The organism is Rathayibacter sp. AY1C9 (assembly GCF_002932315.1).
Classification (GTDB): Bacteria; Actinomycetota; Actinomycetes; order Actinomycetales; family Microbacteriaceae; genus Rathayibacter.
In genome coordinates, this window is record NZ_PSVZ01000004.1 from 1 (window position 1) to 57256 (window position 57256).

The following is a 57256-nucleotide window of genomic DNA, read 5'->3' on the forward strand; positions in this document are numbered from 1 at the left end:
GTACTGCTCGGCGAGCTCGCGCAGGCGGCGCTTGCCGTCGGCCGTGGGGAGGAGGACGGGGAGTCGGCGTCCGGGGAGGAGCGTCAGGACGCGTCCTTCACCATCCCGCGGACCGAGAGCTGGACGACCAGCGGCCGGTGGTCGCTCCCGGCGTCGTCGCGGTCGTCGACGACCTGGTAGCCCGAGACCTCCCAGCGTCCCGAGAAGAGGACGTGGTCGATCGGCGCGCCGAGCGCGGGCGGGACCGAGGACGGCCAGGTGCCCAGGGCGGCGCCGCCCGCGACGGTCCCCGCGTCGCGGCAGCCGCCCAGCGCGGCCGAGCCCGGCAGCCCGGTCCAGTGGTCGGCGGTGGAGTTCAGATCGCCGAGGACCACGACGTCCTCCTCCGCGGAGCAGAGCGCGGAGACCGAGAGCAGATCGCTCCGCCACTCCGCGAGGCGCGAGGGGATCGGCGCCATGGTGTGCACCGCGGCGAGGACGGGGCGCTCGGGGGTGTCGGGGCGCGCGACGAGGGACGGCGTCGATCCGGTGACGACCGCGGCGGTGTCGACGCTGTAGCCGCCGAGCGAGGGGGAGAGCAGCAGGGCCGCCCCGTCGTCGGCGCCCGACCCGGCGTAGTGGAGGGTCATCGACATCCCCTGGGCGCTGAGCGCGTTCACGACGTCCTGCGCGTGCGTCTGCGAGACCTCGAGGAGGGCGATGCCGTCGACCGCGCTCTCCCGGGCGAGCGAGGCGATCGTGTCGACGGGCACGCCGTCGTGCAGCACGTTCCAGGTCGCGAGGCGCACGTCGGCGAGGCGGTGGGCGCGCGGAGCGGCGGAGTCGTAGCCCCGCGCTCCCTGCACTCCCGCGAGCACGAGCGCGAAGACGACGCCGAGCGCCGCGAGGGCCAGCGCGAGGCGCCTGACCGGAGCGACGAGGACCGCGATCACGACCAGGACAGCGGCGAGCCCGACGGCCGCCGCGCCCGTCGCGAGCCGGAACGGCACCAGCTGGGCGAAGGGGGCCTCCCGGGCGATCCCGAAGAAGCCGGGCGCCGCGACCACCAGCAGAGCGATCGCCACGATCACCGCCACCGCGGTCTTCACCAGTCTCGTCCCCATCGCCGCCCAGGCTACTAGGGCATCGGAGGGCTCGCAGGCGGCGCGTCTACGATGAGCGCATGCATGTCGACGGGGGCCGTTACGACCTCCACACCCACTCCGTCGTCTCCGACGGCACCGAGACTCCGGCCGTCCTGGTGCGGGCCGCGGCCGCGGCCGGGCTCGCCGGAGTGGCGCTCACCGACCACGACACGACCGGCGGCTGGGCCGAAGCGCTCGCCGCGGCCGAGGAGGCGGGCATCGACCTGCTGCCCGGCATGGAGCTCTCCTCCCGCGTCGGCTGGGCCAGCGTCCACGTCCTCGCGTACCTCGTCGATCCGGCGGATCCGGGGCTCGTGGCCGAGACCGCGCGCATCCGCTCGGCCCGCACGCACCGCGCGGAGGCGATCGTCACCGCGATCGCGGCCGACTACGACCTCACCTGGGACGACGTCCTCGCCCAGACCAGCCCGGGCACGACCATCGGGCGTCCGCACATCGCCGACGCGCTCGTCGCCCGCGGCCTGGCCACCGACCGCTCCGCGGCCTTCGCGGGGATCCTCGACTGGCGCGGCGGCTACTACCGCCCGCACTACGCGCCCGACCCGGTCGACGCCGTGCGCCTGGTCCGCGCGGCGGGCGGGGTCCCGCTCATCGCGCACCCGGCCGCGAGCGCCCGCGGGATCGCGGTCGAGTCGATCCTCCCGCAGCTCGTCGACGCCGGCCTGTTCGGCCTCGAGGTCGAGCACCGCGAGAACACGGCCGACGGCAAGCGCCGCCTGCGCGAGCTCGCCGAGCAGTACTCGCTCGTCACCACGGGCTCGAGCGACTACCACGGCACGGGCAAGCCCAACCGCCTGGGCGAGAACACGACCGCGCGCGCGACAGTCGACGCGATCCGCTCCTCCGCCCGCTGAGTCGCGGAGAGCCGCTGACAGGCGGAGAGCCGCCGGATCACCGTGACCGCTGAGGGGCGGAGAGCCGCTGAGTCGCGTGGGGACACCGCTGAGTCGCGGGAGAGCCGCTGAGACGCCGAGAGCCCGCCCTCCCGCGACGGATCGCGGGGGGACGGGCTCGGGGCGCGGAGGCTCAGGCCTGCGCGTCGGGGCGCGGCGAGCGGCGGCGCGACCGGGTGCGGCGGCGCGGCTCGCTGTTGCCGTCGTGGTGCTCCTTGCTCTCGCTCGAGGGAGCGGGGCCGGTCTGCTGCGGAGCGGTCGAGTCGGCGGAGTCGGAGCGGGTGCGGCGACGCGGCGGCCGGTCGCCCCGCTCGGAGCGCTCGCCGCGGTCGGAGCGCTCGCCCCGGTCCGGGCGCGCGTCGGCCTTCGCCTCGGCGGGGATCGGGGTCGGCTTCAGCCGTCCCTTGGTCCCCGCGGGGATGTCGAGGTCGGTGTAGAGGTGCGGCGACGACGAGTAGGTCTCGACCGGGTCGGGCTGGCCGAACTCCAGCGCCCGGTTGATGAGGGCCCACTTGTGCAGGTCCTCCCAGTCGACGAAGGTCACCGCGATGCCGGTCTTGCCCGCGCGCCCGGTGCGGCCGACGCGGTGCAGGTAGGTCTGGTCGTCGTCCGGGATCGTGTGGTTGATCACGTGGGTGACGTCGTTCACGTCGATGCCGCGCGCGGCGACGTCGGTGGCGATCAGGATGTCCTTCTTGCCGGCCTTGAACGCCGCCATCGCGCGCTCGCGCTGCTCCTGGTTGAGGTCTCCGTGCACGGCCGCCGCGTTGAAGCCGCGGTCGTTGAGCTCCTCGACGATGCGGGCCGCGGCGCGCTTCGTGCGGGTGAAGATGACGGTCTTGCCGCGGCCCTCGGACTGCAGGATGCGCGCGATGACCTCGTCCTTGTCGAGCGAGTGCGCCCGGTAGACGATGTGCTTGATGTTCGCCTGCGTGATGCCCTCGTCGGGGTCGGTCGCGCGGATGTGGATGGGCTTGTTCATGAAGCGGCGCGCGAGCGCGACGATCGCGCCCGGCATCGTCGCCGAGAAGAGCATGGTGTGGCGGGTGGGCGGCGTCTGCGCGAACAGCTTCTCGATGTCCGAGAGGAAGCCCAGGTCGAGCATCTTGTCGGCCTCGTCGAGGACCATCACCTGCACGTTGGCGAGCGAGAGCAGGCGCTGCCCGGCGAGGTCGAGGAGCCGGCCGGGCGTGCCGACGACGATCTGCGCGCCGGCCTTCAGCTGCTCGATCTGGCCCTCGTAGGCCTTGCCGCCGTAGATCGAGACGATCTTGGTCGGCCGGTTGGAGGCGGCCAGCTCGATGTCCTCGGTGACCTGCACGGCGAGCTCTCGGGTCGGGACGACGATGAGCGCCTTGACGCCCGGCTCCGGGTCGGTGCCGAGGGCCTGGATGAGGGGGAGGCCGAAGCCGAAGGTCTTGCCGGTGCCGGTCTTGGCCTGGCCGATGATGTCCTGCTTCTGCAGGGCCAGGGGGATCGTCTGCTCCTGGATGGGGAACGGCTCGAGGATGCCCTTGGCGGCGAGTGCGGCGACGATGTCGTCGTCGATGTTCAGATCGGAGAAAGTCACGGAGTGAAGCGCCTGTCGTGTCGAACGGTCTACGCCCCTGTACGACTCCGGGCGCAGGGTCACCGATCCAGCGCCGGTGACATCCCGGCGAGTCTACTGCTCCCGGCCCCGCCGGCCCCGGAACCCCGCTCCTCCGGCGCCCTATGCTGAGGAAATGGCTGCCTGGTTCCGACGTCGACGTCCCCTGCTCGAGGTGCCCCGCCTGACGCCCCGCGGGGAGTCGAGCCAGAAGCGCGACCGCGTCGACCTCGCCGACCTCACCCCCGAGGTGCTGCCCTACCTCGGCCAGGTCGCCTACCTCCAGCTCGCGGTGTTCGAGGTGCTGGCGCGCGCCGTCGCCGAGACCGACGACCTCGCGGACAAGGAGGCCATCTCCTCCGCCGCCGGCACGGCGCTCGCGAAGCACCACGCCGTCGTCGCCGAGCTGCGCCGCCGCGACGTGGAGCCCGGCGAGGCCATGGCGCCGTTCCGCCCAGCGATCGACACCTTCGAGCGGCTCACCCGCGGCGCGGACCTCCACGAGACGCTGCTCTCGGCGTACATCACGGCGGGCCTGCTCGACGACTTCTTCATCCGCCTCACCGGCGGGCTGCCCACCGACGTGGGGCCGCGCATCGCGCAGACGCTCGGCGCGGACACGGGCGTCGACGGCGTGATCGCGATCCTCCGCCGCGAGATCGCCGCGGACGAGCGCCTGGGCTCGCGCCTGGCCGTCTGGGGCCGCCGCCTGGTGGGCGACACCCTCCTCGTGGCGCGCTCCGCGCTGATGGGGTCGGGCAACCACGACTCCGACGAGTCGCGGATCGAGCCGGTGTTCACCGAGCTCATCGCCTCGCACACGCGCCGGATGGACGCGCTGGGGCTCACGGCCTGACGGTTCCCGGCGTCGCACTGCCCCGGAATCCGGAACGACGGAGGCGCGGAAGTCCGAGGACTCCCGCGCCTCCGGCTCGGATCAGGGGGCGACGCGTCCCGAGAGCATCGCATGCAGGGAGGCCTCGTCGCGGCGGGCGCGGCTGCGCCCGAGCGAGAGGCCGACCGGGACGACGACCACGGCGGTCGCGACGAGGGACAGGACCCAGATCAGGCCGCCGTCCCACGGCAGGCCCGCCCAGGTCAGTGCGACCCAGACGACTGCGGCGACGAGGCCGCCGATCGCCGGGACCAGCACGGAGCCGTGCAGGTGCCGGTGCGGCAGCCCGTAGCGCGCGGCGAGACCGATCAGGACCCCGAACAGGGTGATGAAGAGGAGCTCCACGACGTGTCCGCCCGGGACGCTCTAGGCGACGAAGCCGACGCGGCGCGACTCCTCGGAGCCGACCTCGACGAAGGCGATGGTGGCGGTCGGGACGATGTAGATCTTGCCCTTCTCGTCGCGGAGGCGGAGGACGGCGGTGCCGGCCTCGAGAGCGGTGGTCACCGTCTTCTCGACCTCGGTCACGGACATCGACGACTCGAAGTTGAGCTCGCGCGGGGTGTTGACCATTCCAATACGGATTTCCACCAGCAGTGCCTTTCGGGAGGGGACGAGGGTGTCAGGATACGGGACCGCGCTCGGACGACCGCGCCGGTTTCGCGGTGAGCGGAGCGGGCGGCCGGGGCTCCCGGCGGGGACGGGCGGGAGTGTCGGACCCGGTGGCTACCGTGGTCGTGTGACCGCTCCCGCGACCCCCGCTCCCTCCACCGCAGCTTCCGTCGGCGAGGCGCTCCCGGGCGAGCCCGCGGTCGTGCTGGACGACTCCCAGCGCGCGGTGCTCGCGCTGCCCGAGGGCCGCAGCGCCGCCGTGCTCGGGGCGCCGGGGACGGGCAAGACCACGACGGTCGTCGAGCTGGTCGCCGAGCGCGTCCTCGAGCGGGGGTACCCGCCCGAGTCGGTCGTGGTGCTCGCGGCCAGCCGCACCGCCGCCACCGCCCTGCGCGACGTGCTCGCCCTGCGGCTGGGAGTGCCGACCCGGGGCCCGCTCGCCCGGACCGCGACCTCGCTCGCGTTCGAGGCGGTCACCTCCTCCGCTAAGGAGCGCGGCCTCGAGCGGCCGACCCTCCTGACCGGCGGCGAGCAGGACGCCCTCCTCTCGGAGCTCGTCGAGGGCCACCTCGAGGAGGGGACCGGCCCGCGGTGGCCGGAGGAGTTCAGCCCCGAGGTGCTGCGGCTGCGGACCTTCCGGACCGAGCTCCGCGAGTTCGGGATGCGTGCGACCGAGCACGGGCTCGACTCGGACGCGATCCGCGCCCTCGGGGTCGACGCCGAGCGAGGGGAGTGGAGCGCGGCGGCCGACGTGCTCGACGAGCTGCGCGAGGTGGTCGAGTGGATGGCGCCCCAGGCGGGCACCCGTCTGGACGCGGCGGAGTTCGCGGCCTACGCGGCCGAGGCGATCCGCGCCGGCGAGGGCGGCGAGCGGATCGACGCGCTGCGCCTCGTCGTCGTCGACGACCTCCAGGAGGCGAGCGAGTCGACGCTCGTGCTGCTGCGGGCGCTGACGGAGCGCGGGGTGACCGTGATCGCGCTGGGCGACCCGGACGTGGCGACCAGCGCCTACCGCGGCGCGGCCTCCGACACGCTCGGCCGGTTCGCCACGAGCATCGGCGCGTCCGACGTCGAGACGCTGGTGCTCGCGCGCGTGCACCGCCACTCGGCCGCGCTGCGGGCGGTCGTGTCGGCGGCCACCGAGCGGATCGGCACCGCGGCGGCCGGCCGGCAGCGGGCGGCGGTCGCGGCTCCGGCCCCCGAGGCGGGCCCGGCACCCGTCCTGGTGCTGCACGCCCCGACGGCGGCGCGCGAGGCGGCGACGGTGGCGCGGCTGCTGCGCGAGCGGCGGCTGCGCGACGGAGTGGCGTGGCGGCGGATGGCGGTCGTCGTCCGCTCCGGAGCCGCGGTCCAGCCGCTGGTGAAGGCGCTCGCGGTGGCGGAGGTGCCGACCCGCTCCGTGCTCGCCGGACGGGCGCTGCGCGACGATCACGCGGCCCGGGCGCTGCTCGTGCTGGTCGGCGTCGCGATCGGCGAGCGGCCCCTCGACGCGGAGCTCGCGGCGGACCTGCTGCTCGGCCCGTTCGGCGGGGTCGACCGGCTGGGGCTGCGCAGGCTCCGGCTCGCGCTCCGGGCGGAGGAGCTGGCCGGCGGCGGCATCCGCGCGAGCGACCCGCTGCTGGTCGAGGCCCTCGCCGCGCCCGGCCGATTCGCGACCATCGACTCCGCTCCCGCCCGGCAGGCCGAGCGGCTGGCCGTGACGATCGACCGGGTCCGCCGCCTGCACGAGGAGGGGGGCTCGATCGAGGAGCTCCTGTGGTCGGCGTGGGAGTCCAGCCGCGTCGCGTCCTCCTGGCGCGAGCTCGCCCTCGGCACCGGCCTGACCGCCGCCGAGGCCAACCGCAACCTCGACGGCGTGGTCGCCCTCTTCAGCGCCGCGCGCCGGTTCGTGGAGCGGGCGACCGGGCACTCCGCGGTCGGCTTCGTCACCGAGATCCTCGAGGCGGAGGTCCCCGAGGACACGCTCGCTCCGCGCTCCGTCGAGGACGCGGTCCTCATCGGCACGCCCTCCTCCGTCGTCGGCCTCGAGTTCGACGTCGTGGTGGTGGCGCGACTGCAGGACGGCGTCTGGCCCAACCTCCGCCAGCGCGGCTCGCTGCTCGATCCGGACGGCCTGCTGCGGCACGCCCGCGGCGAGGGCGGACTGCCGCTCGACGCCCGCAAGGCCACTCTCGACGACGAGCTCCGGATGTTCGCCCTGGCCGCCTCCCGCGCCCGGCGGCAGCTGGTGCTCAGCGCCGTCGCGGGCGAGGACGAGACGCCCTCCCTCTTCTTCCGGCTCACCCCGCCGGACGCGCCGCGGCTCGATCCGGCCTCCGCAGTGCCGCTCACGCTGCGCGGGGCGGTGGCGGCGCTGCGCCGGACCGCCACCACGCCGGACTCGACCGAGGCTCCCGCCGCCATCCGAGGGCTCAGCGCCCTGGCGCTCGCGGAGGTCCCGGGCGCCGACCCCTCCTCCTGGTCCGGGGTGCTCGAGCCCTCGACCACGGAGCCGCTCTTCGACGTCGGCGACCCCGAGCGTCCCGTCTCCGTCTCGCCGAGCCGCCTCGAGGCCTTCGAGCGGTCCCCTCTGGATTGGTTCGTCGACGCCGTCTCCGGCTCCACGACGAGCACGGCGATGGGGGTCGGCACCCTCGTGCACTGGGTCCTCGAGAACGCCGAGCGGCCCGATCCGCAGGAGCTGTGGGCGGCTCTCGAGTCGCGGTGGCCGGAGCTGGTCTTCGAGTCGCCCTGGCTGGGGGAGCGGCAGAAGCGCGTCACACGGCGGCTGATCGACGGCCTCGCGGGCTACCTCGCCGACTTCGAGCGCGGGGGAGGCGTGGTGCTCGGCCGCGAGCAGCAGTTCGAGCTCGACGTCCCGCCCGCCCGGGTGCGGGGCTCGATCGACCGCGTCGAGCGCGCGGCCGACGGCGCCGTCACGATCGTCGATCTCAAGACGGGCCGCAGCACCCCCCGCAAGGACGACATCGCCGAGCACGCGCAGCTGGGCAGCTATCAGCTCGCCGTCGCCGAAGGGGCGATCGAGGCGGCCGATCCGGCCGACGGGGGAGGCGCGAAGCTGCTCTTCGTGGCGACGGGCGTGCGCGGGAAGCCGTACCGCGAGGTGGTCCAGGAGCGCTTCGGCGAGGAGGAGCTGGAGCGGCTGCGCGATCGCGTCCGCGCCGCGGCCCTGGGCATGGCGGCGGCGGGCTTCTCGGGCCTGCTCGACGCGATCCCGTTCTCCCCCGGCGACGCCCTGCGGTACCGCATCCACGCGGTGCCCGAGGTCCCGGGGGACGGACTCCTGGCGATCGACGAGGTCGACGAGACAGAGGACCCGGAGGACTCCGAGGAGCCGGGTCCCGATGCTCCGGCCGATCCATCCGGCCCCGCCGACCCCGACCCCTCCGCCGTCCTCGAGGAGGAGCTGCCGTGATCGACGCCCTGACCATCGCCGAGCGCCTCGACCTGCGCCCGCCCACCGCCGAGCAGCGCGCCGTCATCGAGGCGCCGCTCGAGCCTGCCCTGGTGGTCGCCGGTGCCGGCAGCGGCAAGACCGAGACGATGGCGAACCGCGTCCTCTGGCTCCTCGCGAACGGCCACGCGGCGCCGTCGGAGGTGCTCGGCCTCACCTTCACCCGCAAGGCGGCGGCCGAGCTCGGCGAGCGCATCGGGCGGAGGATCGACCAGCTCGGCGCGGCGGGCCTGCTCCCGCTCGCGCCCGGGCAGTCGGCGCCCGACCCGTTCGAGGCCGCCACCGTCTCGACCTACAACGCCTTCGCGAACACGATCTTCCGCGACAACGCGGCCCTGATCGGCCGCGAGGGGGATGCGACCGTGCTCTCCGAGGCCTCCGCCTGGCATCTCGCGCGGGGAGTCGTGGCCGACACGGCCGATCCGCGCATCCTCGAGGTGGAGGCGGGCATCGACCGGCTGACCGACCTCGTCGTCTCGCTCGCGCACGACCTCGCCGACAACCTCGCCGATCCGGCCGCGGTCGCCGCGTTCGCCGAGGACTTCCTCCGCCTGGGCGAGCTCCCGCGTGGAGGCAGCGGCTCGGGGCTCTACCGCGAGCTCGAGAAGGCGCTGCAGGCCGTGGGCGCGCTGCCGGTGCTGACGGCGCTCGCCGAGCGGTTCCAGGAGGCGAAGGCCGAGCGCGGCTTCGTCGAGTTCTCGGACCAGGTGGCCCTCGCGCTGCGGATCGTCGACAGGGTGCCGCGGATCGTGGACGAGCACCGCGCGAGGTACCGGGTGGTGCTCCTCGACGAGTACCAGGACACCTCCGTGCTGCAGACCCGCCTCCTCTCGCGGCTCTTCGCCGGGCAGGGAGTGATGGCGGTGGGCGACCCGCACCAGTCGATCTACGGCTGGCGCGGTGCGAGCGCCGAGGGGCTCGGCCGCTTCGGCACCGATTTCGGGGGAGCGGGCCGCTTCTCCCTCAGCACGAGCTGGCGCAACGGCCGCCGCGTGCTGACCGCCGCGAACGCGATCGTGGAGCCGCTGTCGGCGGGGAGCGCGGTCGCGGTCGACACGCTGAGCGCGGGTCCTCAGGCCTCCGAGCACCCGGTCGAGCTCACCTTCCCCGAGACGATCGAGGAGGAGGCGGACGACGTCGCCGCCTGGTTCGCCGGGCGCCTGCGCCAGAGCGCCGAGCCGCCGTCGGCCGCGGTGCTCTTCCGGGCGCGCGCGCACATGGACCGCTTCGCCGCCGCGCTGGCGAAGCACGGCGTCCGGTACCACATCCTCGGCATCGGGGGCCTGTTGCGGCAGCCCGAGATCGCCGACCTCGTCGCCGCGCTCACCGTGGTCGAGGACCCGGCCGCCGGCAGCGAGCTCGTCCGCCTCCTGGCCGGCGCCCGCTGGCGTCTGGGCGTCCGCGATCTCAAGGCGCTGCGCGACCTCGCCTCGTGGCTCGCGGCGCGCGACCACGCGCACCGGCTGCTCCCGGAGGAGGTGCGCGAGCGGATGCGCGCGTCCGTCACCGAGGGCGAGGGCGGCTCGATCGTCGAGGCTCTCGACTTCATCGCGGCGCGCCGCCCCGGCGACGACGGGCGGATCGACCACTCCGCGCTCGGCGGGTTCAGCGCCGAGGGCCTGCGGCGCCTGCACGAGGCGGGCGCCCTGTTCGCCCGACTGCGCGCCCGGGCCGGGCTCGACCTCCTCGACTTCGTCACCCTGGTCGAGCAGGAGCTGGGCCTGGACATCGAGGTCGAGGCGAACGAGTCGCGCGGGGACGGCCGCGCCAACCTCGAGGCCTTCCGGGAGGCGGTGGCCGGGTACCTGCAGACGGACGACCGCGGCGCCGGCACCGGCTCCTCCCTCCGCGGATTCCTCCGCTGGCTCGTCCTCGCGGACAAGCGCGACGGCCTGGCCCCGCGACCGGAGGACCCGGAGCCGGGGACGGTGCAGCTGCTGACGATCCACGGCTCCAAGGGTCTGGAGTGGGACCTCGTCGCCGTCCCGCGGATGGTCGACGGCGAGCTCCCCGGCACGCCGGTCGAGGGCTTCCGCGGGTGGGTCAGACTGGGCGCGATGCCCTACGCGTTCCGCGGCGACGCCGCCGAGCTCCCCGATCTCGCCTGGCGCGGCTGCAGCACGCAGAAGGAGGTCGTCGACGCGATCGGAGCGTTCGGCGACACCCTCCGCGAGCGCAACGAGGCGGAGGAGCGGCGTCTCGCCTACGTGGCCGTCACGCGGGCGCGTCACCACCTCCTGCTCAGCGGCTCGTGGTGGGCCGGCCAGGCCAAGCCGCGCGGACCGGGCGTCTTCCTCCGCGACCTCGAGGAGGCCGGCACGATCCCGCCGCTGCCGACCGAGCCCGCGAACGAGGAGAACCCGCTCGAGCGGGCCCCGCGCACGTTCCGCTGGCCCCACGATCCGCTCGGCTCCCGCGGCGACCGGGTCCGCGCCGCCGCCGCCCGGGTCCGCAGCGCCGAGCCCGCTCTGCTCGGGGCGCGCGGCGACGACATCCGCCTGCTGCTCGCCGAGCGGGCGGTGCGGCTGGCCGGGGGCGAGCGCACGCCGCTGCCCACCCGCATCCCCGCCTCCCGGTTCAAGGACATCGTCAGCACGCCGGACGAGGTCGCGGCGCAGCTGCGCCGGCCGATGCCGGAGCGCCCCTACCGGCAGACCCGGCTCGGCACGACCTTCCACTCCTGGGTCGAGAACCGCTTCGGCGTCCAGGGCGGGGCGGAGGCGGTCGACACCTTCCCCGACGAGCTCGACGACGCCGGCCCCGCGAGCGTCGAGCAGGAGCGGCTCGACGCCCTGATCGCCACGTTCGAGCGCTCGGAGTGGGCCGACCGGCGCCCGGAGGCGGTCGAGATCGAGATCCACCTCCAGCTCGCCGGCCACGTCGTCGTCTGCAAGCTCGACGCGGTGTACCCGACGGAGGACGGCGTGCAGATCGTCGACTGGAAGACCGGGCGGGCGCCGAAGGACGCCGCCGACCTCGAGCTCAAGCAGTTCCAGCTCGCGCTGTACCGGCTCGCCTACTCGCGCTGGCGCGGAGTGCCGCTCGAGAGCGTCGACGCCGTGTTCTACTTCGTCGCCGACGACCTCGTGCTGCGGCCCGAGCGGTTCTACTCCGAGCGCGAGCTCGCGGAGTCGCTCTCCTCGGCGACGGGCGCGAGCCCGCGGCCGTGAGCGGAGGAGCTCGTGCGGGCTCCCGGCGTGCGGTTGAGCAGCTCCTCGACCTCCGAGACCGCCAGCACCGGGCCGGTGTCGGTCGAGAGGGGCGCGGAGAGGTCGCCGAGCACGCTGTCGACCAGCGTGTCGAGCATGGCGACCGCGTCGTCCACGATGGCGGAGTCGTCGGTCTCGGTGCCGTGCAGCAGCCAGCGGGCGAGTTCGAGCTCGGCGTAGAGCTGGGCGCGCTGGCGGATCGTGCGGTCCACTGCTCCCGCGCGCATCCGGGAGTAGGCGGAGAGCGCCGTCTCGGAGCCCGGGGCGCTCAGCAGCCAGTGCAGGTCGCGCGCCGGGTCGCCGACCCGCAGCGCCGCCCAGCCGAGCACGGCCGCGACGACGTCGCCGGAGCGGAGGAAGGAGTCGGCGGTCATCGAGCCGTTCACCACGGTCGGGTCGAACTGCCAGAGCGCCTCGTCGGAGGAGGCCGACTCCCAGCGCGCGACGAGCGCCGCCGGGACGTGGCCGGTGTCGGCCGCGCGCTCGATCACCGCGACCGTCTCGTTCACGCTGTCGCGCGCGGTCGCGATCGGCAGGCCCGCCTCCTGGACGAACGACACCGGGAGCGAGTGGATCGCCCCGACGGCCCGGCCGATCGAGTCCGCGAGCCCGCTCTGCGCGGCCACGTCGTCGATGAGGACGCGATCTCCCTCGAGGTACTCGTAGACGACCGCGCGGGTGCCGTCGAACGGCGTCTGACCCACGCTCTCCTGCAGATCGAAGGGCAGGCGGCTGCGGATGCCGGCGGTCAGCGCCCGGAGCGCGACGAGGTCGCCGAGCTGCTCCTGCTCCGCGAGCGCGGACGTGGGCACGCGCACGACGAGGCGGGCGCCCTCGCGCGTCGTCAGCAGGGCGGAGTCGAAGTCGCCGTGCGTCGAGGAGGTGAAGGGGCGCGCGGAGCGGACGTCGAGGCCCTCGACGGCCGAGGTGGCCAGCGCGGCTAGAGTGAGATGGGATCTGGCCATGGTTTCCAGGGTAGGCGGCTCGTGCCCGGCCGGCCCGCCGCCACGCGCTGTCCCGCCGATGCCGTCGAAGGCCCGCGACAGCGGTCCTCGCGGCCCCCGTCACGAAATGAGCCCCGGATGTCACTGCCCTTCGCCGATCGCCTCCCGCTCTCGCGACAGGCGGCCGACCGCGACGGCGTCGGACGCTCGCGGCCCGCGCTCTTCGACGAGCTGCTCGCCGATCCCGCCACCCGCGTGCTCGTCCTGAACCACGACCGGACCCTGGTCGAGGCCGACCGCCTCCTCCTGCGCCGCCCCGAAGACGTGACCGCCGGCACCCTCCGGATCTACCTCGGCCGCACGCTCGCCGAGGCCCCCGGCGAGCCGGTCGGAACCCCTGTCATCGCGACCGTCCTCACCGACGCGGCCGCCGCCGAGCTCGAGCCCGACGAGGAGCGGTGGAGCGGCCTGCGCCCGATCGCCGAGCGCCTGAGCGACCGCGACGCGGGCCTGTTCACCGAGGCTCTCGCCATCGCGAACTGGCACGCCTCGCACGGCTACTCGCCCCGCAACGGCGACCCGACCGTCGTCGAGCAGGGCGGCTGGGTCCGCCGCTCGCCCACCGACGGCAGCCAGGTCTTCCCGCGCACGGATCCGGCGATCATCGTCTGCGTCCTCGACGCGGACGACCGCCTCCTCCTCGGCTCGAACGCGATGTGGGGCACCGGCCGCTTCTCCCTGCTCGCCGGCTTCGTCGAGCCGGGCGAGTCGCTCGAGGCCGCCGTGATCCGCGAGATCGGCGAGGAGTCGGGCATGCGCGTCGTCGACCCGCAGTACCTCGGCTCGCAGCCCTGGCCCTTCCCCGCCTCCCTCATGGTCGGCTTCACCGCCCGCCTCGCCGAGGACCAGTCCCCGGATGATCTGCTCCCGGACGGCGAGGAGATCGTCGAGCTGCGCTGGTTCACCCGGCAGCAGCTGCACGACTCGCTCGAGTCCGTGCTGCTGCCCGGCCGCTCGTCCATCGCCCGCGCGATGATCGAGGACTGGTACGGAGGCGAGCTGGAGAACGGCCCGATCGCGTGACCCTGCTCGACGGACTCGACGAGGGGCAGCGCGAGGCGGCGGAGGCGCTGCTGGGGCCGGTCTGCGTGCTCGCGGGAGCGGGCACCGGCAAGACCCGGACGATCACGCACCGCATCGCGCACGGAGTGGCGACCGGCGTCTACACGCCCGGCCGCGTCATGGCCCTGACCTTCACCAGCCGCGCCGCGGCCGAGCTGCGCTCGCGCCTGCGGGTGCTCGGCGCCGGCGGTGTCCAGGCCCGCACCTTCCACGCCGCCGCCCTCTCGCAGCTCGGCTACTTCTGGCCGCAGCTGGTGGGGGGCACGATGCCCCAGCTGCTCGACGGCAAGGCCCGCCTGCTCGGGCACGCGGCCGAGCGGCTCCGCCTGAAGCTCGACACGGCGACGCTTCGCGACCTCTCGGCCGAGATCGAGTGGCGGAAGGTGTCCGCCCTCTCCCTCGAGCAGTACGCCGTCGCCGCCCGCACGCGCCCCCTGCCCGGACGGCTCACCCTGGAGCAGACGGTCGCGCTCGTGGACGAGTACGAGGGGCTGAAGGACCAGCGCCGCCAGATCGACTTCGAGGACGTCCTGCTCGTGACCGCCGGGATGCTCGAGTCCGAGCCCGCGATGGCGATGCAGGTGCGCGAGCAGTACCGCTTCTTCGTCGTCGACGAGTACCAGGACGTCTCGCCACTGCAGCAGCGGCTCCTGGAGCTCTGGCTCGGCGACCGGAGCGACCTCTGCGTCGTCGGCGACGCCAGCCAGACCATCTACTCCTTCGCGGGTGCGCGGGCCGACTATCTCCTCGACTTCCGGTCCCGCTGGCCGGCCGCCACCGTGGTGCGCCTGGAGGAGAACTACCGCTCGGCCGTGCCGATCGTGCAGACCGCGAACCGCCTCATGCGGGGCAGGCCCGGCGCCCTCTCGCTCCACGCCGTCGCCGCCGCCGAGGCGCCGGAGCCCGCGATCGACGCCTACCCGGACGACATCGCGGAGGCGCGCGGGATCGCGGCGCGGGTCGCGGCCGACATCGAGGCGGGGGTGCGCCCCTCCGACATCGCGGTCCTCTTCCGCACCAACAGCCAGTCGGCGGTCATCGAGCACGCCCTGCACGAGCGTGGAGTGAGCGCGCACATGCGCGGCGGCAAGCGCTTCTTCGACCTGCCCGAGGTGAAGCAGGCCGTGATGCAGCTGCGCGCGGCGTCCGTGTCGATCAGCGGCGAGCCGCTGTTCAAGTCGGTGAGCGACGTCCTCCGCTCGCTCGGCTGGAGCGCCGAGCCCCCGTCGGCGCCCGGTGCGGTGCGCGACCGGTGGGAGTCGCTGGACACGCTGGCCCGCCTCGTCGACGAGGCCCCTGCCGGATGGACCTTCCGCCAGTTCACCGACGACCTGATCGCACGCCAGCAGGTGCACCACGAGCCGGACCGCGGCGCGGTCACCCTCGCCACGCTGCACTCGGCGAAGGGCCTCGAGTGGGAGTCGGTGCACCTGATGGGGCTCGCCGAGGGCCTGCTGCCGATCTCGTACGCCGCCGGCCTCGAGGCGATCGACGAGGAGCGGCGCCTCCTCTACGTCGGCATCACCCGGGCCCGCCGGCGCCTGCGCCTCTCGTGGGCGCGCTCGACGGTCGGCCGCGTCACGCGGAGGGAGCCGTCGCGCTTCCTCGAAGAGCTCGGCACGCGCACTCGGGGTGCGGCTCCCGCTCCCGCACGGTGAACGCTCCGGAGGCGTCGCTGTAGACCCGCTCGGCCGCGCGGAGCCCTCGCCAGCCCGCGAGGAGCCGCCGCAGCACGGCGTCGGCGGCCGCCACGGCGATCGCCGCGCTCGCGAGCGGCGTGCGGGTGGGGGCTGAGCGGCCGAGCACCTGGATCACGAGGCGCGCGCGATCCGGGTCGAGGTCCATCCGGTCCCGCTCAGCGCAGTGCAGGCACGGTCCGGACCCCGGCTCCACCAGGGGTCCGAGGCGCACCGATTCGTCGCCGAACACCACCGCCAGGTGCGGCACATCGGCCGCGAGCCAGTGCGCGGCGCGGGCGGGGGCGACCGCGAAGTCGGCGATCAGCACGGCGAGGTCCGGCGTCCCGTCGTCGGCGAGCAACGAGCAGCCCTCGCTCCGGAGCAGCGTGCGCAGTGCGTCCGGTGCCGCGCCCGTCCCCTCGACGACGACCCGCGGTGCCGGGGGAGGGCCGGGCTCGACGCTGCGCAGCAGGACCGGCCGGAGCGCCTCGAGCACCTCGTCGACACGCGCCTCGCTCGCTCCGGCGCGCGCCGCGATCAGGCGGACGGTGCCGGCGCTGGTGCCCACGCGGAGGGCGTCGAGCAGCAGCTCCTCCGGGTAGCCGACGCCGTCCAGGACCGCGTGCGGCCGGTCGAGGCCGAGCTGCACCGCGGTCGCTGAGCGCCAGAGCAGGGGGAGTCGGGGATCGAGCCGGAGCACCATCCGGCGATCATGGCCGAGACCGGCCCGGCGCCGCGCGAGTTGTCCACAGGCGGGCGCCGGACGGGGGTCAGACGGGGCGGTCGCCCGTGGGGGAGGAGCCGCGGTCGTCGTCGTCCGGCGACCCGTCGTCGTCGGTCGTGTCCGGGGCGTCTCCGGAGGCGCCGTCGCCCTCGCGCGGCATCGTGCCGTTCAGCAGGTCCTCCAGCGCGCGGTCCATCTCGTCGGGCTCCGGGGTCTCGCCGCGGGCCTCGGCCGTGAGCCGGGCGACGAGCGCGCTCGGGTCGTCCAGGTCCTCCGAGCCGGGGAGCAGGTCGGGGTGCGACCAGAGGGAGTCGCGGGCCTCGGGCCCGACGGCGTCGGTCACGGCCTGCCACATCGCGGCGGCCTCGCGGAGGCGGCGCGGGCGCAGCTCCAGGCCGACGAGGGTGGCGAAGGCGGATTCGGCCGGCCCGCCGGAGGCGCGGCGGCGGCGGACCGTCTCGGCGATCGCCCCGGCGCTGGGCAGGCGAGTGGTCGCCGCCGCGGTGACGACGTCGACCCACCCCTCGATGAGGGCGAGGACGGTCTCGAGGCGGCCGTGCGCGGCGAGCTGCTCCTCCGTCTTCGGCGGGATGAGCGCGCCGGAGGTCATCGCGTCGCGGAGCTCCTCGGGGTTCGACGGGTCGAAGCCCTCGGCCAGCTCCTCGAGGCGGGTGGTGTCGATGCTGATCCCGCGCGCGAAGTCGGTGATCTGCGAGATGAGGGCGAGACGGAGCCACTTGCCGTGCCGGAAGAGGCGGGCGTGCGCGAGCTCGCGGACCGCCAGGTACAGCTGCACCTGGTCCAGCGGGATGTCGAGACCCTCGCCGAACGCGGCGACGTTCTGCGGCAGGATCGCCGCGTCGTTCTCCTCCAGCAGCGGGATGCCGATGTCGCCGCCCGAGACGACCTCGGCGGCGAGCTGCCCGACGACCTGGCCCAGCTGCAGGGCGAACAGGGTGCCGCCGATCCCGCGCATCATGCCCTCGGCACCGGCGATCATCGCCTGCATCTCCTCCGGGGCCTGCTCGCGGAGCACGCGGGTCAGCGCGTCCGAGATGCTCAGCGCCACCGGCTCGGCGAGCTGGGTCCAGACCGGCATCGTCAGGGAGATCCACTCGAGGCGGCTGATCGAGCGCGGCGTGCGGCTCAGCTCGGAGACGTACGCGACCTCGTCGAGCCAGAGCGCGGCGACGCCGAAGGCCGCGTCGATCGGGGCCCGCACGGAGTCGGACACCGGCGCGGACTCGGCGCGCGCGAGCTGCTTCGCCTGCTCGAGCGAGAGCGTCCAGTTGACGCCGCCGTCGCCGTTCTGCTGCATCGCGCTCTGCAGCTGCGAGAGCAGGTTCTGCAGGGCCACCGGGTCGTTCGGCAGGCCTGCCGCTCCTGCGAGCTGCGAGGGGTCGACCGGGCCGTTCCCCGAGAGGAACTGCCGCAGCATCTCCCGGAACTCGTCCTCGGAGCCGCCGCCCGCTCGGTCCGCACTGTCGCCATCGGCCATCGGGATCAGCCCTCCGTCGCTCACCTGAATCCGGTCGCCGCACCGCCTCCGCGGCCCTGCACAGGGCGCCGGTTCCGGCGCGACTCCCAGTCGTGCAAGCTACGTTAGCCCGAGCGCCCGGGGCCTCGGCGTGCAGAGCACCGCTCGGGCCCAGCCCGCTTCCGCCCGCCGCGAACATCCCGGCGGAGCCGCTCCACCCGTTGCCAGAAAGGCCCCCGTGTCGCTGTTCTCCGACGACCCGCGCCCCTCCTCCTCCTCGCGCCGCCCGTGGGTCGGACCGGTCGTCCTCCTCTCGGGTGTCGCCGTCGTGGTCGGTCTGGGCGTCGCGCCCGCCCCCTACGTGATCGAGCAGCCCGGCCCCGTGTTCGACACCCTGGGCAGCAGCAAGGACGTGCCCCTCATCTCGATCCCGGACCGCACCACCTACCCCACGGCCGGCACGCTCGACATGCTCACCGTGTCGGTCGTCGGCAACCCGCAGAGCCTGCCCACCTGGGTCGAGGTCGCGAGCGCCTGGTTCGACAGGACCAAGGCGGTCGTCCCGGTCGACGCGATATTCCCTCCCTCCTCCACGGTCGAGGAGCGCGACGAGGCGAACCAGGCCGAGATGACCGACTCCCAGCAGGAGGCGATCGCCGCCGCGCTCACCGAGCTCGGCTACCCCGTCGAGCAGCGCGTCTCGGTCGTGCAGGTGCCCGAGGGCTCCCCGGCCGAGGGCGTCCTGGAGGCGGGGGACGAGATCCTCGCGGTCGCGGGCACTCCTGTCGCCGACGCGACCGCCCTGCGCGCGACCCTGCAGACCCTCGGCACCGGCTCCCCGGTGCAGGTCAGCATCGAGCGCGAGGGCGTCCGGCAGGAGGTGGAGGTCACGCCGCGCGACTCGAACGGCGCCGCCGTCATCGGCGTCCTCCCCGGAGCGGCCTTCGACTTCCCGTTCGAGGTCGACATCCAGCTGGACGACGTGGGCGGGCCGAGCGCGGGCATGATGTTCGCCCTCGGGATCATCGACAAGCTCACCGAGGGCGAGCTCAACGGCGGGCGGAGCGTCGCCGGGACCGGCACGATCGACGCGGCCGGCGAGGTCGGCGCCATCGGCGGGATCCGCCAGAAGCTCTACGGGGCGGAGGGCGCCGGAGCCGAGTACTTCCTCGCCCCCGCGACCAACTGCAACGAGGTCGTCGGCCACGTCCCCGACGGGCTCGACGTGCTCGCGGTCTCGACCCTCGACGACGCCCTCGCCGCCCTGAAGGGCATCGCCGCGGGCGACACCTCCGGGCTGCCGGACTGCAGCACCGCCGCTCCCCTCGACTGATCCCGCCCGCCGACCCCGGGTCGACGCCCAGGTGAGCCGGACAGCCGTCGCATAGCATGGGTGGCCTCCCCTCACATCTCGACAGCAAGAGGCCCTCACGTGAGTTCCACAGCAACCGAAACCCCGCCGCGGAAGAGACGGAGCGTCCTCGCCGTCACTGTCGTGGTGGTGGCCGTCCTGGTGGTGGCGTTCTTCGTCTTCGCCGGTCTGTACACCGACATCCTCTGGTACGACCAGCTCGGCTTCCTCTCCGTGCTCACGACGCAGTGGGCGGCGGCGGGCGGTCTCTTCGTCATCGGCTTCGTCGCCATGGCGGTGCCGGTGTTCATCAGCCTGATGCTGGCTTACCGCCTCCGGCCGGTCTACGCGAAGCTCAACTCGCAGATCGACCGCTACCAGCAGGTCGTGGAGCCGCTGCGGCGCCTGGCCACCTTCGGGATCCCAGCGGTGCTCGGCCTCTTCGCCGGCGTCTCCTCCGCCACCCGCTGGCAGACGAGCCTCACCTTCTGGAACCGCACGCCCTCGGGCACCACGGATCCGCAGTTCGGCCTCGACACGTCGTTCTACCTCTTCGAGCTGCCCTTCTACCAGAGCATCGTCGGCTTCGCGTCGGCGGTCCTGCTGATCTCGGCGTTCGCGACCCTCGCCACCGGCTACCTCTACGGAGCGATCCGGGTGAACGGCCGCGAGATCCGCATCTCGAAGGCCTCGCGCATCCAGCTGGCGGTCATCGCCGCCCTCTACCTCGCCGTGCAGGCGGTCAGCCTCTGGCTCGACCAGTACGCGACGCTCGCGCAGCAGGGGCCCCGCATCACCGGCGCCACCTACTCCACCGTCAACGCGACGATCCCGGGCCTGCAGATCCTGGCCGGCATCGCGGCGCTGGTCGCGATCCTCTTCGTCGTCACCGCCTTCATCGGCCGCTGGCGCTTCCCGGTCATCGGCACCGCGCTGCTGATCGTGTCGAGCCTGCTCGTCGGCTCCCTCTACCCGTGGATCGTGCAGAAGTTCCAGGTCGAGCCCAACGAGCGCACGCTCGAGCAGCCCTTCATCCAGAACAACATCGACATGACGCGCCAGGCCTACGGCGTCAGCGACGTCGACGTCATCCCCTACGACGCGACCACCGACGCGGAGCCGGGCGCCCTGCGCTCGGACGCCGAGACCACCGCGAACATCCGCATCCTCGACCCCGCCGTCGTCACCGACGCGTTCTCGCAGCTGCAGCAGTTCCGCCAGTACTACAAGTTCGGCGACACGCAGAACGCGCTCGACGTCGACCGCTACTCCATCGACGGATCGACGCAGGACGCCGTGGTCGGCGTCCGCGAGCTGAACCTCAACGGCCTCGGCACCAACCAGACCTGGTACAACCAGACGCTGGTCTACACCCACGGCTACGGCCTGGTCGCCGCGTACGGCAACCAGCGCTCGGCCGACGGAGAGCCGGTGTTCATCGAGTCCGGTGTCCCGACGACGGGCGACCTCGGCGACTACGAGCCGCGGATCTACTTCGGCGAGAACTCCCCGCCGTACTCGATCGTGGGCGGCAACGACTCGCGCGACATCGAGCTCGACTACCCCTCGGGCACCGACGGCGCGCAGCAGACCTACACGACCTTCGACGGCGAGGGCGGCCCCGCTCTCGACAACGTCTTCAAGAAGCTCGTCTACGCGATCAAGTTCCAGTCCGAGCAGATCTTCTTGTCGGACGGCGTGAACGACGACTCGCAGATCCTCTACGACCGCGATCCCGTGCAGCGCGTCCAGAAGGTCGCGCCGTACCTCAAGCTCGACTCCGACGCCTACCCGACCGTCGTCGACGGCCGCGTGAAGTGGGTCGTCGACGGGTACACCACCTCGGCCGACTACCCGTACTCGGAGGTGCAGAGCCTCTCGCAGGCGATCGCCGACACGAACACGCAGCAGCAGTTCCCGACCGACGACGTCAACTACATCCGCAACTCGGTGAAGGCGACCGTCGACGCGTACGACGGCAGCGTCACGCTCTACGCGTGGGACACCGAGGACCCGATCCTGCAGACCTGGCAGAAGATCTTCCCGACCACGGTGAAGCCCGTGAGCGACATGTCGGGTGAGCTGCTCAGCCATGTCCGGTACCCGGAGGACCTCTTCAAGGTCCAGCGCGCGGTCCTCGGCACCTACCACGTGACCGACGCGGGCTCCTTCTACTCCCGCGAGGACGCCTGGGCGACGCCGAACGACCCGACCAGCGGAGCCGCGACCACGGCCGCCGCGACCGGCACCAGCCTGCAGCCGCCGTACTACCTGACGCTGCAGACGCCGGATCAGGACGTGCCGTCGTACTCGCTCTACTCGACGTACATCCCGGCGAGCGTCCAGGGCGCGCAGGCCAGCCGCAACGTGCTGACCGGCTACCTCGTGGCCGACTCCGACGCCGGCTCGACGGCGGGCTCCGTGGCCGACGGCTACGGCACGCTCCGCCTGCTCGAGCTGCCGAAGGACGACACGGTGCCCGGCCCCGGCCAGGTGCAGAACGCGTTCACCACCGACCCGACGGTCGCGAACGAGCTGAACATCCTCTCCCGCGGCGACACCACCGTCACGAGGGGCAACCTGCTCACGCTGCCGGTCGGCGGCGGCCTGCTCTACGTCCAGCCGATCTACGTGCGCTCCAACGGAGACACGAGCTTCCCGCTCCTGCAGAAGGTGCTGGTCGCGTTCGGTGACGACATCGCCTTCGAGGACACCCTCGACGCGGCCCTCGACAGCCTCTTCGGCGGCGACTCGGGAGCCGACGCGGGCGACACCGGCACGCCGACGACTCCGGACGCGGGCACCGGCACCTCGGGCGGCGACACCGGAGGCGACGCGGGCGGCACGACCGGCGGCACCGGCTCCACGCCGGCCACGGGCGACCAGACGGCGCTGCAGCAGGCGCTGAACGACGCGCGGGACGCCCTCACGGCTCGCGAGAACGCCCTCAAGGCGGGCGACCTCACCGCCTTCGCGGCGGCGGACGAGCAGCTGACCGAGGCGCTCTCGCGGGCGCTGCAGGCCGAGGGCGGCCAGTAGCCCGCATGGTGCAGGTCGACCGCGGCGAGCACCTCCGCTCGGGGGAGTGGCTCGAGCTGAACCGCACGTACTGGGAGGAGCGCACCGGCGAGGGTGCTCTCCACCCGGAGCTCGTCACCGCGGCGCTCCTCGACCCCGGTCCGAGGATCCTCCAGCTCGGCTCGGGCGACGGGCTCGACGCGCTCGAGCTCGCCGAGCGCGGCGCCCGCGTGGTGGGCGTCGACTTCTCGATGCCCGCCGTGCGCCGAGCACGCGCCGGCGCCGCGGACAGGGACCTCGCCGGCTCCGCCCGCTTCGTCTGCGCGAACCTCTACGAGCTGCGGCACATGCTGCCGGAGCCCGACTCGTTCGACGTCGTGCTCTGCAGCGCCGGCGTCGTCTCGTGGCTCCCCGACCTGGAGGAGTGGGCGCGGCTGGTGGAGTGGTTCGTCGCCCCCGGCGGCGCGGTGCTCGTCGCCCCGTCGTCGTCCGCTCTCGTCGACGCCGACGTCCGCACCTGGTCGCGCACCTCGTCCGAGCTCGCAGCCGCCCTGACGGCGGTCGGGCTGAGCGTGGACGGGAGCGCCGTGCTGCGCGCCGCCAAGCCCGCCTGAGACCGGAGCCCGCTCCCACCGCCGCGTCGATTTGCACCGGCGCCGGAACGCGTGTAATGTCTCTTCTTGTGCCGCGGGGTGGAGCAGTTCGGTAGCTCGCTGGGCTCATAACCCAGAGGTCGTAGGTTCAAATCCTGCCCCCGCAACAAGAAAGCGAAAGCCGGTCCTGAGAAGGGCCGGCTTTCGTCGTTAACACAGGTCGCGGACGTGCTGCCCGCGGCTGACAGTGCGCGGGCGGAGACCTCAGTCGCCCTCGATCACGCTCAGCACGTTGCCCGCCGGATCGCGGAACCAGCAGATCGTCGGCCCGTGGCCGCGCATCACTCCGTCCGCATCGGTCGGCAGCGACGGGTCGTCGTAGATCGCCGTGGTGACGCCTGCCGCGTGCAGCTCGGCGACCGCCGCGTCGACGTCCTCCACCGAGAAGTTCAGGATCGTGAACGACGCCGGCTCGTGGTCCGGCTTCGGGTACGCGATCGCGCGGCCTCCGCCCGGCAGCCGGATGTCGAGGATCCCCATCGCGTTCAGCTCGACCTCGAGCCCGAGCACTCCGCCGTAGAAGGCCCGCGCCGCCTCCACGTCGTCCACGCTGAAGCCGCTGAAGGCCCTCTCGCTCCGGATCATCGCCGTCCTCCGTCCCGCGGCCGCACCGTCGCGCCCGCTCCGCTCCGGACGCTACTCCGGTCGCCCGTCCGCGTCACCGTCGGATCCGCCCGCGGCGCCGCCGACCGCGAGGCGGTCTCGCGCGACCCGCATCCGCGGACCGGCCTCCCGACGCTCCGCGCCGACGCGTGTGCCGGACCGGCCCGCACGTTAGGCTCGACCCCGATGCGAGGGGTGCTGCTGTGAGGGACGAACGCGGGGACGACGGCTCGGACGAGGGGCTCGGCGACCGCCCGACCCGGCGGGGCCTGCGGCAGGCGCCGCACGCGCTGCCCGCGGCACGCGTCGCCACTCCGGTCCTCACTCCCGTCCGCCCCGTGCGGCGCCGCCGGGGCCGTGTCTTCCGCGCGACCGTCAGCACGGTCGCCCTCGCCGCCATCGCGGGCCTCGTGGCGGTCTCCGCGCTCCCCGCCTACTCCTTCGATCCGGCACCCGATTCGCAGGCCGCCGTCGAGGCCGCCGCCCGCGTGCAGGCGCTCGGCAACCAGAAGCTCACCGTCGCGCCGACCGCGGTCCAGGAGCAGGTCATCCGCGACTCCTTCACCGCACCGACCCAGGCCCAGCTCGACGAGGCGGCCGCCCAGGCGCGCGCGCTCGCCGCCGCCGAGCAGGCCGCCCGCGACGCCGAGACCGCCCGCCTCGCCCAGGAGGCGCAGGCCGCGGCAGGCACGACCGGCGCGGACGGCGCCGCCGCGGGCAGCGGCGGCACCAGCACCTCGGTCACGCCCCGCGAGGAGGGCGACGACTACCCCTGGCGCGACCAGCTCACCGACGACCAGGGCGGCGGCCTCTCGCCGCTGCGGTACTACTACCGCGAGTGCGTCGACTTCGTCGCGTGGCGGATCAACCGCGACCAGGGCTCGACGAGCGCACCCTTCAAGTGGACCTGGGGCAACATGACCCCGGGCGGAGGCAGCGCCTACGCGTGGGCCGGCCAGTGGGCCTCCCACGGCTGGGTGACCAGCAGCACGCCCGTCCCCGGCGCGGTCGCCTGGTTCACCGGCAACCACGTCGCCTACGTGCAGGCCGTCAACTCCGACGGCACGGTCTCGCTCGAGGAGTACAACTGGGGCAACGACCACGCGTACCACAAGCGCACCATCCCGGCCTCCCAGGTCGCCCTCTTCCTCTACCCGCCGAGCTGATGACCGGCGCCGTCGGCATGGCCGTGGCGCAGTTCGCCCCCTCGACGGACCGGGAGGCGAACATCGCGACGATCGGGCGCCTGGCCCGGATCGCCGCCGAGCGCGGCGCGAGCATGGTGGTGCTGCCGGAGTACAGCTCCGCCTTCACCGATCCGCTCGGGCCCGAGCTGGTCGCGGCGGGCGAGGCGCTCGACGGCCCGTTCGTCACGGCTCTCGCGGCGCTCGCGCGCGAGCTCCGGATCCACCTCGTGGCGGGCATGGTCGAGGCGGTGGACGGGCGCCGCATCGCGAACACGCTCGTCGCGCTCGACCCCGAGGGCGCGCTCGTGGCCCGCTACCGCAAGCTGCACCTGTACGACGCCTTCGGCCAGACCGAGTCGGAGTGGGTCGCCGCGGGGGAGATCGCCGCACCCGAGACGTTCGAGGTCGGCGGCCTCGTCGTCGGGCTGCAGACCTGCTACGACCTGCGCTTCCCGGAGGTCAGCCGCTGGCTGGTCGACGCCGGGGTCGACGTCATCGCGGCACCGGCCGAGTGGGTGCGCGGCCCGCTCAAGGAGGCGCACTGGCGGACGCTGGTCACCGCCCGCGCGCTCGAGAACACGGTGTACCTCGTCGCAGCCGACCAGACCCCGCCGATCGGGGTCGGCACGAGCATGATCGTCGATCCGATGGGCGTCGAGACCGTCACCCTCGGCGAGGTCGAGGATGTCGCCGTCGCCTGGGTCTCGCGCGAGCGGATCGACGCGGCGCGCGCGAAGAACCCCGCTCTGGCGCTGCGGCGCTTCCGGGTGCTGCCGCTCTGACCGCCGCCCCCGGCCCGACGGCGCCGGGCATCCGACCGAATCCGCTGAGGCCGGCTCCTCAGCGCGCCATGCGGGCGAGGCCCGCGACCGCGGTCTCCAGCACCTCGAACCGCTTGCAGAAGGCGAAGCGGACGAGCGAGCGGTAGGGAGCGGCGTCCTCGGGGCGGCAGAACGCCGACACGGGCACCGCCACCACTCCCGCGAGATCCGGGAGCGCCCGGCAGAGCTCGACCCCGTCGTCGTAGCCGAGCGATGCCGCGTCCGCGACGACGAAGTAGCCGCCCGAGGAGGGCGCGACGCCGAAGCCCGCAGCAGCCAGGCCCGCCGACAGCAGGTCCTTCTTGGCCGCAAGAGTCTGCGCCGCGCCGGTGAAGAAGGCGTCCGGGAGCCCGAGCCCGAGGGCGACGGCCCCCTGGAACGGCGAGCCGCTGACGTAGGTGAGGAACTGCTTCACGGCGAGGACGGCCGTGATCAGCTCGCGCGGGCCCGTCACCCAGCCGATCTTCCAGCCCGTGGTGCTGAAGGTCTTGCCCGCCGAGGAGACGGACAGCGTCCGCTCGAAGGCTCCGGGAAGGGAGGCCAGCGGGACGTGCGGGGTGTCGAAGCGCAGGTGCTCGTAGACCTCGTCCGTCAGGATCACGGCGTCGTGCCGCTCGGCGAGCCGCACGATCAGCTCGCGGGTCTCGGCCGGGAGGACGGCACCGGTCGGGTTGTGCGGGTCGTTCACCAGGATGACGCGCGTGCGGTCGCTCACTGCGGCGGTCAGCTCGTCGTGGTCGACCGCGAAGGAGGGGCCGCGCAGGAGCACGGTGCGATGCACCCCTCCGGCGAGGGCGATCAGGGCTCCGTAGGCGTCGTAGTGGGGCGTGAAGGTGACGACCTCGTCGCCCGGCTCGAGGAGGGCCAGCAGAGCCGCGGCCAGGGCCTCGGTGGCGCCCGTGGTGACGAGGACCTCGCCGTCGGGGTCGAGGGAGATCCCGGAGAAGCGCAGCCGGTGCGCGGCGATCGCCTCGCGCAGGACGGGGAAGCCGGGACCCGGCGGGTACTGGTTGAGCCCGGACGCGATGGCGTCGCGCGCGGCGTCGAGGATCTCGCGCGGGCCGTCCTCGTCCGGGAAGCCCTGGCCGAGGTTCACCGCTCCGGTGCGCAGGGCGAGCGCGCTCATCTCGCTGAAGACGGTGGCGGCGACCTCGCCACCGGGGCCGAGGAGGCCGGCGCCCGCCGCGGCGCGCGACCAGGATCCGGGAATGCTCACGTGCCCAGTGTGCCCGCTCGAGCAGTCCGGCCGGTTTCATTTCCCGCTCGCAGGCCCGTCATAAGAAACCCCCAGGTACGATCGCCAAGCTATCCCCGCTTGGAAGGAGCAGCACCCATGACCGAGAGTCACGAGGGTCCTCGTCAGCCGGAGGAACCCACCACGCCGACGGAGTCCGGCGCCCGAGAGGCGACCGAGCGCACCCCCGGCGAGAGCTCCGGAGCGTCGTCCTCGACCACCGGGCCCACCGAGCCGATCCACCGGGGCGGAGCGCACCGCGAGAGCGAGAACCCGACCGTCCCCTACCCCTCCTCCTCGGCCCCCCAGCCGCCGTACACGCCGAACGCGACGGCCGGCAACGAGGCGCAGCCCGTCTCCCAGCCCGCCCGCTACGGGCAGTACGCGCCGCCCGCCGCGAACACCCTGCACGGCTCCGAGGAGCCGCCCTCCTCGAGCCCCTTCGGCCCGGGCGCCGAGTACACCCCCGCCCCCACCGCCACGAAGCGCCGAGCCGGAGTGGGCGTCGTCGCGGCGCTCGCCATCGGCGCGGTCGTGGGCGGAGTCGCGGGAGCCGGCGTGTTCGGCCTCTGGTCCGCCTCCAACGGCGGCGGGACCCGCGTGGTCTCCGCCGGCGGCTCGCAGACGATCACGGTCAACAACGCCGAGGACGCGACGACCGCCACCGCGGTCGCCGCCAAGGCCACTCCGAGCGTCGTCACCATCGCGGTGAGCGGCAGCTCGTCCGCCGGCACCGGCTCCGGCATCGTGCTCTCGAAGGACGGCTACGTCCTGACCAACACCCACGTGGTCACCCTCGACGGCGAGATCGCGAACGGCACCGTCTCGGTCACGACCAGCGACGGCCGGATCTTCGACGCGACCGTCGTCGGCACCGACCCGACCCTCGACCTCGCCGTCATCAAGCTGACCGGCGCGACCGACCTCAGCCCGATGACGTTCGCGGACTCCACCAAGATCAACGTCGGCGACACGGCGGTCGCCATCGGCGCCCCGCTCGGCCTCTCCGGCACCGTGACCGACGGCATCGTCAGCGCGCTCAACCGCAGCATCCAGGTCGCCTCCTCGGCGGCTCCGGACGACTCGGGCGACAGCTCGAGCGGCGGCACCGAGAGCCCGTTCAACTTCGACATCCCGGGCCAGCAGGCGCCGACCCAGGCGAAGAGCACCATCTCGCTGCCCGTCATCCAGACCGACGCGGCGATCAACCCGGGCAACTCCGGCGGCGCGCTGCTCGACAGCGACGGCGAGCTGATCGGTGTGAACGTCGCGATCGCGAGCGCCGGCCAGTCCTCCTCGAGCGGCCAGTCCGGCAACATCGGAGTCGGATTCGCGATCCCCAGCGCGATCGCCGAGCGCATCGCGAAGGAGATCATCGCGAACGGCTCCGCCTCGCACGGCCTGCTCGGCGCGAGCGTCTCCGACTCGACCGCGGACGTCCTCGGCGCCCGCATCGAGGAGGTCTCCGGAGGCGGTGCCGCGCAGGCGGCCGGTCTCGCCAAGGGCGACATCATCACCGCGATCGACAGCACTCCGATCACGAGCGCGTCCGACCTCACCGCGCAGGTCCGCGCGCAGGCCGCGAACGCCGCGGTCGAGCTGACCTACGTCCGCAACGGCCAGAGCTACCAGGCGAAGGCGACGCTCGGCCAGATGGCCGCCGGCTGACCCTCCGCCGCCGCGCACAGCCCCTCGAGGATCCGTCCCCGGGGGGCTGTTCCGCGTCCGGGCCCGGCCCGGGGCGGGGCGGTCCCCGCTGGTAGGGTGGTGGATCCCTGCGCCCGCGCTCCTCCCGCACGAACTGGACCCATGCAGCACGAGATCCCGGAAGACGACCTCTCCGACCTGCCCGGCGTCTCCTACGTCATGCCCGTCCTCAACGAGGTCGCCCACGTGCGCGCCGCGGTCGACTCGCTGCTGCACCAGGACTACACCGGCCCCTTCGACGTCGTCCTCGCCGTCGCCCCGAGCATCGACGGCACGGAGGAGCTCGTCGCCGAGCTGAGCGCGGCCGATCCGCGGATCCGGGTCGTGCCGAACGAGGTCGGCTCCACTCCTGCGGGCCTCAACGCCGCGATCCGCGCCTCGCGCCACCCGGTCGTCGTCCGGGTCGACGCGCACTCCGTCCTGCCGCCCGAGTACGCGCGCACGGCGGTCGAGGCGCTGCAGCGCTCCGGAGCGGCGAACGTCGGCGGAGTGATGGCGGCGGAGGGCCTCACCCCGTTCCAGCGCGCGGTCGCCCGGGCGTACGGCTCCCGCATCGGCCTGGGCGGCACGCCCCACCACGTGGGAGGCGAGGAGGGCCCGGCCGACACGGTGTACCTCGGCGTCTTCCGCCGCTCCGCCCTCGAGCGCGCCGGCCTGTTCGACGAGCGCTTCAAGCGCGGGCAGGACTGGGAGCTGAACCGGCGGCTGCGCGAGCGCGGCGAGGTCGTCTGGTTCACTCCGCGCCTCACCGTCACCTACCGGCCGCGGCCCTCGATGCGCGCGCTGCTCCGGCAGTTCCTCTCGACCGGGATGTGGCGCGGCGAGCTCACCCGGATGTTCCCGGCCTCGCGGTCGCTGCGCTACTTCGCTCCGCCCGTGCTCGTCGCCATGCTCGCCATCGGGCTGCTCGTCGGGCTGGCGGGAGTCGTCCAGGCGCTCGCCGGAGCCGCGCCCTGGCTCCTGCTCGGGTTCGCGGTGCCCGCCGCCTACCTCCTCCTGGTGGCGGCGGCCACTCTCGTGGTCGCGCGGCCGGACGGCGCGCGTGCGATGCTGTGGTTCGCCGTGGTCATCCCGGCGGTCCACGTGGCCTGGGGGACCGGCTTCGTGCTCGGCTTCGCCGGGCTGACCAGCAACATCTCCGCCCACCGCCACCAGCCGCGGTCCGACTCGCCGAGGGGCGCATGACCACGACGACGAGACCCCGCTCCATCGCCGAGCTGCGCGCCGTCGCGCAGCCCCCGGAGGTGCGCGGGCGCCGCAACGCCGAGCACTGGACGGCGTCGCTCTACCTGCGCCGCTTCTCGCCCTACCTGACCTGGCTGCTGCTGAAGACCTCGATCTCGGCGAACGGCGTCACCGGGCTGATGATCCTGGTCGGCTGGAGCGCGGCGGCAGCCCTCCTGATCCCGGGGATCGCCGGAGCGGCGCTGGCGCTGCTCCTCGGCCAGCTGCAGATGCTGGTGGACTGCTGCGACGGCGAGGTCGCGCGCTGGCGCCGCACGTCCTCGCCGGCGGGCGTGTTCCTCGACAAGGTCGGGCACTACACGACCGAGGCGCTGATCCCGATCGCGCTCGGGCTGCGGGCGGCGGGCGTCCCGTTCGAGGCGCCGGCGGACTTCCTCTGGACCACGATCGGCTTCGCCCTGGCCCTGGTGATCGTCCTCAACAAGGCGCTCAACGACATGGTGCACGTGGCGCGTGCGAACGCCGGTCTCACGAAGCTGGCGGACACGAAGGGTGAGGCTGCGCCGTCCTCGTCCGGGCTGGCGAGGCTTCGCCGCGCGGCCCGCTTCCTGCCCTTCCACCGCCTCTACCACTCCGTCGAGCTGACGATGCTGGCCTTCGCGACCGCCCTCGTGGGCCTCGTCGTCGGAGCGGGCACGGCCGACCGGGTCCTCGTCGGGGCGCTGCTGCCGCTCGCCCTCCTCGCCCTGGTCGGCCACTTCGTCGCGATCATGGCGTCCAAGCGTGTCCGTTCCTGAGCCGCGGGTCGGCGTCGTCGTCCTGACGCAGGGGACCCGGCCCGACGACCTCGCCGCGGGGCTGGCCGGCGTCCTCGCGCAGGAGGGCGTCGAGCTGGACGTCGTCTGCGTCGGCAACGGCTGGGAGCCCGACGGCCTGCCCGAGGGAGTGCGCGCCCTGGCGCTGCCCGAGAACCTCGGCATCCCCGCGGGCCGGAACGCCGGAGTCGACGCCGTCGCGGGGGAGTACCTCTTCTTCCTCGACGACGACGCCCGGATCCCGTCTCCCCGCTTCCTCGTCGACGCGATCGCGCTGCTCGCCTCGAACCGCCGCATCGGCCTGGTGCAGCCCCGCGTCGACAGCACGGACGGCACGCCGAGCCCAAGGCGCTGGATCCCGCGGATCCTCAAGGGCGACCCCCGCCGCTCCGGCCCCGTCTTCTCGGTCTGGGAGGGAGCGGTCGTGCTGCGGCGCGATGTGTTCGCCCGGACGGGCGGCTGGGCGGCTCCGTTCTTCTACGCCCACGAGGGCATCGAGCTGGCCTGGCGGGTCTGGGACACGGGTCGCACCGCCTGGTACGCGGGAGAGCTCGTCGCCCAGCACCCGGTCATCCAGCCGACCCGGCACGCCGACTACTACCGGCTGAACGCGCGCAACCGCGTCTGGCTCGCCCGCCGCAACCTCGCCGCACCTCTGGCGCTCGTCTACGTGGGGTCCTGGACCGCGATCCAGTGCCTCCGCTGGCGTCGCGACCCGGCCGCCCTGCGCGCCTGGTTCGCCGGCTGGCGGGAGGGATGGCGCTCGGATCCGGGCGGCCGGCGCGTCCTCTCGGCCCGCACGGTGCTCCGGATGGCGTTCGCCGGGCGTCCGCCGATCGTCTAGCATCGGGGAATCCGCCCCCGCCGGGGCCCCCGAAAGGACGACGGTGTTCGATTCGACCCAGCTCTCCCCGCCCGAGCGCGCCGAGGCGGAGGCGACCCCTGCCGGACCGGACCTCCTGACGGCGGTCCGCGAGCGCCTCGGCGCCGTCGACGACGAGTTCTCCGGCCGCCTCGACGAGCACCTCCCGCGCCTGGTCGATCTGCTCGCCACGGTGTACGCCGGCCGCGACGACCTCGAGGACCAGCTGGTCGCGATCGTCGAGCTCGCCGCCGCCTCCTGGGAGGAGCGGCCCGAGGAGCTCCGCGCGCTCGACCGCGCCCGCGAGCAGCACCCGACCTGGTTCCTCTCGAACAAGGCTCTGGGCGGGGTCTGCTACGTCGACCGCTACGCGGGCGACCTCGAGGGGCTGCGCGCCGAGATCCCGTACCTCCGCGAGATCGGCCTGAACTACCTGCACCTGATGCCGCTCTTCGATGCGCCCGAGGGCGAGTCGGACGGGGGCTACGCGGTCTCGAGCTACCGGCGCGTGCGGCCGGACCTCGGCGACATGGAGCAGCTCCGCGGGCTGGCCTCCGAGCTGCGCGAGCAGGGCATCGCACTCGTGGTCGACTTCGTCTTCAACCACACCTCGAACGAGCACGAGTGGGCGCAGCGCGCGCTCGCCGGCGAGCAGCGCTTCGAGGACTACTACTGGATCTACCCGGACCGGGAGCAGCCCGACGCCTTCGAGCGCACGACGCGCGAGATCTTCCCGGACGACCATCCCGGCTCCTTCGTGCAGCTGGAGGACGGGCGCTGGGTCTGGGCCACGTTCCACCGCTACCAGTGGGACCTCAACTACTCCAACCCCGAGGTGTTCCGGGCGATGGCGGGAGAGATGCTCTTCCTCGCCAACCAGGGGATCGACGCCCTGAGGATGGACGCGGTCGCGTTCATCTGGAAGGAGCTCGGCACCACCTGCGAGTCGCAGCCGCAGGCGCACCTGCTGCTGCGCGCGTTCAACGAGGTCTGCCGCCTGGCCGCTCCGGCGCTGCTGTTCAAGTCCGAGGCGATCGTGCACCCCGACGAGGTGATCGAGTACATCGACGTCGAGGAGTGCCAGCTCTCGTACAACCCGCTGCAGATGGCGCTCACCTGGGAGGCGCTCGCCACCCGCGACGTCCGTCTCCTCTCGCAGGCCCTCGAGCGCCGGCACGCCCTCCCCGAGGGCACGGCCTGGGTCAACTACGTGCGCGGGCACGACGACATCGGCTGGACCTTCGCCGACGAGGACGCCGCCGAGCTCGGGATCGACGCGGCCGGCCACCGCCGGTTCCTCAACGACTTCTACACGGACCGGTTCGACGGCACGTTCGCCCGCGGAGTGCCGTTCCAGGAGAATCCGCGCACCGGCGACCGCCGCGTCTCGGGCACCACCGCGTCCCTCGCCGGAGTGGAGGCGGGCGACGCCTACGGGATCGACCGCGTGCTGCTCGCGCACTCGATCGCCCTGAGCACCGGCGGGCTGCCGCTGCTCTACCTCGGCGACGAGGTCGGCCAGCTCAACGACCACGGCTACCTCGACGACCCGACGACGGCCGGCGACTCGCGCTGGGTGAACCGTCCCCGCCGCCCCGCGGAGCGCTACGACGAGCGCGAGGTCCCGGGGACGGCCGCGAGCGAGGTCTTCGGCGGGCTGCTGCACCTCATCGCCGTGCGCAAGGCCGTTCCGATGTTCGCGGGCACCGAGCTGAGCGTCTTCGACCCGGTCAACGACCACGTGCTCGGCTACCAGCGCCCCGGCGACGGGGAGTCGGTGCTCGTGCTCGCGAACGTGTCGGACGAGGTCCAGGAGGTCGCGGCCGAGCGGTTCGTCGGGTTCGCCGCGGAGGCGGTCGACCTGGTCACCGAGATCGCGGTCGACCTGCGCGAGGGCTTCCGTCTCGCTCCGCTGCAGTTCGTCTGGCTGAGGGTGACCCCGGCCTGATCGGACCGTGCGAGGCCCCCGGCGTGGGGGCCGTCGCCGGTACCCTGGGGCGGATGACTCCCGCTCCCCGTGCCCTGATCGCCCGCCTCCGCACCGACGCGCGACTCGCGCGCAAGGTGGGCGGCGAGCTGCTCGCGGCTCGCCGGGCCCGCCACGCGGTGACCCGGCTGCTCGCGGAGCGCGGGCCGCTGCCCGAGGGCCGGTTCGAGATCGGCGTCTACTTCGCCGACGGCGACATCAACCTGTACCAGCTGCGGCAGTGGTACCGGCCGCTGGCCGAGCTGGCGGAGACGCACCCGGTCGTGCTGCTCAGCCGCAACGCCGGCGCCGCGGAGGTGCTGCTGCGCGAGAGCCCGGTCCCGGTCGCCTACGTCCGCTCCGTCGCCGACCTCGAGAGCACCATCGCGAGCCAGCCGCTGCGGATCGTGCTCTACGTCAACCAGAACGCCCGCAACTTCCAGATGATGCGCTACGGGCGCCGCTGGCACGTCTTCGTCAACCACGGCGAGAGCGACAAGATGTACATGACGACGAACCAGTTCAAGGCGTACGACTACAGCATGATCGCCGGGGACGCCGCCCTCGCCCGGCTGCGCCGCGTGCTCTGGGACTACGACTTCGACAGGCGCGCCCTCGCCATCGGCCGTCCTCAGGCGGACCACTTCGCCGGCGCCGTGCCGTTCACGCCCGACGAGCGCCGCGTGGTGCTCTACGCGCCGACCTGGGAGGGCGACCGCCCCGCCGCGGGCTACGGCTCGATCCGGAGCCACGGCACGGCCCTCGTGCGCGGGCTCCTGGCCGACCCGCGGTTCCGGCTCGTCTACCGCCCGCATCCCCGCAGCGGCGCGGTCGACTCCGACTACGCCGCGGCCGACCGGGCGATCGTCGCGATGATCGCCGCCGCCAACGCGGCCGATCCGCGCGCCGGTCACGTGCACGACACCGGTGCCGAGCTCGGCTGGCAGCTCGCCGCCGCCGACCTCGCGATCCTCGACGTGTCGGCGATGGTCTACGACCGGCTGGCCACGGGGCGCCCGCTGCTGGTCACCCGGCCCGTCAGCGCCGAGGCCGAGGTCGACGAGAGCGGCTACCTCGGCGACGCGGAGTGGCTGCACGCCGAGGACGCCTCCGCGATCATCGCGCGGATCGACAGCGCCGAGCACGATCCGGAGTCGGTCGAGCGGCTCGAGCGCTGGGTGCACCGCTACTTCGGCGACACGTCGCCCGGAGCGGCCACGCGGCGCTTCCACGAGGCGATCGAGCACCTGCTCACCGAGTGGGAGCGGCACGCCGCTCTGCACCGGGGCGACGGCGCGGTCGACGACCACGATCCGGAGGGCTGAGCGGGCGGGAGCACCGCTCGAACGGCCGCGTCAAGGGTGGGCCGGTCGCCGGGCGGCCTCCCGGCGCCCCGCTACGCTCGTCCCATGATGACCCCGCGCGCCTTCGCCCGCTCCCGCCGGCGCCGGTCGGCACCCGCCCAGCCCGCGGTCGAGCCGGACATCGTGGTCTCCGCCGACCCGGAGAAGCCGGTCTTCACGATCCGCTCCTTCCGCATCGGCCTGTTCGGCGCGCTCGGCGTGCTGGTGGCGCTCGTCCTGGGCGGCCTCGTCGTGCAGCTGGGCACGGTGCTGACCTACATCTTCGTGGCGCTGTTCTTCGCGCTCGGCCTCGATCCGCTGGTCTCCTGGCTCGAGAGCAAGCGCCTGCCGAGGCCGCTCGCGATCACGGCGGTCTTCGCCGCGGTGGTGCTGATCTTCGCCGGCCTGCTGGTCTACATCATCCCGATCCTGGTCGAGCAGCTGACGATGTTCGTCACGAGCGCCCCGCAGATCGTCACCGACATCGCCTCGCAGCAGTGGGTGCTCGACCTCGAGCAGCAGCTGCGCGGCGTGATCGACATCGACGAGCTGATCGAGAGCGTCCAGAGCTTCATCGGCAACCCCAACAACCTGCTCTCGCTCGGCGGCGGACTGATCGCGGTCGGGACCGGGATCGCCAGCGGCGTGACCGGCGCCGTCATCGTGCTGATCCTGACGCTGTACTTCCTCGCGTCGCTGCGCTCGATGAAGGCCGTCGCCTACCGCTTCGCCCCCGCCTCGCACCGCGCGAAGGCGCACGAGGTCGGCGACGAGATCACCGGCGCCGTGGGCCGCTACGTGGTCGGCCAGGTCTCGCTCGCCGGCGTGAACGGCGTGCTCACGTTCATCCTGCTGCTCTCGATCGGCGCCCCGGTGCCGGCGCTGCTGGCCTGCGTCGCGTTCCTCGGCTCCCTGATCCCGCTGGTCGGCACGCTCTCGGGCGCCGTGATCATCTCGCTCGCCTGCCTCCTGGCTTCGCCGCTGACCGCGCTGGTCGCTGCGATCTACTACCTCGTCTACATGCAGGTCGAGGCGTACCTCCTCAGCCCCCGCATCATGAACAAGGCCGTCTCGGTCCCCGGTGCGGTCGTCGTGATCGCGGCGGTGGCGGGCGGCACCATCGCGGGCGTGCTCGGCGCCCTGGTCGCGATCCCGGTCGCGGCCTCGGTGATCATCGTCGTGCAGAAGGTCGTCTTCCCCCGTCAGGACGCCAAGTAGCGGACCGCACCGCGACGGCCGGTCCGCTCAGCGCCAGGGCGGCACCGCGCCGTCGACCGCAGCGCTGAAGCGGCGGACCGACTCCGGGACCGCGACGCCCTCCTCCGCCGGCACCGGCGCGAGCGTGCGGGTGACCAGCGGCACGACGCCCGCCCAGACCCCGGCCTCCGGCTCGTCGCCGGCTCCGTGCGCGCGCACCTTCAGGCTCGCCTCGGCCAGGGGGAGGCGCAGCACCAGCGTGGCCGCGATCTCGCGGGCGGAGCTCGCTCGCACCTCCTCGTCGCGCCCCGGGAGGAGACGTGCCACCAGCAGATCGAGGGCCCGCGCCTTCTCCTCGCCCTCCAGCGCCTCGGCCCGGCCGATCACCATCGCCGAGCGGTAGTTCATCGAGCTGTCGAAGGTGGAGCGGGCGACGACCAGTCCGTCGACCAGCGTGACCGAGGCGGTGAGGAGCGAGTGCCGCGCCGCCTCCCGCAGCAGTCCTCCGCCGCTCGACCCGTGCAGCAGGAGGGAGTCGCCGTCGCGGGCGAAGAGGATCGGCAGCACGATCGCGGCGCCGTCCCGCACGACGGCGACGTGGGCGACGAGCGCCTCGTCGAGCAGGGCGTGCAGCTCGGCGGGATCGGTGCGCTGGCGGTCGCGGAGACGGGAGAAGCGGGTGCGGTCGGTGACGGGGAGGCTGTCCATGTCGGAATCGTCCCGCGCCGACTGGATCTGCCAGGATGCCACTGGGCCGCGATCGGAGTGGTCCAGAGCGGAGCGGTCGATGGCGTCGGGCGATCTGGAGATCCCGCTCCTCCTCGGGCCGTCGCCGCGCGGCTCGGTCCGCGCCGGGCTCGCCGAGGCGCTGCGCCAGGCGGTGCTGGACGGGCGCTACCGGGCGGGCGATCCGATCCCGTCGAGCCGCGTGCTCGCCGAGCGGCTCGGCGTCTCGCGGGGCTCCGTCGTCGCCGCGGTGGATCAGCTGGTGGGGGAGGGCTACCTCGTCGCCCACCCGCGCGCAGCGGTGACGGTCGCCTCCGACGGACTGCTGGCGACGGCGCCGCAGGAGCCGCGGCCGGAGTCCCGGGAGACCGTCGTCCCGCCCGCCGCGGCGGACCTGAGGCCGGGCCGGCCGGACACCCGCGCCCTCGACACCCCGGAGTGGCGGGCCGCCTGGCGCCTGGCGCTCGCCTCGCCGCCCTCGGCGCCTCCTCGGGGTTCCGGGGACCCGGCCCTGCGGGAGCAGATCGCCGAGCAGCTGCGCCGGTCCCGCGGCGTCGACGTGCAGGCGTCGGACGTGGTGGTGACCAGCGGCACCGCGGGCGCCGTCGCGCTCCTGGCCCGCGCCGCCTCGGCCTCGCTCGGACGCGAGGTGCGCGTCGCCGTCGAGGACCCCGGCTACCCGGCCGTCCGGCGCCGCCTGCGCGCCGACGGGCACGAGGTCGTCGGCGTCCCGGTGCGCGGCGACGGCATCGACCTCGACGCTCTCGCGAGCTCCGGCGCGGACGTGGTCGTCGTGACTCCGTCGCACCAGTACCCGACCGGAGGCAGGCTCGCCCTCGCCGAGCGCCTGGAGCTGGTGCGCCGCGCGTCGGCCGGCCCCCTGCTCGTGGTGGAGGACGACTACGACAGCGAGTTCCGCTACGTCGGCGCCCCGCTGCCCGCGCTCGCCTCGCTCGACTCCGGCGGCGGAGTCGCCCATGTCGGGTCGTTCTCGAAGACCGTCTCGCCGTGGCTCCGCATCGCCTACCTGGCCGTTCCGCCGGCGTCCTGGCTCCGCGGGGCGCTGGCCGGCCTCGACGACGAGAAGGACGCCTCCGCCTCGGGTCCGACGCAGGCGGCGCTCGCGCAGTTCATGGCGAGCGGGGCGTTCCGGAGGCATCTCACGCGCTCGAGACGGCGCTACGCCCACCGCCGTGAGCTGGTCCACGCATTCGGGGAGTCGGTGCCGTGGGGGCGCGCAAGCGGACTCGACGGGGGTCTGCACGTCGTCCTCTCCCTGCCCGCGCCTCTGGACGCGCACGCCGTCGCGGCCGCGCTGCTCCGGGAGGGACTGATCGTCGCCACTCTGCACGAGTACGCCCTGTCGGGACGGGCCGCGACCGAGGCGCTGGTCCTCGGCTACGGCCATGTCGGCGACCTCGAGCTCGCTGCGGCGCTGGACCTCGTCGACCGGACCGTCCGCGCGCTCGCCGCCGGGGCCGTCCGTGGTATCCCTGGAGGATGACCCGCGACTCCGCCCTGCACATCACCGACGATCCCGACGCCGACGCGCTGCTCAGCCGCGACCCGCTGGCGCTGCTGATCGGGATGCTCCTCGACCAGCAGGTCGCGATGGAGACGGCCTTCTCCGGGCCCCGCAAGATCGAGGAGCGCCTCGAGGCGGAGGGGGCCTCCTTCGACGCCGCGTCGATCGCGGGCTTCGACGAGGACGCGTTCTCGGAGCTCTGCCGGACTCCGCCCGCGATCCACCGCTACCCGGCGAGCATGGCGGGGCGCGTGCAGGTCCTCTGCCGCGCTCTGGCCGACGACTGGGACGGCGACGCCGCGGCGGTCTGGACGCGCGACGAGCCCGACGGCCGCACGGTCCTCGCGCGTCTGAAGGCGCTGCCCGGCTTCGGCGAGCAGAAGGCGCGGATCTTCCTCGCCCTGCTCGGCAAGCAGCGCGGATTCTCGGGGGAGGGCTGGCGCTCGGCCGCGGGCGCCTACGGAGAGGAGGGCGCCTTCCGCTCGGTCGCCGACATCGTCTCTCCGGAGTCGCTGACGAAGGTCCGCGCCACCAAGCAGGCCGCGAAGGCCGCCGCCAAGGCGGAGAAGTAGGGCCGGGGGCGGCGGCCGGATGGATCGAGCGCTCGACGACGGTCCCGGTCGCCGTCTCCGCAGTCGCAGGCCGAGCAGCCTGACCCGATGATCCCCGCCGCCACCGCCCGGCTGCGCTTCCGCGAGATGACCGCCGAGGACCTCCCCGACATGGCGGACCTGCTCGGCGACCCGGTCGTGATGCGGTACTACCCCGCGCCGAAGGACCGCGAGCAGGCAGCCGCCTGGATCGAGTGGAACCGGCGCAACTACCGCGAGCACGGCTTCGGGCTGTGGATCATCGAGACCCTCGACGGCGAGTTCGTCGGCGACTGCGGGTTGACCTGGCAGCGCGTCGACGGCGGGATCGAGCTCGAGGTCGGCTACCACGTGCGGGCCGGTCTGCACGGCCGCGGCTACGCCACCGAGGCGGCTGCGGCCTGCCGCGACCTCGCGCTCGCCCACCGCCTCGCGGGACGACTCGTGGCGCTCGTGCACCCGGACAACGCCGCCTCGAGGCGCGTCGCCGAGAAGACCGGCCTCCGCGTGATCGCCGAGGACCGCGACGGCGGCGGACTCGTCCGCACCGTGCTCGGGATGCCGCTCGTCGGGCCCGGGCGCCGGCCTCGGGAACGCTGACCGAACGCCTCCGACGGCTCCGGACCACCGCGCGCGGAGCAGGCCCTGGGCTGGAGCAGATCCTGAGCTAGATCCGGTCCTCCAGCGCCGCGATCAGCGCCGCGCGGTCCTCGCGGAGGATCGAGGCCCCGCCCCCCGGCACGGTCCGCACCTCGACGCCGCGGCCGGCGAGGACGCCGCCCAGCGAGCCGTGGCCCAGCGGGTCCTCCGGCATCACGGCGAGCGTCGCCACGGGGAACGTCTCGGGGGCCTCGGCCGCACCCCGTGCCGTCAGCCCGACGGCGGAGTCCTGCTCCCAGAGCGCGTGGGCCGACACGTCGAGCTCGATCTGCTCGTCCGTCCAGATCGGGTGGCGGTGGCGGAGGGAGTCGGCGTCGCCCTTCTCGACGTGCGCGACCGAGCCGCCGCGGTGGAGCGCGCTCGTCAGTCCCCGGGCGTCCGAGAACGCGGGGTCGAGCAGGACGAGCCCGTCGGCGCCGTACTCGGGGGCGAGCCGGGCGGCGACGACGGCGCCGAGGCCGTGGCCGATGACGAGGTCGGGGGTCTGCAGCACCGAGGCGCGGACGTCCGACGCCCAGCGCTCCGGCGAGTACACGGGCGATGCCGGCGAGCCGCCGTGACCGGCGAGATCGGGGGCCACCACGCGGTAGCCGTGCTCGTGCAGCGTCGGGACCAGGGCGTACCAGATCCGGGAGTCGGAGCCGAGGCCGTGGAGGAGGAGCGCCGTCCGCTCGCCCGTTCCGCCGTAGTCGCGGACGAACAGCGCCAGCGGCTCGGCCGGCGCGGCGGCCAGCGCCTTCCGCTCGGCGCGGGTCGGCTCGAGCACGAGGGTGTTGCCGAACGCCTGCGGTGCCGGCCCGAACGCATCGCGCGCGCTGTGGATCACCTTGCGGCCGAGCATCGCGTTGCCGACGCCGCCCAGTGCCGCTCCGATCCCGAACGGCATCGCCCGGCCGACCAGGCCCGCGCCCTGCTGGGCGAGGAAGTGCTTGGCGAAGGACTTCTTCGCGCGGTCCGCCAGCTCGCCCACGAGGAAGGACGGCAGGCCCTTCGTGACCACGGAGCCCCAGTACTGGTTGAGGCCGCTGCCCCCGCCGACGGCCTGCCCGGCCACCTGGCGCACCATCTCGCTGCCGGAGGAGCCCATCATCAGCGTGAGCACGAGGGCCCGCGCGCGGTCCGGGTCCTCGAGCGGGATCCCGTGCACCTCCGTCACCGACTGCGCGAAGAGCGCGCTCGCCTCCAGGAACCCTGCGGCTCCCGCGCCGGAGAGAGCCACCGAGGCGGCCGTGCCGATGCCGGGGACGACGGCGGTCGCCCCGATCGCCGCGCCTCCCGCGGCCACGCTCGAGAGGTACTGCCGCTCGAGCGACGTGATGATCTGCTCCGGAGTCGCCCCGGGACGCCGGCGCCGTAGCAGGCGGATGTTCGCCAGCACGGCCGGGCGCTGCACCGCGAGGAGCCGGTCGAGCAGCTTCGCCAGCTGAGCGTTCTCGGAGCCGTCGGCCTGCTCCACCTCGCCGGCCCTCTCCACGGCGCGCTCGCGCTTGCGGTCCTTCTGGGCCATGTCGTGCACTCCTGCGTCCTCGGGCGCCGCGTGCGGGAGGGGTCAGTCGTCGGAGACGGTGCCCTGGACGGGCGGGCCCTCGGCCGGCGCCGTGCTGCTCCGCGGTGTCGGCGCGTAGTCCTCAGCGTAACGCGCGAGCACCTCCTCGATCGGCGCGTCCAGCACCAGGCGGCCCTTGTCCAGGTAGAGGCCGCGCGTGCAGAAGCGGCGGAGGTCGCGCTCATTGTGCGAGACGAAGAAGAGGGTGCGGCCGGAGGCGAGCAGCTCCTCGATCCGCGCGTAGCACTTCTCGCGGAACGCCCTGTCGCCGACCGCGAGCACCTCGTCCACCAGGATGATCGGCTCCTCGAGCCGCGACACGACGGAGAAGGCGATGCGCACCTTCATCCCGCTCGAGAGGTGCTTGTAGGGGGTGTCGAGGAAGTCGCCGATCTCGGCGAACTCGATGATCGAGTCGAAGCGCGCGTCGACCTCGCGCTTGGACATCCCGTGGAGACCCGCGGTCAGGTAGACGTTCTCGCGGACGCTCAGGTCGGCCACGAAGCCGCCGGTGATCTCGATGAGCGGAGCGACGCCCCCGCGCACCTCCACCGCGCCCTCGTCCGGCAGCACCACGCCGGCGACGAGCTTGAGCAGCGTCGACTTGCCCTGACCGTTCCGGCCGACGACACCGATCGCCTCGCCCGCCCGCACCTGCACGTCGAGCCCGCGCAGCGCCCAGAACTCGCCGGGCCGCGAGCGGCGGGAGCGGCCGGCGAAGAGGTCCTTGAAGGAGCGGCGGCCCCGCCGGTTGCGGCGGAAGCGGATCCCGAGGCCGCGGCACTCGATGACCACCGGGGCGTCGGCCATCACAGCTCCTTCAGCACCGCGCGCTCGGAGCGGCGGAAGACGACGAGGCCCAGCGCCAGCACGAGCACCGAGATGCCCGCGGAGGCGAGGATGAGCGGGACGTCGAGCTCGCTCTCGAAGAACGCGGAGCGGTAGAGGGCGAAGATCCCGCTGAGCGGGTTGAGCGCCGCGAGCGGCCGGATCTGCTCCGGCAGGTTGGCCGTGGAGTAGATGATCGGCGACGCGTAGAAGAGGAACCGGAGGACGAGCTTCACGGCCCGCTCCAGATCGCGGAAGAACACCACGAGGGGGGCCACCAGCAGACCCACGCCGAGCGTGAGCACCGCCTGCAGCAGGATCGCCACGGGGAACAGCAGCGCCGCCCAGGTCAGGTGCGCGCCGGCGATCACGGCGAAGAGCACCAGCACCGGCAGGCTCGCCACGAACTCGATGCCCTTCGAGAGCACGATCCGCCCGACCCAGATGGTCCGCGGGATCGACGTCGACCGCACCAGCTTCGCCTCGCGGAGGAACGCGCGGGTCGCGTCGGAGGTCGCCTGGTTGAACCACATCCACGGCAGCAGGCCCGCGAGCAGGAAGACGATGTACGGGTCCTCGCCGACGGTCCGCCGGAAGACGACGGTGAAGACGAAGAAGTAGATGCCCGACATCACGAGCGGGTCGAGAACCGACCAGACGTAGCCGAGCGCGCTCGTGGCGTACCGGACGGTGAGGTCGCGCCTGGTGAGCAGCCAGAGGGAGTGGCGGTAGCGCCAGGCCCGGGAGCGCCGGTGGCGCAGCGCCGTCTCGGTCGCGAGGGTGTCGGCCGTGCTCACTGCGCGACTCCTCCCGTCGGCTCCGCTCGAGCCGGGGGAGGAGCCGGGAGCGTCAGACGAAGAGGTTCGCGCGCTCGAGGTCCTCGGCGAAGTCCACCTCGACGGCGTAGAGGTCGGAGATGTCCATCGGCTCGACGAGCAGGCGGTCCTGCTCGATCGCCAACTCTATGCCACGCTCGAAGTAGTCCTGGGCGTCGACCCGGGCGAGCTGGCGCACCAGCGCGGCCTTGTCGGAGGCGGACACGTAGTTGATCCCGACCGCCTCGCCGAGTCCGCCGCGCACCGTCTTGGAGAGCTCCTGGATGAAGCCCTCGGCGCTCGTCGTGTACTTGACCTCCTCGTCCGACACCTTCGAGGTGTTGACGGTGACGAAGGAGACGTCCTTCGCGATCAGCGCGGCCGCGCGGTCGAGGATGCGCGGGTCGAAGACGACGTCGCCGTTCATCCAGAGCACGCCGCCCTGCCCGCTCGCCTGCAGTGCGCGGAGGAGGCTCTTGGAGGTGTTGGTCTGGTCGTACTGCTCGTTGTAGACGAACGTCGCCGAGGGAAAGGCCTCGATGATGTGCTCGAGCTTGTAGCCGACGACGATGCTCACCGGGATCTTCGTGCCGAAGGCGTGGTGGATGTTGTCGAACTGCTGCTGCATGATCGTGCGCCCGTCGCTGAGCGGCGTGAGCGGCTTGGGGAGGGAGCGGCCGAGCCGGCTGCCCATCCCTGCGGCGAGGATGACGACGGTGGCGGGGCTGCTGCTCGTCGAACCTGTGTGCATCATCGTGTGTTCTCCTCGAATTAACCGCTGCGTCTCGATCTGATCGACTCCTCGGGTAAAGACCTAGTGTACAGTTCACGCCCCCCGGGGCCAGGGTGGTTGACCTCTCGCCGTGTCGCCGGGTGTCGGCGCGGGCGCCGGGGGCCTGCGGGCGAGTTGGTACCGTAGCCGGATGACGTCCGTGACGAACGCCGAGCCCGCTGAGGGTGCCGCGGATCCGGACGGCGCCTCGCCCGTCGTCTTCGAGCTGCACCAGCTGACCCGGACCTTCGGGAGGACGGTGGCGGTCGACCGCATCGACCTGGCCGTCCGCGCGGGGACCTTCTACGGGATCATCGGCCCGAACGGCGCGGGCAAGACCACCACGCTCTCGATGATGACGGGCCTTCTGCGACCCGACACCGGCCGCGTCCTCGTGCACGGCGTCGACGTCTGGAAGGACCCGTCGGCCGCGAAGCCGCTGATCGGGGTCCTGCCCGACCGCCTCCGGCTGTTCGACCGGCTCACCGGCGCCCAGTTCCTCGCCTACTCCGCCGCGCTGCGCGGCATCGACCTCGCCACGGCGAAGCAGCGCACGGTCGAGCTGGCCGAGGCGCTCGGCCTCTCCGACGCGCTGGAGCGCCTGATCTCGGACTACTCCGCGGGGATGGCGAAGAAGGTCGCCCTCGCGGCGGCGATGATCCACGCCCCGCGCGTGCTGGTCCTCGACGAGCCGTTCGAGTCGGTGGACCCGGTCTCCTCGGCCGCCGTGATCACCGTGCTGCGCCGCTTCGTCGAGGGCGGCGGCACCGTCGTCCTCTCCAGCCACGGGCTCGACTTCATCGAGCGCGTCTGCGACGACGTGGCCGTGATCGTCGGCGGGCGCGTGCTCGCCTCCGGGACGGTCGCGGAGGTCGCCGGCACCGCGACGCTGGAGGAGCGCTTCCTCGAGCTCGCGGGCGGCAAGCAGATCGCCGAGGGGCTGCAGTGGCTGCACGACTTCTCCGGCTGAGGGTCGACGTCCTCCTGGGCGCGTTCCGCTCCGGGCCCGCGCGCTCGGCCGGCGCCGTCCTGGGCGTGCTCGTGGTCGTCGCGGTGACGGCCCTGCTGATCGCGGCGATAGGCGCTCTGCGCTCCTCGGACGCGGCGGCGGGCGCTCTCGTGACCGCCGGTGGCCTCGTCTCCGTCGGCTTCCTGGTGCTGCCCTTCCTGCTCGGCCCGCTCGACCCGATGGATCCGCGCGCGTTCCGCCTCTTCGGCCTTCCGCCGCTCCGCCTCGCCGGGGCGCTCGCCCTGGCCGGCCTCGTCTCGGTCCCCACGCTCGCCCTGCTGGTGGTCGGGCTCGCGAGCGCGCCGCTCGTCCCGGGCGCAGGCGCCTTCGCCGTGGTCGGCCCGCTCCTCGCGGTGGCGACGGCCTCGCTGTTCGCGCGGATCGGCCTCGCCGCCTCCTCCGCCCTCGTCCCCTCCCGGACCGCCCGCGAGCTGCTGGCCGTCCTCGGCCTGGTGCTGATGCTGGGCGGTCCCGCAGCCCTCGGCGCCGCCGCGCTGGTCGACACGGGGGACACCCCGGTGCTCGAGCGCTGGGGCGCGGCGATGGGGGCCACTCCGTTCGGCGCGGCGTGGATGATCGCCCCGGCCGCCCGGACCGGCGACGCGCTCGGCCCGCTCCTGCTGGCCCTGGCGACGCTCGTCGCGGCGGGCGCGCTCTGGTGGCTCGTCGTCCGCCTGCTGACGGAGCGCCCCGAGCGCACGCACCGGCCGCCGCGCGGCCTCCGGCTGGGCTGGTTCGACGTCCTCGGCTCGACCCGGACCGGCGCGATCGCGGCGCGCAGCATCACCTACTGGCTCCGGGATCCGCGCTATCAGGCGTCGCTCGTCGCCGTGCCGGTGCTGCCGGTCGCGGCCCTGCTGCTGCTCGCGGTCGTCGGCGTCCCCTTCCCGCTGCTCTCGCTGCTCCCGGTCCCGCTGATCGCGCTGTTCCTCGGCTGGTTCCTGCACAACGACGTCGCCTACGACGGCTCGGCGTTCTGGCTCCACGTGGCCGCGGGCGTCCGCGGATGGTCGGACCGGCTCGGCCGCGCCTTCCCGACCCTCCTGCTCGGCGTGCCGGTCGTCGTGCTCGGCTCGCTGATCAGCAGCGCGACCTCGGGTCTCCCCGATGCGCTGCCCGTCGTGCTCGCGGTGAACACCTGCCTCCTGCTCGTCCCCGCCGGCGTCGCCAGCGCCGTCTCTGCACGGCTCGCCTATCCGGCTCCGCGCCCGGGCGACAGCGCGTTCACGCAGCCGCAGGCCCCCGGAGCCAGCGGCGCCGGTCCGCAGTCCCTGGCGTTCGGCCTGGGGCTGCTCCTCTCGGCTCCGGCCGTGGTGCTCGGCGTCCGGGCCCTGTTCGTCGACCCGGAGGCGGCGGGCGACGCCGTGCTCGTCGGCTTCGGCAGCGCCGTGGTCGTCTTCGCCCTCGGCGTGCTCCTCGGCGGCCGGCTGTTCGAGCGCCGCGCGACCGAGCTGGTCGCGTTCACCAGCCGCTACTAGCGCCGCCCAATCCGGAGCGCACGGCCGCGGGCCCGGGCTCCGCGCGTAGGATCGTCGGCATGATTCCGCGCGTCCAGAACAGCAGCACCGACCCCCTCGAGGGAGGCGGAGGAACCGCCACGCTCGACCGCGAGCTCGAGGAGCTCCTCAACCAGGAGTCCATCGAGCCGGGCGACCACGAGCGCTTCTCCCACTACGTGCCGAAGGACAAGATCCTCGAGAGCGCCATCACCGGCAAGCCGGTCCGCGCGCTCTGCGGCAAGAAGTGGCTCCCTGGCCGCGACCCGGAGAAGTTCCCGGTGTGCCCGGCCTGCAAGGAGATCTACGCGAAGATGAAGTGAGCTCCCGCCCCGCTCACTCGTAGCGGGTCGGGATGACGGGCTCGCCGCGGCCGAGCCGGAGCGCGTCGATCGGAAGCTCGAGGACCGCGTTCGCGTGGTGCGCGCGGGCTGCCGCCACTCCCTCGATGCCGAGGTGCTCGGGACGGATCGTCCCGTCCTCGATCAGGGGGACGAGCAGCGCCCGCTCGCCCTCGCCGACGGCGCCCTCGGGGCCGGCGCCCACGTGCACGACCTCGGCCTCGGCGATCCCGTCGTCGGAGAGCAGACGGCCGGCGGCCTTCCGTCCGCCGATCGACGCCTTCGAGACCGACTTCTTCGCCACCGCGACCCACTCGCCCGCGTCGTCCTCGTGCGCGACCAGCTTGTAGACCATGCCCGCCGTCGGGTGGCCCGAGCCCGTCGCCACCGAGGTGCCGACGCCGTAGGAGTCGACCGGTGAGGCCGCGAGCGCGGCGATCCCGTACTCGTCGAGGTCGTTGGTGACGGTGATGCGCGTGCCGGTCGCGCCGAGCGCGTCCAGCTGCTGCCGGACGGCGGCCACCTGCTGGGGGAGGTCGCCGGAGTCGATGCGCACAGCGCCGAGGCCGGTGCCGGCGACGCGGACCGCCAGGTCGACGGCGGCCGTCACGTCGTAGGTGTCCACCAGGAGGGTCGTGCCGGGGCCGAGCGCGGCGACCTGCGCGCGGAACGCCTCCTCCTCCGAGTCGTGGAGGAGGGTGAAGGAGTGCGCGGAGGTGCCCATCGTGGGCACGCCGAAGCTGCGGCCCGCCTCCAGGTTCGAGGAGGCGCCGAATCCGGCGATGTAGGCGGCGCGAGCCGCGGCGACGGCGGACCGCTCGCCGGCGCGGCGCGAGCCCATCTCGGCGAGCGGTCGCCCGTCGGCGGCCGAGACCATCCGCGCGGCGGCGCTCGCCACGGCGCTGTCGTGGTTGAGGACGCTGAGCACCAGGGTCTCCAGCAGCACGCCGTCGGCGAAGGGCGCCTCGACGATGAGCACGGGGGAGCCCGGGAGGTAGACCTCGCCCTCGCGGTAGCCCCAGACGTCGCCCCGGAAGCGGTAGTCGGCGAGCCAGTCCAGCGTGCGGGAGTCGACGACGCGGTTCTCGCGGAGCCAGGACAGCTCGTCGTCGCCGAAGCGGAAGCGCGAGATCAGCTCGAGGAGCCGGCCGGTGCCCGCGAGCACGCCGTAGCGGCGTCCGGGCGGGAGGCTCCGGGCGAACACCTCGAACATGCAGCGGCGGTCGGCGGTGCCGCTGCCGAGGGCGCCCTCGACCATCGTGAGCTCGTACCGGTCGGTGAGGAAGGCCGTGGAGTCCATCCGCTCAGTGTTCCACGGCCGCCCCCGCGCGGCCCAGGCGCGGGTGCCGGGGCTTGCGCACGCCGCCGGGCCCGGGAACGGCGTGCGGCCGGGACCGGGCCGCAGGGCGCGGGTAGGCTGTTCCTCCGTGACGGACGCACCGCTGGGCATCTTCGACTCCGGGGTCGGCGGGCTCACCGTCGCCCGCTCCGTGATCGACCAGCTGCAGAACGAGTCGATCGTCTACCTCGGCGACACCGCGCACTCGCCCTACGGTCCCAAGCCGCTCGCCGACGTCCGCGCCTACGCCCTCGACACCCTCGACACGCTGGTCGACCAGGGCGCCAAGCTGCTCGTCATCGCCTGCAACACCGCCTCGGCCGCGATGATGCGCGACGCCCGCGAGCGCTACACGCTCGGCCGCGGCATCCCGGTGATCGAGGTCATCCAGCCCGCCGTCCGCAGCGCTGTCCGCGACACGCGCAACCGCCGCGTCGGCGTGATCGGCACGGTCGGGACGATCCGCTCCCGCGCCTACGACGACGCCTTCGTCGCCGCGCCCGACCTGCAGCTGTTCACCGCCGCCTGCCCGCGCTTCGTCGAGTTCGTCGAGGCGGGCGTCACCTGGAGCGACGAGCTGCTCGCGGTGGCGGAGGAGTACCTCGCGCCGCTCAAGGCCGCGGGGGTCGACACGCTCGTCCTCGGCTGCACGCACTACCCGCTGCTGCGCGGTGCCATCGCGTACGTGATGGGGCCGGACGTCCGCCTCGTCTCGAGCGCCGAGGAGACCGCGCTCGACGTCTACCGGACCCTCGTGGCGCACGGCCTGCAGCGCACCTCCGCCGCTCCTCCGACCTACCGGTGGGAGGAGACGGGCTCGAGCGACTTCGTCCGCCTCGCCCGCCGCTTCCTCGGTCCGGAGGTCTCGAGCGTCGACCTCGTCGAGACCGGCACCATCAACCTGCGCGAGCTCGACCGGGCCGCGCTCCCGCACGATCGAGGGAGACCCGAGTGACCGACAGCACCGCATCGAAGGCCGCGCGCAAGGACGGGCGGGCGCCCGACGAGCTGCGCACCGTGACGATCGAGCGCGGCTGGAGCACCCAGGCCGAGGGCTCCGCGCTCGTCTCGTTCGGGAACACCAGGGTGCTCTGCACCGCCTCCTTCACGAACGGCGTGCCGCGCTGGCTGCAGGGCAAGGGCAAGGGCTGGGTCACCGCCGAGTACGCGATGCTGCCCCGATCCACCAACTCCCGCATGGACCGCGAGTCGGTCAAGGGGAAGGTCGGCGGGCGCACGCACGAGATCTCGCGGCTGATCGGCCGGAGCCTGCGCGCGGTGGTCGACACGAAGGCGCTCGGCGAGAACACCCTCGTGATCGACTGCGACGTCCTCCAGGCCGACGGCGGCACCCGCACCGCGGCGATCACCGGCGCCTACGTGGCGATGGCCGACGCGATCGAATGGGCGCGCGGCAAGAAGTACGTGGGGCAGAAGGCGCAGCCGCTGATCGACAGCCTCTCGGCGGTGTCCGTCGGCATCATCGACGGCGTGCCGATGCTCGACCTGGCCTACGTCGAGGACGTGCGCGCCGAGACCGACATGAACGTCGTCGTCACCGGACGCGGCCTGTTCGTCGAGGTGCAGGGCACCGCCGAGGGGGCCCCGTTCGACCGCCGCGAGCTCGATGCCCTGCTCGACCTCGCGGTCGCCGGTGCCTCCGACCTCGCCCGCATCCAGGCCGAAGCGCTCGCCGCGGAGCCCGGAGCGTGAGCCTGGACCTCGTCCTCGCCACGCACAACGCGGGCAAGGTGGAGGAGTTCCGCGCCATGCTGGCCGGCGCGCTCCCCGGAGTCGGCGTCCGCGCCTACGACGGACCCGAGCCCGTCGAGGACGGCGTGAGCTTCGCCGAGAACGCGCTGACCAAAGCGCGCGCGGCGGCGGCGCACACCGGCCTCGTGGCGCTCGCGGACGACTCCGGGATCTGCGTCGACGTCCTCGGCGGCGCGCCGGGCATCTTCTCGGCCCGCTGGTCGGGACGCGCGCACGACGCGACGGCCAACCTCGAGCTCCTCCTGGCGCAGCTGCACGACGTGAAGGCGGAGCACCGCGGTGCGCACTTCAGCTGCACCATCGCCCTCGTGGTGCCGGACTCCGTGCTCCCCGGCGGGCAGGAGACTTTGGTCGAGGGCCGCTGGGACGGCGCGATCGCGACGGCGCCGCGCGGTGCGAACGGCCACGGCTACGACCCGGTGTTCGTCCCCGAGGCCGGGGCGCTCACGGCGGCCGAGCTCGCTCCTGAGCAGAAGAACGCCCGGAGCCACCGCGCCCGCGCCTTCACCGCGCTGCGCGCCGAGCTCGCCGCCCTGTCCGCCCGGCTCTGAGCCGGCGGGTTCCCACCGCGGGATGCCACTCCGGTGCACGCCTGTCGGCGTGCGGCGAGCCGGAGTGGCGTCTCGCGGAGGCGGAGGTCAGGACTTCGGGTGCTTGTCGTCCAGGGTGTCGGCGTCGAGCACGTAGGCGGCCGACTCGGTCGCGTCGGTCTCGGGGTCGGCGGCGAGCTTCGCCTTGCGCTGCTGCTGGAAGAAGTGGAACAGCGTCGGCACCAGCGCGAGCACGACCGCGCCGATCAGGATCACGTCGATGTAGTGCGAGACGAAGTCGGCGACCGGCGGGATGAAGGCGAGCAGCCACCCGATCAGGGTGACCCCGCTGCCCCAGATCAGGGCGCCGATGAGGTTGTAGAGGCTGTACTTGCGGTAGTTCATGTGGGCCACGCCGGCCGCGATCGGCGCGAAGGTGCGGACGATCGGCACGAAGCGCGCGAGGATCACGGCGAGGCCGCCGAAGCGCTCGAAGAACGCGTTGGTCCGCTTCACGTTCTCGATGCTGAAGAAGCCGGACTCCTTGCGCTCGAAGATGCGCGGGCCGGCCTTGTGCCCGATCAGGTAGCCGACCTCGCCGCCGACGAAGGCCGAGAACCCGACAGCCAGGCAGATGAGCCAGATCGGGATGCCGAGGCCGCCGTTCGACGCGTTCTCGTGCGCCAGCAGGCCCGTGATGATCAGCAGCGTGTCGCCCGGGAAGAGGAAGCCGATCAGCAGTCCGGTCTCGGCGAACACGATGAGGCAGACCACGAGCACGCCCCAGGGGCCGAACGAGGTCAGGATCGTCTCCGGATCGAGCCAGGGGACGAGGGCGGCGTGATGCAACGGATCTCCAGTCGACGGGGGCCGGTGGCCGGTCGGCGGTCACGCGAGCGCGCTCAGCGTACCGGCCGATCCCGTGCGGAAGGAGGGACTCGAACCCTCACGCCTCTCGGCACAGGAACCTAAATCCTGCGTGTCTGCCATTCCACCACTCCCGCGTGCGGGCTCCAGTGTAGGAGGAGGGCCCCGCGCCTCAGCCGCGGGAGGCCGCCCGGGGGAGGTACCGCGGGATCCAGCGGGCGAGCGCCCCCGCTCCGCCCAGACCGAGCACCCCCATCACGACGGCGGCGAAGGGGAGGGAGACCAGGGCGGTGAGTGCCGACACGACGATCGGGGCGGCGGCGTTGCCCGCGTCACCGGTGAAGCGGAACGCGCCGAGGAACGGGGCCGGATCGGCCGGGGGCGCGAGATCGGCGCCGATGGTCATCAGGATCCCGGAGCCGATGCCGTTCGCGGCCGCGAGCACGCAGGCCACGGCGACGAACCAGGGCACCGGATCGAGGGCGAGCACCGAGGCGGCGAGGGCGAGGTGGCCGAGCCCGAGGCCGAGCATCGAGGGGATCGCGGTGGCGCCCCGGCCGAAGCGGTCCATCAGCTGGCCGCCGGCGTAGAAGAGGGCGAAGTCGAGCGCGCCGGCGATGCCGATGATGATCGCGGTGTCGGTCTCGGCGAGCCCGATGCTCACCGCCCAGAGGGGGAGGATCAGCGTCCGGCTCGCCCGCAGCGCCCCGATCACGGCGGCGCCGGTCCCCATCCGAGCGAGGACCCCGCGGTGCTCGCGCAGCGTCCCGAGCAGCGACTGCGGCGACTCCGGGACGGTCGCCGATGCCTCCGCGGCGACCACGTCCTCCGGAGCGGCGCGGTCGGCCGCGGCCTGCGCCCGCCGCAGCACCGTCGCGGGGTCGGGCACGAGCAGCAGGACCACGACCGCCGCCACGCAGCAGACGATGTGCACCCAGAAGACGGACTCGACGGAGCCGGTGAGGTGCACCACCCCGGCCGCCAGGAACGGGCCGATCAGCCAGCCCGCGCGGAACGCCCCGGCGAGGGCGCTGAGCGCGCGGGCGCGGTGCGTGATCGGGACGAACGACGTCATGAACGCATGGCGCGCCAGCGCGAAGACCGCGGTCGCGAGGCCGATCACGAAGACGCCGATCGTCAGCCCGACCCACGACGTCGAGAGCAGGCACACCACGAGCCCCAGGATCGACGCGGCCGAGGCTCCGAGCATCGCGCCGCGCTCGCCGATCCGCGAGACGATCCAGCCGCTGGGGATGTCGCCCGCCAGCTCGCCGATCATGATCATCCCGGCCACGAGGCCCGCCAGGGCCAGCGTCGCACCGAGGTCGCCGGCCGCGGCCGGCAGGAGGGGGATGATCGCCCCCTCGCCGATGGAGAAGAGGAGGGTGGGGAGGAAGGTCGACAGCAGCAGCGGCCCGACGGGGAAGGGGCGCGGAGCGGTGCTGGTCACCGTCCCCAGGGTACGCCCGGGCCGGAGGGCGGCCCCCGGCCCCCGGTAGTCTGGACGCACCATGCTGGACAACGACTTCACCGAGCAGATCACTGCTCTCCGCTCCACCTTCGCCGACATCCGCGCCGTCATCGACGTGGACGGCCTCCGCTCGAAGATCGCCGAGCTCAGCGAGCAGGCCGGCGCCCCCGACCTGTGGGACGACACGGCCAACGCGCAGAAGGTGACCAGCGCCCTCAGCCACCGCCAGTCCGAGCTCGCGCGGATCACCGCGATCGACCGGCGCCTGGACGACCTCGAGGTGCTCGTCGAGATGGCGAACGAGGCCGAGGACGCCGAGTCCGAGCAGGAGGCGATCGCCGAGCTCTCCTCCCTCCAGAAGGTCATGGGCGAGCTCGAGGTGCAGACCCTGCTCGACGGCGAGTACGACGACCGCCCCGCCGTGGTGACCATCCGCGCGGGAGCGGGCGGCGTCGACGCCTCCGACTTCGCCGAGATGCTCATGCGCATGTACCTCCGCTGGGCCGAGAAGCACAAGTACGCGGCGACCGTCATGGACGCCAGCTACGCGGAGGAGGCGGGCATCAAGTCGGCCACCTTCCAGATCGACGCCCCCTACGCCTTCGGCACGCTCTCGGTCGAAGCCGGCACCCACCGCCTCGTGCGGATGAGCCCCTTCGGCGCCGCGGGCAAGCGCCAGACCTCCTTCGCCGCGGTCGAGGTCATCCCGCTGATGGAGGAGGCCGGGGCGATCGAGATCCCGGACAACGACATCCGCGTGGACGTCTTCCGCTCCTCCGGCCCCGGCGGCCAGTCGGTGAACACCACCGACTCCGCGGTGCGCCTCACCCACCTGCCCACCGGCACCGTCGTGTCGATGCAGAACGAGAAGAGCCAGATCCAGAACCGCGCCGCGGCGATGCGCGTGCTCCAGTCGCGGCTCCTGCTGCTGCAGAAGGAGCAGGAGGCGGCCACCAAGAAGGAGTTCGCCGGCACCATCACCGCGAGCTGGGGCGACCAGATGCGCAGCTACGTCCTCGCTCCGTACCAGATGGTGAAGGACCTGCGCACCGACCACGAGGTCGGCAACCCCTCGCACGTGTTCGACGGCGATCTGGACGGCTTCATCGCCGCCGGGATCCGCTGGCGGAAGTCCTCCTAGCGCGGCGCGGGCGCGTCCCCACCGACGCGCCGCGCGCCCCCTCGGCGGACTCTTCGGGATCGTCGCTTACCCTCGTACCGACATGATTCGCTTCGACAACGTCTCCAAGCAGTATCGGGGCGGCACGAGACCCGCCCTCAACGCCATCGATCTCGAGATCCTCCGGGGCGAGTTCGTCTTCCTCGTCGGCGCCTCCGGCTCCGGCAAGTCGAGCTGCCTCCGCCTGATCCTCAAGGAGGAGCGCCCCTCCTCCGGGTCGATCCACGTGCTCGGGCAGAACCTCGGCAAGATCTCGAGCCGCAAGGTCCCGTACTTCCGCCGCAACATGGGCGTCGTGTTCCAGGACTTCCGGCTGCTGCCGAACAAGTCGGTCTTCGACAACGTCGCGTTCAGCCTCCAGGTGATCGGCAAGTCGAAGGGCTACATCCAGGAGGCCGTCCCGGACACGCTCAAGATGGTGGGCCTCGCGGGCAAGGCGTCGCGCCTGCCCCACGAGCTCTCCGGCGGCGAGCAGCAGCGCGTGGCGATCGCCCGCGCCGTCGTCAACAAGCCGGCCGTCCTGCTGGCCGACGAGCCCACGGGCAACCTCGACCCGACCACGAGCGCCGGCATCATGGCGCTGCTCGAGCGGATCAACGCGGGCGGCACGACCGTGATCATGGCGACCCACGAGGCCGGCATCGTCGACCAGATGAAGCGCCGCGTCATCGAGCTCTCGGCAGGCAGCATCGTCCGCGACGAGAGCCAGGGCGGCTACGGCCAGACCGAGAGCATCACCGTCGTCCACGACGGCGTCGTGGTCGTGGCGGCCGACGACCACGCGGTCGCCGAGCAGCCCGCGCCCCCGGCGATCATCGACAGCGAGCTCGCGCCCGCCGAGGTCCCCGAGATCGACCTGCGCCAGGAGGCCCCGGCCCCGCCGCCCGAGCCGGCCCGCCTCTCGCAGACCGCCGCCCAGCCCCGCGTCCCCGAGGGCCGCCGCTCCGCCGCCGTCGAGCCGGAGCGCGAGCCGGAGCCGGCCGCCGAGCCCGCCGCCGCCCCGCGCGTCGTCGAGCTGCAGAGCCAGACCGGTCCGATCTTCCTCCCCGCCGACACCGGCGCCCTGCCCGAGGAGTCGCTCGCCGCGCGCCTCGGCCTCCGCGCCCACGCGGGCGAGGGCGACGAGACCGGCGACGACCAGCAGAACGTAGGACCCGTCAAGTGAGATTCGCACTGATCTGGTCGGAGGTCGCCAGCGGCCTCCGGCGCAACGTCTCCATGGTCGTCTCGGTGATCCTGGTGACCTTCATCTCCCTCACCTTCGTCGGCACGGCGATCCTGCTCCAGATGCAGATCGGCCAGATGAAGAACTTCTGGTACGACAAGGCGCAGGTCGCGGTGTACATGTGCACCGCCACCTCCGGCGGCTCGAACTGCAGCGGCTCCGACGCCACCGCCGAGCAGATCGACGCGGTGCAGGGCCAGCTCGAGGGCGCCACGCTCGCGCCGTACATCGACCGCTCCTACTTCGAGGACCACGACCAGGCCTACGCGAACTTCCAGGAGCAGTTCGCGGGCAACCCGGTCGCCGAGTACGTCACTCCCGACCTGCTCAACCAGACCTTCTGGATCAACCTGAAGGACCCGACCCAGTCGGACGTCATCGTGGAGAGCCTGTCGAGCGTCTCGGGAGTCGAGAGCGTCACCGACCAGCGGCAGTACCTCGACCAGATCTTCTCGATCCTCAACGCGGCGAGCTACACGGCCATCGGCATCGCCGTCCTGATGCTCGTCGCGGCCGTGCTGCTCATCGCCACCACGATCCGCCTCTCGGCGTTCTCGCGGAGACGGGAGCTGGGCATCATGCGGCTCGTGGGGGCCTCGAACAGGTTCATCCAGACCCCGTTCATCCTCGAGGGGGTCTTCGCCGCGCTGGTCGGCTCGATCCTCGCGGGAGTCGCGGTGGTCGCCATCGTGCAGGTCTTCGTGCAGGGGTTCCTGGCGTACCGGATCCCGCTGACCTCCTTCGTGGGACTCGACGACGCTCTGATCGTCGTGCCGATCCTGATCGTGGTCGGCATCGTCCTGGCCGCCGTCTCGGCGAACGTCGCGATCGCGCGGTACCTGCGGGTCTGATCCCGGACCGGACGTATACTGGTGGGCTGTCCCGTTCGGGGCGGCCCAACGGTGCATCGCCCCGACGATGCCCGCCCCCTTCATCCGCTCGCGACCCGAGGAGCAGCCGTGCCCAGAGAACAGGGACAGAAGGTGGTCGCGACCAACCGTAAGGCGCGCCACGACTACCTCATCGAGGACACCTACGAGGCGGGCCTCGTGCTCACCGGCACCGAGGTGAAGTCCCTCCGGGCCGGCCGAGCCTCGCTGGTCGACGGCTACGCGTTCGTCGACGGGGGAGAGGCGTGGCTCGACGCCGTCCACATCAACGAGTGGGCCCAGGGCACCTGGACGAACCACCCGCCGCGCCGCAAGCGCAAGCTGCTGCTGCACAAGGCGCAGATCCTCAAGATCCACAACAAGGTGAAGGAGGGCGGGTACACGCTGATCCCGCTCTCGCTGTACTTCAGCGACGGCAAGGCCAAGGTCGAGCTTGCCGTGGCCAAGGGCAAGAAGGACTACGACAAGCGCCAGGTCCTCCGAGAGCGCCAGGACCGCCGCGAGGCGGACCGTGCGATGTCGACCCGCCGCCGCCTCGGCGAGTAGGCCCCGGCGGGCAATGTCCGACGGGTGCCGCGCAAGCCTCTTCTTCGCGCCCCGTGCTTTGGGAGACTGGGGCGCGTGACCTCCCCCGAGAACAGCGCCCCCGCCGCCCTGAGCGCCGCCGACGAGAAGACGCGGTGGCGCGCCTTCGCGGTGAGCGTCGGAGTCGCGGCCATCACGATCCTCGACCTCTCGAAGGTCAACGTCGGCCTGCCGTCGATCGAGCGCTCGCTCGGAGCGGACGCGAGCCAGCTGCAGCTGATCGTCGCGGGCTACGCGCTCGCCTTCGGACTGGCGCTCGTGCCGGCCGGTCGGCTGGGCGACATCCGCTCGCGCCGCCTGCTGTTCCTCATCGGGCTGACCGCGTTCACGGTGACGAGCCTGCTCTGCGCGCTCGCGCCGTCGATCGAGCTGCTCGTCGTCGCGCGCTTCCTGCAGGGCGTCGCCGCGGGCATCCAGATGCCCCAGGTCCTCGGGCTGGTGCAGCAGATGTTCACCGGCGCCGAGCGGGCCCGGGCCTTCGGGGTCTTCGGCGCGACCATCGGCCTGTCGACCGCCTTCGGCCCGACCCTCGGCGGCCTCCTGATCGCGATCGGCGGCGAGCAGGACGGCTGGCGCCTGCTGTTCTGGATGAACATCCCGCTGGGCGTCGCCGCGCTGGTCTTCGCCTGGAAGCTCATCCCGAAGAAGCGCTCGCGGCCCGAGGGAGACCGGTCCCTCGACCCGGTCGGCCTGCTCCTGCTGGCGGTCGCGATCTTCGCGTTCATGCTGCCGTTCCTGCTGACCACGGGCTCCTCCTCGGACTCGCCCTACCGCTGGTTCTGGCTGGTGCTCGCCGCGGCCGCCGCCGCCGTCTTCGTGCGCTGGGAGGCGCACTACGCCGCGTCGGGGCGGACGCCCGTCATCGACTTCCGCATCTTCCGGACCAGCTCCTATCGCAACGGCATCCTGGTCGCGACCTCTTACTTCGCCGCGATCCCGGCGACCTTCCTCCTCACCACGCTCTTCCTCCAGCAGGGGCTCGGCCTCGAGCCGGTGTTCGCCGGCATGGTGAGCATCCCGTTCGCGCTGACCTCGGCGGTGACCGCCTGGTACGGCGGCAAGCTCGTGCAGCGCTACGGCCGCGCACTGGTGGTGCTCGGCATCGTGCTCGTGGTCATCGGCTTCACGCTCGTGCTGCTCGCCGCCGAGCTCCTCCCGGCCGAGACCGCCGCCTACGGCATGGGTGCCGCGATGCTCGTCGCCGGGGCCGGAGGCGGCTTCGTCGTGTCGCCGAACCAGACGCTCACCCTCGCCGAGATCCCGCCGGCGCAGGGCGGCGTGGCGGGCTCCGTGGGCCAGCTCGGCCAGCGCGTGGGCACCGCGGTCGGCACCGCCTGCGCCTCCGCCGTCTTCTTCGCGACCCTGGCGAGCGAGCAGGGGATGGCGGAGGGGCTGGACCGGTAC

General features: G+C 73.3%; 49 protein-coding genes and 2 tRNA genes (1 of these 51 cut by a window edge). 33 read left to right on the forward strand and 18 right to left on the reverse strand.

Going from position 1 to position 57256, the window contains the following annotated elements; all coding sequences use genetic code 11:
* Positions 1 to 83: 83 nt before the first annotated feature.
* The gene (locus C5D09_RS04335; protein WP_146081486.1) at positions 84 to 1103 is read right to left on the reverse strand and encodes an endonuclease/exonuclease/phosphatase family protein; all 1020 of its coding nucleotides are present in this window, start codon (positions 1101 to 1103) and stop codon (positions 84 to 86) included.
* Between the two features lie 59 nt (positions 1104 to 1162).
* Here C5D09_RS04335 and C5D09_RS04340 point away from each other — a divergent pair, with 59 nt between their 5' ends.
* A complete protein-coding gene (locus C5D09_RS04340) occupies positions 1163 to 1999 on the forward strand; it encodes a PHP domain-containing protein (protein WP_104268690.1) in 837 nt (278 codons plus the stop codon).
* A gap of 172 nt (positions 2000 to 2171) precedes the next feature.
* Here the strand turns inward: C5D09_RS04340 and C5D09_RS04345 are convergent, their stop codons facing one another.
* Entirely contained in the window at positions 2172 to 3608 is a 1437-nt protein-coding gene (locus C5D09_RS04345) for a DEAD/DEAH box helicase (RefSeq protein ID WP_104224844.1), read from the reverse strand.
* Between the two features lie 154 nt (positions 3609 to 3762).
* On the opposite strand from C5D09_RS04345, the gene C5D09_RS04350 reads away from it, so the two are divergent.
* The gene (locus C5D09_RS04350; protein WP_104247820.1) at positions 3763 to 4482 is read left to right on the forward strand and encodes a ferritin-like fold-containing protein; all 720 of its coding nucleotides are present in this window, start codon (positions 3763 to 3765) and stop codon (positions 4480 to 4482) included.
* An 81-nt stretch (positions 4483 to 4563) separates the two neighbouring features.
* On the opposite strand, the gene C5D09_RS04355 is transcribed toward C5D09_RS04350, so the two are convergent.
* Positions 4564 to 4866, reverse strand: a complete 303-nt coding sequence (locus C5D09_RS04355) for a hypothetical protein (protein WP_104268691.1) — start codon at positions 4864 to 4866, stop codon at positions 4564 to 4566.
* 21 nt (positions 4867 to 4887) lie between these two features.
* The gene (locus tag C5D09_RS04360) at positions 4888 to 5112 is read right to left on the reverse strand and encodes a DUF3107 domain-containing protein (RefSeq protein WP_104224841.1); all 225 of its coding nucleotides are present in this window, start codon (positions 5110 to 5112) and stop codon (positions 4888 to 4890) included.
* A 148-nt stretch (positions 5113 to 5260) separates the two neighbouring features.
* Between C5D09_RS04360 and C5D09_RS04365 the strand changes: the two genes are divergently transcribed.
* A complete protein-coding gene (locus C5D09_RS04365) occupies positions 5261 to 8548 on the forward strand; it encodes an ATP-dependent DNA helicase (protein ID WP_104268692.1) in 3288 nt (1095 codons plus the stop codon).
* Complete coding sequence (locus C5D09_RS04370; RefSeq protein WP_104268693.1) at positions 8545 to 11757, forward strand: ATP-dependent DNA helicase; 3213 nt, start codon at positions 8545 to 8547, stop codon at positions 11755 to 11757. Before C5D09_RS04365 ends, C5D09_RS04370 begins: the two co-directional genes overlap by 4 nt.
* Here C5D09_RS04370 and C5D09_RS04375 read toward each other — a convergent pair.
* Positions 11694 to 12761, reverse strand: coding sequence for a phosphotransferase (locus C5D09_RS04375; RefSeq protein WP_104262665.1), 1068 nt, complete (start codon positions 12759 to 12761; stop codon positions 11694 to 11696). The genes C5D09_RS04370 and C5D09_RS04375 overlap by 64 nt on opposite strands.
* Before the next feature lie 117 nt (positions 12762 to 12878).
* Between C5D09_RS04375 and nudC the strand changes: the two genes are divergently transcribed.
* Both nudC and C5D09_RS04385 read left to right on the forward strand, forming a co-directional pair.
* A complete protein-coding gene (nudC, locus tag C5D09_RS04380) occupies positions 12879 to 13823 on the forward strand; it encodes an NAD(+) diphosphatase (protein ID WP_104268694.1) in 945 nt (314 codons plus the stop codon).
* Positions 13820 to 15520 (forward strand): ATP-dependent helicase, encoded by a 1701-nt coding sequence (locus tag C5D09_RS04385; protein ID WP_104268695.1) that lies wholly within the window; start codon positions 13820 to 13822, stop codon positions 15518 to 15520. The genes nudC and C5D09_RS04385 overlap by 4 nt, the downstream gene beginning before the upstream one ends.
* Here the strand turns inward: C5D09_RS04385 and C5D09_RS04390 are convergent.
* The gene (locus C5D09_RS04390) at positions 15441 to 16244 is read right to left on the reverse strand and encodes a hypothetical protein (RefSeq protein ID WP_104224835.1); all 804 of its coding nucleotides are present in this window, start codon (positions 16242 to 16244) and stop codon (positions 15441 to 15443) included. The genes C5D09_RS04385 and C5D09_RS04390 overlap by 80 nt on opposite strands.
* Before the next feature lie 67 nt (positions 16245 to 16311).
* Positions 16312 to 17763 (reverse strand): zinc-dependent metalloprotease, encoded by a 1452-nt coding sequence (locus tag C5D09_RS04395; RefSeq protein WP_104247839.1) that lies wholly within the window; start codon positions 17761 to 17763, stop codon positions 16312 to 16314.
* Positions 17764 to 17980: 217 nt separating this feature from the next.
* Between C5D09_RS04395 and C5D09_RS04400 the strand changes: the two genes are divergently transcribed.
* The 4 genes from C5D09_RS04400 (at position 17981) to C5D09_RS04415 (ending at position 22871) form a co-directional block, all read left to right on the forward strand.
* Positions 17981 to 19075 carry a PDZ domain-containing protein gene (locus C5D09_RS04400; RefSeq protein WP_104224834.1) on the forward strand — a complete coding sequence of 365 codons (1095 nt, stop codon included), beginning with the start codon at positions 17981 to 17983 and terminating at the stop codon, positions 19073 to 19075.
* Positions 19076 to 19174: 99 nt separating this feature from the next.
* A complete protein-coding gene (locus C5D09_RS04405; protein WP_181027225.1) occupies positions 19175 to 22132 on the forward strand; it encodes a UPF0182 family protein in 2958 nt (985 codons plus the stop codon).
* Between the two features lie 5 nt (positions 22133 to 22137).
* Complete coding sequence (locus C5D09_RS04410; protein WP_104268696.1) at positions 22138 to 22725, forward strand: bifunctional 2-polyprenyl-6-hydroxyphenol methylase/3-demethylubiquinol 3-O-methyltransferase UbiG; 588 nt, start codon at positions 22138 to 22140, stop codon at positions 22723 to 22725.
* A 72-nt stretch (positions 22726 to 22797) separates the two neighbouring features.
* Positions 22798 to 22871, forward strand: a tRNA-Met gene (locus tag C5D09_RS04415).
* 97 nt (positions 22872 to 22968) lie between these two features.
* Here the strand turns inward: C5D09_RS04415 and C5D09_RS04420 are convergent.
* Complete coding sequence (locus C5D09_RS04420) at positions 22969 to 23349, reverse strand: VOC family protein (protein ID WP_104226951.1); 381 nt, start codon at positions 23347 to 23349, stop codon at positions 22969 to 22971.
* 221 nt (positions 23350 to 23570) lie between these two features.
* Between C5D09_RS04420 and C5D09_RS04425 the strand changes: the two genes are divergently transcribed.
* Together C5D09_RS04425 and C5D09_RS04430 are read left to right on the forward strand one after the other, a co-directional pair.
* Positions 23571 to 24533: a CHAP domain-containing protein gene (locus tag C5D09_RS04425; RefSeq protein WP_104268697.1), complete on the forward strand. Its 963-nt coding sequence runs from the start codon at positions 23571 to 23573 to the stop codon at positions 24531 to 24533.
* Positions 24533 to 25336 (forward strand): carbon-nitrogen hydrolase family protein, encoded by an 804-nt coding sequence (locus C5D09_RS04430; protein WP_104262671.1) that lies wholly within the window; start codon positions 24533 to 24535, stop codon positions 25334 to 25336. The genes C5D09_RS04425 and C5D09_RS04430 overlap by 1 nt, the downstream gene beginning before the upstream one ends.
* A gap of 58 nt (positions 25337 to 25394) precedes the next feature.
* Here the strand turns inward: C5D09_RS04430 and C5D09_RS04435 are convergent, their stop codons facing one another.
* Positions 25395 to 26591, reverse strand: coding sequence for an aminotransferase class I/II-fold pyridoxal phosphate-dependent enzyme (locus C5D09_RS04435; RefSeq protein ID WP_104268698.1), 1197 nt, complete (start codon positions 26589 to 26591; stop codon positions 25395 to 25397).
* A gap of 117 nt (positions 26592 to 26708) precedes the next feature.
* Here C5D09_RS04435 and C5D09_RS04440 point away from each other — a divergent pair, with 117 nt between their 5' ends.
* The 7 genes from C5D09_RS04440 to C5D09_RS04470 all read left to right on the forward strand — a co-directional run bounded on the left by C5D09_RS04440 (position 26709) and on the right by C5D09_RS04470 (position 35705).
* Complete coding sequence (locus tag C5D09_RS04440; RefSeq protein WP_104250126.1) at positions 26709 to 28277, forward strand: S1C family serine protease; 1569 nt, start codon at positions 26709 to 26711, stop codon at positions 28275 to 28277.
* Positions 28278 to 28418: 141 nt separating this feature from the next.
* A complete protein-coding gene (locus C5D09_RS04445; RefSeq protein WP_181127337.1) occupies positions 28419 to 29501 on the forward strand; it encodes a glycosyltransferase family 2 protein in 1083 nt (360 codons plus the stop codon).
* Complete coding sequence (locus C5D09_RS04450) at positions 29498 to 30298, forward strand: CDP-alcohol phosphatidyltransferase family protein (RefSeq protein WP_104226956.1); 801 nt, start codon at positions 29498 to 29500, stop codon at positions 30296 to 30298. The genes C5D09_RS04445 and C5D09_RS04450 overlap by 4 nt, the downstream gene beginning before the upstream one ends.
* On the forward strand, positions 30285 to 31160 hold the full coding sequence (locus C5D09_RS04455; protein ID WP_104268699.1) for a glycosyltransferase family 2 protein: 876 nt from the start codon (positions 30285 to 30287) through the stop codon (positions 31158 to 31160). Before C5D09_RS04450 ends, C5D09_RS04455 begins: the two co-directional genes overlap by 14 nt.
* 115 nt (positions 31161 to 31275) lie before the next feature.
* Entirely contained in the window at positions 31276 to 33126 is a 1851-nt protein-coding gene (locus C5D09_RS04460) for an amylosucrase (RefSeq protein ID WP_104268763.1), read from the forward strand.
* Positions 33127 to 33179: 53 nt separating this feature from the next.
* Positions 33180 to 34469, forward strand: coding sequence for a hypothetical protein (locus C5D09_RS04465; RefSeq protein ID WP_244229610.1), 1290 nt, complete (start codon positions 33180 to 33182; stop codon positions 34467 to 34469).
* 84 nt (positions 34470 to 34553) lie between these two features.
* A complete protein-coding gene (locus C5D09_RS04470) occupies positions 34554 to 35705 on the forward strand; it encodes an AI-2E family transporter (protein ID WP_244229611.1) in 1152 nt (383 codons plus the stop codon).
* A gap of 27 nt (positions 35706 to 35732) precedes the next feature.
* Here the strand turns inward: C5D09_RS04470 and C5D09_RS04475 are convergent, their stop codons facing one another.
* On the reverse strand, positions 35733 to 36392 hold the full coding sequence (locus C5D09_RS04475) for a pyridoxamine 5'-phosphate oxidase family protein (RefSeq protein ID WP_104268700.1): 660 nt from the start codon (positions 36390 to 36392) through the stop codon (positions 35733 to 35735).
* Between the two features lie 79 nt (positions 36393 to 36471).
* Here C5D09_RS04475 and C5D09_RS04480 point away from each other — a divergent pair, with 79 nt between their 5' ends.
* The 3 genes from C5D09_RS04480 (at position 36472) to C5D09_RS04490 (ending at position 39125) form a co-directional block, all read left to right on the forward strand.
* On the forward strand, positions 36472 to 37914 hold the full coding sequence (locus C5D09_RS04480; RefSeq protein WP_181131470.1) for a PLP-dependent aminotransferase family protein: 1443 nt from the start codon (positions 36472 to 36474) through the stop codon (positions 37912 to 37914).
* The gene (locus C5D09_RS04485) at positions 37911 to 38507 is read left to right on the forward strand and encodes an HhH-GPD-type base excision DNA repair protein (RefSeq protein WP_104268702.1); all 597 of its coding nucleotides are present in this window, start codon (positions 37911 to 37913) and stop codon (positions 38505 to 38507) included. The genes C5D09_RS04480 and C5D09_RS04485 overlap by 4 nt, the downstream gene beginning before the upstream one ends.
* A gap of 87 nt (positions 38508 to 38594) precedes the next feature.
* Entirely contained in the window at positions 38595 to 39125 is a 531-nt protein-coding gene (locus tag C5D09_RS04490) for a GNAT family N-acetyltransferase (RefSeq protein WP_104268703.1), read from the forward strand.
* Between the two features lie 67 nt (positions 39126 to 39192).
* Here the strand turns inward: C5D09_RS04490 and C5D09_RS04495 are convergent, their stop codons facing one another.
* The 4 genes from C5D09_RS04495 to C5D09_RS04510 are packed head-to-tail and all read right to left on the reverse strand — an operon-like array spanning position 39193 to position 43125.
* The gene (locus C5D09_RS04495; protein ID WP_104268704.1) at positions 39193 to 40692 is read right to left on the reverse strand and encodes an alpha/beta hydrolase; all 1500 of its coding nucleotides are present in this window, start codon (positions 40690 to 40692) and stop codon (positions 39193 to 39195) included.
* Between the two features lie 42 nt (positions 40693 to 40734).
* The gene (locus C5D09_RS04500; protein WP_104223571.1) at positions 40735 to 41541 is read right to left on the reverse strand and encodes an ABC transporter ATP-binding protein; all 807 of its coding nucleotides are present in this window, start codon (positions 41539 to 41541) and stop codon (positions 40735 to 40737) included.
* Entirely contained in the window at positions 41541 to 42356 is an 816-nt protein-coding gene (locus tag C5D09_RS04505) for an ABC transporter permease (RefSeq protein ID WP_374952924.1), read from the reverse strand. Before C5D09_RS04505 ends, C5D09_RS04500 begins: the two co-directional genes overlap by 1 nt.
* 52 nt (positions 42357 to 42408) lie before the next feature.
* Positions 42409 to 43125 (reverse strand): NTP transferase domain-containing protein, encoded by a 717-nt coding sequence (locus C5D09_RS04510; protein WP_104268764.1) that lies wholly within the window; start codon positions 43123 to 43125, stop codon positions 42409 to 42411.
* A gap of 172 nt (positions 43126 to 43297) precedes the next feature.
* Here C5D09_RS04510 and C5D09_RS04515 point away from each other — a divergent pair, with 172 nt between their 5' ends.
* From C5D09_RS04515 to C5D09_RS04525, 3 genes are read left to right on the forward strand one after another with little or no spacing between them, the layout of a single operon-like run.
* Positions 43298 to 44116 carry an ABC transporter ATP-binding protein gene (locus tag C5D09_RS04515; RefSeq protein ID WP_104223570.1) on the forward strand — a complete coding sequence of 273 codons (819 nt, stop codon included), beginning with the start codon at positions 43298 to 43300 and terminating at the stop codon, positions 44114 to 44116.
* On the forward strand, positions 44092 to 45633 hold the full coding sequence (locus C5D09_RS04520) for an ABC transporter permease (protein ID WP_104268705.1): 1542 nt from the start codon (positions 44092 to 44094) through the stop codon (positions 45631 to 45633). Before C5D09_RS04515 ends, C5D09_RS04520 begins: the two co-directional genes overlap by 25 nt.
* Positions 45634 to 45692: 59 nt before the next feature.
* Complete coding sequence (locus C5D09_RS04525) at positions 45693 to 45974, forward strand: DUF3039 domain-containing protein (protein WP_104223568.1); 282 nt, start codon at positions 45693 to 45695, stop codon at positions 45972 to 45974.
* A 13-nt stretch (positions 45975 to 45987) separates the two neighbouring features.
* Here the strand turns inward: C5D09_RS04525 and C5D09_RS04530 are convergent, their stop codons facing one another.
* The gene (locus C5D09_RS04530) at positions 45988 to 47292 is read right to left on the reverse strand and encodes a nicotinate phosphoribosyltransferase (protein WP_104262681.1); all 1305 of its coding nucleotides are present in this window, start codon (positions 47290 to 47292) and stop codon (positions 45988 to 45990) included.
* A gap of 127 nt (positions 47293 to 47419) precedes the next feature.
* Here C5D09_RS04530 and murI point away from each other — a divergent pair, with 127 nt between their 5' ends.
* The 3 genes from murI to rdgB are packed head-to-tail and all read left to right on the forward strand — an operon-like array spanning position 47420 to position 49655.
* Positions 47420 to 48286 carry a glutamate racemase gene (gene murI / locus C5D09_RS04535; protein ID WP_104223566.1) on the forward strand — a complete coding sequence of 289 codons (867 nt, stop codon included), beginning with the start codon at positions 47420 to 47422 and terminating at the stop codon, positions 48284 to 48286.
* A complete protein-coding gene (gene rph, locus C5D09_RS04540) occupies positions 48283 to 49044 on the forward strand; it encodes a ribonuclease PH (protein WP_104233199.1) in 762 nt (253 codons plus the stop codon). Before murI ends, rph begins: the two co-directional genes overlap by 4 nt.
* Complete coding sequence (gene rdgB / locus C5D09_RS04545; protein WP_104261188.1) at positions 49041 to 49655, forward strand: RdgB/HAM1 family non-canonical purine NTP pyrophosphatase; 615 nt, start codon at positions 49041 to 49043, stop codon at positions 49653 to 49655. The genes rph and rdgB overlap by 4 nt, the downstream gene beginning before the upstream one ends.
* A gap of 87 nt (positions 49656 to 49742) precedes the next feature.
* Here the strand turns inward: rdgB and C5D09_RS04550 are convergent, their stop codons facing one another.
* From C5D09_RS04550 to C5D09_RS04560, 3 genes are all read right to left on the reverse strand, one after another.
* Positions 49743 to 50483 (reverse strand): DedA family protein, encoded by a 741-nt coding sequence (locus tag C5D09_RS04550; protein ID WP_104261187.1) that lies wholly within the window; start codon positions 50481 to 50483, stop codon positions 49743 to 49745.
* 74 nt (positions 50484 to 50557) lie between these two features.
* Positions 50558 to 50638: transfer RNA gene (locus C5D09_RS04555), tRNA-Leu, on the reverse strand.
* A gap of 35 nt (positions 50639 to 50673) precedes the next feature.
* Complete coding sequence (locus C5D09_RS04560; RefSeq protein ID WP_258066916.1) at positions 50674 to 51951, reverse strand: MFS transporter; 1278 nt, start codon at positions 51949 to 51951, stop codon at positions 50674 to 50676.
* Positions 51952 to 52012: 61 nt separating this feature from the next.
* Here C5D09_RS04560 and prfB point away from each other — a divergent pair, with 61 nt between their 5' ends.
* The 5 genes from prfB to C5D09_RS04585 all read left to right on the forward strand — a co-directional run.
* The gene (prfB, locus tag C5D09_RS04565; RefSeq protein ID WP_104268706.1) at positions 52013 to 53113 is read left to right on the forward strand and encodes a peptide chain release factor 2; all 1101 of its coding nucleotides are present in this window, start codon (positions 52013 to 52015) and stop codon (positions 53111 to 53113) included.
* Between the two features lie 82 nt (positions 53114 to 53195).
* On the forward strand, positions 53196 to 54317 hold the full coding sequence (gene ftsE, locus C5D09_RS04570; RefSeq protein WP_104233202.1) for a cell division ATP-binding protein FtsE: 1122 nt from the start codon (positions 53196 to 53198) through the stop codon (positions 54315 to 54317).
* Positions 54314 to 55228: a permease-like cell division protein FtsX gene (ftsX, locus tag C5D09_RS04575; RefSeq protein WP_104223559.1), complete on the forward strand. Its 915-nt coding sequence runs from the start codon at positions 54314 to 54316 to the stop codon at positions 55226 to 55228. The genes ftsE and ftsX overlap by 4 nt, the downstream gene beginning before the upstream one ends.
* Positions 55229 to 55336: 108 nt before the next feature.
* Positions 55337 to 55813, forward strand: a complete 477-nt coding sequence (gene smpB / locus C5D09_RS04580; RefSeq protein WP_104223558.1) for an SsrA-binding protein SmpB — start codon at positions 55337 to 55339, stop codon at positions 55811 to 55813.
* Positions 55814 to 55888: 75 nt separating this feature from the next.
* Positions 55889 to 57256: the 5' portion of an MFS transporter gene (locus C5D09_RS04585; protein ID WP_104223557.1), read on the forward strand. It continues 120 nt past the right edge of the window; only the first 1368 of its 1488 coding nucleotides appear in the window; the start codon lies at positions 55889 to 55891; its stop codon lies beyond the right edge, outside the window.

Bases quoted from the DNA above. Each gene is read 5' to 3' on its own strand.
- C5D09_RS04515 (WP_104223570.1), top strand. From the start codon at position 43,298: ATGACGTCCGTGACGAACGCCGAGCCCGCTGAGGGTGCCGCGGATCCG.
- C5D09_RS04495 (WP_104268704.1), bottom strand. From the start codon at position 40,692: ATGGCCCAGAAGGACCGCAAGCGCGAGCGCGCCGTGGAGAGGGCCGGC.
- C5D09_RS04340 (WP_104268690.1), top strand. From the start codon at position 1,163: ATGCATGTCGACGGGGGCCGTTACGACCTCCACACCCACTCCGTCGTC.
- C5D09_RS04420 (WP_104226951.1), bottom strand. From the start codon at position 23,349: ATGATCCGGAGCGAGAGGGCCTTCAGCGGCTTCAGCGTGGACGACGTG.
- C5D09_RS04500 (WP_104223571.1), bottom strand. From the start codon at position 41,541: ATGGCCGACGCCCCGGTGGTCATCGAGTGCCGCGGCCTCGGGATCCGC.
- C5D09_RS04480 (WP_181131470.1), top strand. From the start codon at position 36,472: ATGGCGTCGGGCGATCTGGAGATCCCGCTCCTCCTCGGGCCGTCGCCG.
- C5D09_RS04440 (WP_104250126.1), top strand. From the start codon at position 26,709: ATGACCGAGAGTCACGAGGGTCCTCGTCAGCCGGAGGAACCCACCACG.
- C5D09_RS04525 (WP_104223568.1), top strand. From the start codon at position 45,693: ATGATTCCGCGCGTCCAGAACAGCAGCACCGACCCCCTCGAGGGAGGC.
- nudC (WP_104268694.1), top strand. From the start codon at position 12,879: ATGTCACTGCCCTTCGCCGATCGCCTCCCGCTCTCGCGACAGGCGGCC.
- C5D09_RS04510 (WP_104268764.1), bottom strand. From the start codon at position 43,125: ATGCACACAGGTTCGACGAGCAGCAGCCCCGCCACCGTCGTCATCCTC.
- C5D09_RS04430 (WP_104262671.1), top strand. From the start codon at position 24,533: ATGACCGGCGCCGTCGGCATGGCCGTGGCGCAGTTCGCCCCCTCGACG.
- C5D09_RS04350 (WP_104247820.1), top strand. From the start codon at position 3,763: ATGGCTGCCTGGTTCCGACGTCGACGTCCCCTGCTCGAGGTGCCCCGC.
- C5D09_RS04450 (WP_104226956.1), top strand. From the start codon at position 29,498: ATGACCACGACGACGAGACCCCGCTCCATCGCCGAGCTGCGCGCCGTC.
- C5D09_RS04485 (WP_104268702.1), top strand. From the start codon at position 37,911: ATGACCCGCGACTCCGCCCTGCACATCACCGACGATCCCGACGCCGAC.
- C5D09_RS04390 (WP_104224835.1), bottom strand. From the start codon at position 16,244: ATGGTGCTCCGGCTCGATCCCCGACTCCCCCTGCTCTGGCGCTCAGCG.
- C5D09_RS04475 (WP_104268700.1), bottom strand. From the start codon at position 36,392: ATGGACAGCCTCCCCGTCACCGACCGCACCCGCTTCTCCCGTCTCCGC.
- C5D09_RS04490 (WP_104268703.1), top strand. From the start codon at position 38,595: ATGATCCCCGCCGCCACCGCCCGGCTGCGCTTCCGCGAGATGACCGCC.
- C5D09_RS04465 (WP_244229610.1), top strand. From the start codon at position 33,180: ATGACTCCCGCTCCCCGTGCCCTGATCGCCCGCCTCCGCACCGACGCG.
- C5D09_RS04470 (WP_244229611.1), top strand. From the start codon at position 34,554: ATGATGACCCCGCGCGCCTTCGCCCGCTCCCGCCGGCGCCGGTCGGCA.
- C5D09_RS04375 (WP_104262665.1), bottom strand. From the start codon at position 12,761: ATGGCCAGATCCCATCTCACTCTAGCCGCGCTGGCCACCTCGGCCGTC.
- C5D09_RS04530 (WP_104262681.1), bottom strand. From the start codon at position 47,292: ATGGACTCCACGGCCTTCCTCACCGACCGGTACGAGCTCACGATGGTC.
- ftsE (WP_104233202.1), top strand. From the start codon at position 53,196: ATGATTCGCTTCGACAACGTCTCCAAGCAGTATCGGGGCGGCACGAGA.
- C5D09_RS04410 (WP_104268696.1), top strand. From the start codon at position 22,138: ATGGTGCAGGTCGACCGCGGCGAGCACCTCCGCTCGGGGGAGTGGCTC.
- C5D09_RS04335 (WP_146081486.1), bottom strand. From the start codon at position 1,103: ATGGGGACGAGACTGGTGAAGACCGCGGTGGCGGTGATCGTGGCGATC.
- prfB (WP_104268706.1), top strand. From the start codon at position 52,013: ATGCTGGACAACGACTTCACCGAGCAGATCACTGCTCTCCGCTCCACC.
- C5D09_RS04395 (WP_104247839.1), bottom strand. From the start codon at position 17,763: ATGGCCGATGGCGACAGTGCGGACCGAGCGGGCGGCGGCTCCGAGGAC.
- C5D09_RS04445 (WP_181127337.1), top strand. From the start codon at position 28,419: ATGCAGCACGAGATCCCGGAAGACGACCTCTCCGACCTGCCCGGCGTC.